Annotated in this window: 45 protein-coding genes (2 of these 45 running past the window's edge); 22 read left to right on the plus strand and 23 right to left on the minus strand. The window is 62.5% G+C overall.

Annotated features, from left to right (window positions below):
* From ACSAMP_RS03730 to rpiB, 8 genes are all read left to right on the plus strand, one after another.
* Positions 1 to 1,131, plus strand: partial view of a sensor histidine kinase gene (locus ACSAMP_RS03730; RefSeq protein ID WP_457799550.1) — the 3' portion only. It extends 309 nt beyond the left edge of the window; only the last 1,131 of its 1,440 coding nucleotides appear in the window; the start codon falls outside the window, past its left edge; it ends in the stop codon at positions 1,129 to 1,131.
* A 37-nt stretch (positions 1,132 to 1,168) separates the two neighbouring features.
* The gene (locus tag ACSAMP_RS03735) at positions 1,169 to 2,416 is read left to right on the plus strand and encodes a S1C family serine protease (protein ID WP_457799551.1); all 1,248 of its coding nucleotides are present in this window, start codon (positions 1,169 to 1,171) and stop codon (positions 2,414 to 2,416) included.
* Positions 2,417 to 2,454: 38 nt separating this feature from the next.
* Positions 2,455 to 2,943 carry an NUDIX hydrolase gene (locus ACSAMP_RS03740; RefSeq protein WP_441796955.1) on the plus strand — a complete coding sequence of 163 codons (489 nt, stop codon included), beginning with the start codon at positions 2,455 to 2,457 and terminating at the stop codon, positions 2,941 to 2,943.
* Positions 2,944 to 3,049: 106 nt separating this feature from the next.
* Entirely contained in the window at positions 3,050 to 3,718 is a 669-nt protein-coding gene (locus ACSAMP_RS03745) for a Crp/Fnr family transcriptional regulator (protein WP_457799552.1), read from the plus strand.
* A gap of 41 nt (positions 3,719 to 3,759) precedes the next feature.
* Complete coding sequence (locus tag ACSAMP_RS03750) at positions 3,760 to 4,809, plus strand: ABC transporter substrate-binding protein (protein ID WP_457799553.1); 1,050 nt, start codon at positions 3,760 to 3,762, stop codon at positions 4,807 to 4,809.
* Positions 4,796 to 5,581, plus strand: coding sequence for an ABC transporter permease (locus tag ACSAMP_RS03755; RefSeq protein WP_457799554.1), 786 nt, complete (start codon positions 4,796 to 4,798; stop codon positions 5,579 to 5,581). Before ACSAMP_RS03750 ends, ACSAMP_RS03755 begins: the two co-directional genes overlap by 14 nt.
* Positions 5,578 to 6,174: an ATP-binding cassette domain-containing protein gene (locus ACSAMP_RS03760; protein ID WP_457799555.1), complete on the plus strand. Its 597-nt coding sequence runs from the start codon at positions 5,578 to 5,580 to the stop codon at positions 6,172 to 6,174. Before ACSAMP_RS03755 ends, ACSAMP_RS03760 begins: the two co-directional genes overlap by 4 nt.
* A 178-nt stretch (positions 6,175 to 6,352) precedes the next feature.
* A complete protein-coding gene (gene rpiB / locus ACSAMP_RS03765) occupies positions 6,353 to 6,793 on the plus strand; it encodes a ribose 5-phosphate isomerase B (protein WP_441796950.1) in 441 nt (146 codons plus the stop codon).
* Positions 6,794 to 6,860: 67 nt separating this feature from the next.
* Here the strand turns inward: rpiB and ACSAMP_RS03770 are convergent, their stop codons facing one another.
* The 7 genes from ACSAMP_RS03770 to gpr all read right to left on the minus strand — a co-directional run bounded on the left by ACSAMP_RS03770 (position 6,861) and on the right by gpr (position 13,919).
* Complete coding sequence (locus ACSAMP_RS03770; RefSeq protein WP_457799556.1) at positions 6,861 to 8,204, minus strand: MATE family efflux transporter; 1,344 nt, start codon at positions 8,202 to 8,204, stop codon at positions 6,861 to 6,863.
* Entirely contained in the window at positions 8,201 to 8,647 is a 447-nt protein-coding gene (locus ACSAMP_RS03775; RefSeq protein WP_457799557.1) for a MarR family winged helix-turn-helix transcriptional regulator, read from the minus strand. Before ACSAMP_RS03775 ends, ACSAMP_RS03770 begins: the two co-directional genes overlap by 4 nt.
* Positions 8,648 to 8,770: 123 nt before the next feature.
* A complete protein-coding gene (gene rlmH, locus ACSAMP_RS03780) occupies positions 8,771 to 9,253 on the minus strand; it encodes a 23S rRNA (pseudouridine(1915)-N(3))-methyltransferase RlmH (RefSeq protein WP_457799558.1) in 483 nt (160 codons plus the stop codon).
* The gene (locus ACSAMP_RS03785) at positions 9,247 to 10,080 is read right to left on the minus strand and encodes an MBL fold metallo-hydrolase (protein ID WP_457799559.1); all 834 of its coding nucleotides are present in this window, start codon (positions 10,078 to 10,080) and stop codon (positions 9,247 to 9,249) included. The genes rlmH and ACSAMP_RS03785 overlap by 7 nt, the downstream gene beginning before the upstream one ends.
* Before the next feature lie 34 nt (positions 10,081 to 10,114).
* A complete protein-coding gene (locus ACSAMP_RS03790; protein WP_441796945.1) occupies positions 10,115 to 11,410 on the minus strand; it encodes a UDP-N-acetylglucosamine 1-carboxyvinyltransferase in 1,296 nt (431 codons plus the stop codon).
* Between the two features lie 274 nt (positions 11,411 to 11,684).
* Positions 11,685 to 12,947: a radical SAM family heme chaperone HemW gene (gene hemW / locus ACSAMP_RS03795; protein ID WP_457799560.1), complete on the minus strand. Its 1,263-nt coding sequence runs from the start codon at positions 12,945 to 12,947 to the stop codon at positions 11,685 to 11,687.
* A gap of 78 nt (positions 12,948 to 13,025) precedes the next feature.
* Positions 13,026 to 13,919 carry a GPR endopeptidase gene (gene gpr, locus ACSAMP_RS03800; protein WP_457799561.1) on the minus strand — a complete coding sequence of 298 codons (894 nt, stop codon included), beginning with the start codon at positions 13,917 to 13,919 and terminating at the stop codon, positions 13,026 to 13,028.
* Positions 13,920 to 14,116: 197 nt separating this feature from the next.
* Between gpr and rpsT the strand changes: the two genes are divergently transcribed.
* The 7 genes from rpsT to ACSAMP_RS03835 all read left to right on the plus strand — a co-directional run bounded on the left by rpsT (position 14,117) and on the right by ACSAMP_RS03835 (position 26,820).
* Positions 14,117 to 14,380, plus strand: a complete 264-nt coding sequence (rpsT, locus tag ACSAMP_RS03805; RefSeq protein WP_147563347.1) for a 30S ribosomal protein S20 — start codon at positions 14,117 to 14,119, stop codon at positions 14,378 to 14,380.
* A gap of 132 nt (positions 14,381 to 14,512) precedes the next feature.
* A complete protein-coding gene (locus ACSAMP_RS03810) occupies positions 14,513 to 15,370 on the plus strand; it encodes a YihY/virulence factor BrkB family protein (protein WP_457799562.1) in 858 nt (285 codons plus the stop codon).
* A 238-nt stretch (positions 15,371 to 15,608) separates the two neighbouring features.
* Complete coding sequence (locus ACSAMP_RS03815) at positions 15,609 to 20,396, plus strand: nicotinate-nicotinamide nucleotide adenylyltransferase (RefSeq protein WP_457799563.1); 4,788 nt, start codon at positions 15,609 to 15,611, stop codon at positions 20,394 to 20,396.
* A 222-nt stretch (positions 20,397 to 20,618) separates the two neighbouring features.
* The gene (locus ACSAMP_RS03820) at positions 20,619 to 21,857 is read left to right on the plus strand and encodes a Rossmann-fold NAD(P)-binding domain-containing protein (protein ID WP_457799564.1); all 1,239 of its coding nucleotides are present in this window, start codon (positions 20,619 to 20,621) and stop codon (positions 21,855 to 21,857) included.
* A 13-nt stretch (positions 21,858 to 21,870) separates the two neighbouring features.
* On the plus strand, positions 21,871 to 22,938 hold the full coding sequence (locus tag ACSAMP_RS03825) for a flavodoxin family protein (protein WP_457799565.1): 1,068 nt from the start codon (positions 21,871 to 21,873) through the stop codon (positions 22,936 to 22,938).
* Between the two features lie 343 nt (positions 22,939 to 23,281).
* Positions 23,282 to 24,880, plus strand: a complete 1,599-nt coding sequence (locus tag ACSAMP_RS03830; RefSeq protein WP_147563343.1) for an ABC-F family ATP-binding cassette domain-containing protein — start codon at positions 23,282 to 23,284, stop codon at positions 24,878 to 24,880.
* 245 nt (positions 24,881 to 25,125) lie between these two features.
* Entirely contained in the window at positions 25,126 to 26,820 is a 1,695-nt protein-coding gene (locus ACSAMP_RS03835) for a Na/Pi cotransporter family protein (RefSeq protein WP_457799566.1), read from the plus strand.
* Between the two features lie 64 nt (positions 26,821 to 26,884).
* Here ACSAMP_RS03835 and ACSAMP_RS03840 read toward each other — a convergent pair whose 3' ends face one another.
* From ACSAMP_RS03840 to ACSAMP_RS03870, 7 genes are all read right to left on the minus strand, one after another.
* Positions 26,885 to 28,636, minus strand: a complete 1,752-nt coding sequence (locus ACSAMP_RS03840) for a hydantoinase B/oxoprolinase family protein (protein WP_457799567.1) — start codon at positions 28,634 to 28,636, stop codon at positions 26,885 to 26,887.
* Positions 28,633 to 30,699, minus strand: a complete 2,067-nt coding sequence (locus ACSAMP_RS03845; protein WP_457799568.1) for a hydantoinase/oxoprolinase family protein — start codon at positions 30,697 to 30,699, stop codon at positions 28,633 to 28,635. The genes ACSAMP_RS03840 and ACSAMP_RS03845 overlap by 4 nt, the downstream gene beginning before the upstream one ends.
* Positions 30,700 to 30,836: 137 nt before the next feature.
* Positions 30,837 to 31,892, minus strand: coding sequence for a TRAP transporter substrate-binding protein (locus ACSAMP_RS03850; RefSeq protein WP_457799569.1), 1,056 nt, complete (start codon positions 31,890 to 31,892; stop codon positions 30,837 to 30,839).
* Positions 31,893 to 31,966: 74 nt separating this feature from the next.
* The gene (locus ACSAMP_RS03855; RefSeq protein ID WP_457799570.1) at positions 31,967 to 33,250 is read right to left on the minus strand and encodes a TRAP transporter large permease; all 1,284 of its coding nucleotides are present in this window, start codon (positions 33,248 to 33,250) and stop codon (positions 31,967 to 31,969) included.
* Positions 33,243 to 33,812: a TRAP transporter small permease gene (locus ACSAMP_RS03860; protein WP_457799571.1), complete on the minus strand. Its 570-nt coding sequence runs from the start codon at positions 33,810 to 33,812 to the stop codon at positions 33,243 to 33,245. Before ACSAMP_RS03860 ends, ACSAMP_RS03855 begins: the two co-directional genes overlap by 8 nt.
* Positions 33,813 to 33,837: 25 nt before the next feature.
* Positions 33,838 to 35,394, minus strand: a complete 1,557-nt coding sequence (locus ACSAMP_RS03865) for an FGGY-family carbohydrate kinase (RefSeq protein WP_457799572.1) — start codon at positions 35,392 to 35,394, stop codon at positions 33,838 to 33,840.
* A 17-nt stretch (positions 35,395 to 35,411) separates the two neighbouring features.
* Positions 35,412 to 36,221 (minus strand): BtpA/SgcQ family protein, encoded by an 810-nt coding sequence (locus tag ACSAMP_RS03870; protein WP_457799573.1) that lies wholly within the window; start codon positions 36,219 to 36,221, stop codon positions 35,412 to 35,414.
* A 373-nt stretch (positions 36,222 to 36,594) separates the two neighbouring features.
* On the opposite strand from ACSAMP_RS03870, the gene ACSAMP_RS03875 reads away from it, so the two are divergent.
* Positions 36,595 to 37,308, plus strand: a complete 714-nt coding sequence (locus ACSAMP_RS03875; RefSeq protein ID WP_457799574.1) for a GntR family transcriptional regulator — start codon at positions 36,595 to 36,597, stop codon at positions 37,306 to 37,308.
* Between the two features lie 491 nt (positions 37,309 to 37,799).
* Positions 37,800 to 39,881 carry a C69 family dipeptidase gene (locus tag ACSAMP_RS03880; protein WP_457799575.1) on the plus strand — a complete coding sequence of 694 codons (2,082 nt, stop codon included), beginning with the start codon at positions 37,800 to 37,802 and terminating at the stop codon, positions 39,879 to 39,881.
* Positions 39,882 to 40,060: 179 nt separating this feature from the next.
* Here ACSAMP_RS03880 and ACSAMP_RS03885 read toward each other — a convergent pair whose 3' ends face one another.
* Together ACSAMP_RS03885 and ACSAMP_RS03890 are read right to left on the minus strand one after the other, a co-directional pair.
* Entirely contained in the window at positions 40,061 to 41,278 is a 1,218-nt protein-coding gene (locus ACSAMP_RS03885; protein ID WP_457799576.1) for a homocysteine S-methyltransferase family protein, read from the minus strand.
* A gap of 389 nt (positions 41,279 to 41,667) precedes the next feature.
* A complete protein-coding gene (locus tag ACSAMP_RS03890; RefSeq protein WP_457799577.1) occupies positions 41,668 to 43,164 on the minus strand; it encodes an ASKHA domain-containing protein in 1,497 nt (498 codons plus the stop codon).
* A 92-nt stretch (positions 43,165 to 43,256) separates the two neighbouring features.
* Here ACSAMP_RS03890 and ACSAMP_RS03895 point away from each other — a divergent pair, with 92 nt between their 5' ends.
* Both ACSAMP_RS03895 and ACSAMP_RS03900 read left to right on the plus strand, forming a co-directional pair.
* Positions 43,257 to 43,796: a DUF2284 domain-containing protein gene (locus ACSAMP_RS03895; protein ID WP_457799578.1), complete on the plus strand. Its 540-nt coding sequence runs from the start codon at positions 43,257 to 43,259 to the stop codon at positions 43,794 to 43,796.
* A gap of 5 nt (positions 43,797 to 43,801) precedes the next feature.
* A complete protein-coding gene (locus tag ACSAMP_RS03900; RefSeq protein WP_457799579.1) occupies positions 43,802 to 45,532 on the plus strand; it encodes a cobalamin-dependent protein in 1,731 nt (576 codons plus the stop codon).
* Between the two features lie 133 nt (positions 45,533 to 45,665).
* Here ACSAMP_RS03900 and ACSAMP_RS03905 read toward each other — a convergent pair whose 3' ends face one another.
* The gene (locus ACSAMP_RS03905) at positions 45,666 to 46,613 is read right to left on the minus strand and encodes a D-2-hydroxyacid dehydrogenase (RefSeq protein WP_441796931.1); all 948 of its coding nucleotides are present in this window, start codon (positions 46,611 to 46,613) and stop codon (positions 45,666 to 45,668) included.
* A gap of 239 nt (positions 46,614 to 46,852) precedes the next feature.
* On the opposite strand from ACSAMP_RS03905, the gene ACSAMP_RS03910 reads away from it, so the two are divergent.
* Complete coding sequence (locus tag ACSAMP_RS03910; RefSeq protein ID WP_457799580.1) at positions 46,853 to 47,788, plus strand: LysR family transcriptional regulator; 936 nt, start codon at positions 46,853 to 46,855, stop codon at positions 47,786 to 47,788.
* A gap of 182 nt (positions 47,789 to 47,970) precedes the next feature.
* Here the strand turns inward: ACSAMP_RS03910 and ACSAMP_RS03915 are convergent, their stop codons facing one another.
* From ACSAMP_RS03915 to ACSAMP_RS03925, 3 genes are all read right to left on the minus strand, one after another.
* Positions 47,971 to 48,066 (minus strand): putative holin-like toxin, encoded by a 96-nt coding sequence (locus ACSAMP_RS03915; RefSeq protein WP_457799581.1) that lies wholly within the window; start codon positions 48,064 to 48,066, stop codon positions 47,971 to 47,973.
* Between the two features lie 190 nt (positions 48,067 to 48,256).
* Positions 48,257 to 49,915 carry a ribonuclease J gene (locus ACSAMP_RS03920; RefSeq protein WP_441796929.1) on the minus strand — a complete coding sequence of 553 codons (1,659 nt, stop codon included), beginning with the start codon at positions 49,913 to 49,915 and terminating at the stop codon, positions 48,257 to 48,259.
* Between the two features lie 558 nt (positions 49,916 to 50,473).
* On the minus strand, positions 50,474 to 51,364 hold the full coding sequence (locus tag ACSAMP_RS03925) for a hypothetical protein (RefSeq protein ID WP_457799582.1): 891 nt from the start codon (positions 51,362 to 51,364) through the stop codon (positions 50,474 to 50,476).
* Positions 51,365 to 51,476: 112 nt separating this feature from the next.
* Between ACSAMP_RS03925 and ACSAMP_RS03930 the strand changes: the two genes are divergently transcribed.
* A complete protein-coding gene (locus ACSAMP_RS03930) occupies positions 51,477 to 51,809 on the plus strand; it encodes an arsenate reductase family protein (protein WP_457799583.1) in 333 nt (110 codons plus the stop codon).
* Positions 51,810 to 51,952: 143 nt separating this feature from the next.
* Here the strand turns inward: ACSAMP_RS03930 and ACSAMP_RS03935 are convergent, their stop codons facing one another.
* Both ACSAMP_RS03935 and ACSAMP_RS03940 read right to left on the minus strand, forming a co-directional pair.
* Positions 51,953 to 53,488 carry an HAL/PAL/TAL family ammonia-lyase gene (locus ACSAMP_RS03935; RefSeq protein WP_441796926.1) on the minus strand — a complete coding sequence of 512 codons (1,536 nt, stop codon included), beginning with the start codon at positions 53,486 to 53,488 and terminating at the stop codon, positions 51,953 to 51,955.
* Between the two features lie 150 nt (positions 53,489 to 53,638).
* On the minus strand, positions 53,639 to 55,258 hold the full coding sequence (locus tag ACSAMP_RS03940; protein ID WP_457799584.1) for a BCCT family transporter: 1,620 nt from the start codon (positions 55,256 to 55,258) through the stop codon (positions 53,639 to 53,641).
* Between the two features lie 364 nt (positions 55,259 to 55,622).
* Here ACSAMP_RS03940 and ACSAMP_RS03945 point away from each other — a divergent pair, with 364 nt between their 5' ends.
* A complete protein-coding gene (locus tag ACSAMP_RS03945; RefSeq protein WP_457799585.1) occupies positions 55,623 to 57,293 on the plus strand; it encodes a sigma-54 interaction domain-containing protein in 1,671 nt (556 codons plus the stop codon).
* A gap of 218 nt (positions 57,294 to 57,511) precedes the next feature.
* On the opposite strand, the gene ACSAMP_RS03950 is transcribed toward ACSAMP_RS03945, so the two are convergent.
* Positions 57,512 to 57,671, minus strand: the final stretch of a protein-coding gene (locus ACSAMP_RS03950; protein ID WP_457799586.1) for a Na+/H+ antiporter family protein. It continues 1,148 nt past the right edge of the window; only the last 160 of its 1,308 coding nucleotides appear in the window; its start codon lies beyond the right edge, outside the window; it ends in the stop codon at positions 57,512 to 57,514.

Consider the following 57,671-nt stretch of genomic DNA (forward strand, 5'->3'; position numbering starts at 1 on the left):
GACTATGAGAACACCTGTCTGCCCAAGGCGGTGGTGGACCAGGTGCTCCACGACGGGGACTACACCGGCATGACCAATTTAGACGGGGTCTATCCCGAGCGGCGCTATGTGGCCGCCCTGCCCGTGGCCGCCATGACCCTGTCCGGGCGGACGGTGGTGGAGGGCCTGGTACTGGTGTCGGCAGACGCCTCCAGCCTGGCAGAGATGTGGTCGGCCATGGCCACCATCTTCTTCTTCTCCGCCGTGGTGGTGCTCATCATCTCTGTCATCGCCAGCACCCTCACCTCCGCCCACCAGGCCCGGCCCTTAAATGAGATGGCCGAGGCCGCCCGAAAGTTTGGCCGGGGGGAGTTCGACGTGCGGGTCACCGGCTATGAGGGCCGGTGCGACGAGATCAGCACCCTGGCCGAGTCCTTCAACACCATGGCAAACTCCCTGGCCAAGGTGGAGAGCCAGCGGTCAGAGTTCATCGCCAACGTGTCCCACGAGCTGAAGACCCCCATGACCACCATCTCCGGCTTTGCCGAGGGCATTCTGGACGGGACCATCCCCCCGGAGCGGGAGCGGGAGTCTCTCCAAATCATCGTGTCAGAGACCCGGCGGCTGTCCCGTCTGGTGCGGCGGATGCTGGACCTGTCCCGGCTGAACGCCCTGGCGGAGGACACCGTCACCGCCCAGGAACAGTTTGACCTGACCGAGGTGGTCAGCCAGGTGCTCATCAGCCTGGAGACCAAGATCACCGGGCGGAAGCTGGACGTGGACGTGCAGATGCCCGACGACAAGCTGATGGTGTGGGGCGACCCGGACTCCATCACCCAGGTCTGCTATAACCTGGTGGACAACGCCGCCAAGTTTGCCCCGGAGGGCAGCACCATCACCGTGCAGATATCCAAAAAGGACGGCAAGGCATACACCACCGTGCAGAACCTGGGGGCGACGATCCCCCCGGACGAGCTGCCATTGCTGTTTGACCGCTTCCACAAGGCGGACTACTCCCGCTCCATGGACCGGGAGGGCGTGGGCCTGGGCCTGTATATCGTCAAGACCATTCTGAATAAACTGAAGGAGAACATCACCGTCACCAGCGAGGACGGCGTGACCCGGTTCACCTTTACCCTCACCCTGGCCTGAGGGCCAGAAAACAAAAAGCCGAAAGGAGGCGCGCGCCATGGACGAGCGAGAAGAGCAAAACCGCGACCTGTGGCAGGGCGGCCCCTGGGAGCGCTCCGGCCCCCAGCCCGGTTCTCCCGGAGCCATGCCGCCCCGGTATGTCCCGCCCCGCCCGGTGCTCCGCCCCCGGCGGCGGAAGCGGCGGTTCTCTCTGCCCATCTGCATGGGCCTGGCCGCCCTGCTCATCTCTCTGGTGGCCATCAGCGCCGTGATGGAGTCCTTGTGGCCGGTGCAGCTGCTGCCCAGCGATGACGGGGACTACTCCTATCACCAGGACTATGACCAGGAGGAGCTGGACACCACGCCCCCGTCCATCCCCCGGGCCGCAACGGGCGCCGGCGTGACGGTGGAGCTGCGCCCGGACACGGGAGAGACGCTGACCTATACCCAGATCTATGACAAGAACCTGCCCTCTATGGTGTCCATCCAGGCGGAGGACGCCAAGTCCTATTCCACCGGCACCGGCGTGGTCCTCACTTCCGACGGCTATATCATCACCAACGCCCACGTGGTGGCCGGGGCGGACAAGGTCCAGGTGGTCTGCTCAGACAACCGGGTGCTGGATGCCGCCTTGGTGGGCTTCGACGCAAACGAGGACCTGGCCGTCTTAAAAGTGGAAGCCACTGACCTGACCCCGGCGGAGTTTGGGGACTCCTTCGCCCTGCGCTGCGGCGACCCCGTGGCCGCCATCGGGGACCCCCTGGGCTATCGCTCCACCATCACCGACGGAATCGTCTCCGCCCTGGACCGGGACGTGGACGTGGACGGGGTGTCTATGGTTCTCATCCAGACCAGCGCCGCCATCAACATGGGCAACTCCGGCGGGGCCCTCATCAATCAATATGGCCAGGTGGTGGGCATCACCACCGTGAAGATCGTCACCGACGACGGCTCGGCAGAGGCCCTTGGCTTTGCCATCCCCTCCCGCCGGGTGAAGTATGTGGCCGACACCCTCATCGCCGGAAAGACCGTCCGCCGGGGCATCTTCGGCTTCACCGTGCTCACCCGTCCGGCCCAGGGGGGCGGTCTGACATTGGACAGCGTGGACAAGGCCAGCGACGCCTATGCCCAGGGCCTGCGGGCCGGGGACGTGCTCATTGCCGCCAACGGCCAGAGCCTGAACGCGGTGGAGGACCTGGTGCGGTTAAAGCAATCCCTGGGCGCGGGGGACGCCGTGTCCCTCACCTATGTGCGGGACGGGCAAAGCTACACGGCATCCGTGGCCCTCATCGACCCGGATGACTGAACGATTAGAGACAGAAACATAAGAGGAGACCGAAAGCCATGGCATATGACGTAAAGTCGGTGAACACCACCCTGTGCTACCTCCGCCGGGGGGAGGACTATCTCATGCTCCACCGGGTGAAGAAGCAGAACGACGTAAACCAGGACAAGTGGATCGGCGTGGGCGGCAAGTTCGAGGCGGACGAGAGCCCGGAGGACTGCCTCCTGCGGGAGGTCCGGGAGGAGACCGGCCTGAACCTGACCCGGTATCAATACCGGGGCATCGTCACCTTTGTCTCCGAGCGTTGGGTGACGGAGTATATGCACCTGTTCACCGCCGACGGCTGGACGGGGGAGATCGGGGAGTGCAGCGAGGGCGTGCTGGAGTGGGTCCCCCGCTCCCGCCTGCTGGAGCTGCCCCACTGGGAGGGGGACGCCATCTTCCTGGACCTGCTGGCCCGGGACGTGCCCTTCTTCTCCCTGAAGCTGCGCTATGACAAGGATGACCAGCTGGTGGAGGCCGTTTTGAACGGGGAGAAAATTCGATAAAGAAAAGTAGAACGGGTCGCCGGGATGTTTTTCCCAGCGACCCGCTTTTTCGATTGACATTTCCTGTCCCGTGTGCTACCATCTGTTTTGTCTCAAATAAAACAATTTGGAGGCGATCACCCTGACGCTGGAGCAACAGGATAGGAACTATCTGGGCCGGTGCCCGCTGCTGCGGGGGGTGCCGGAGGACGGGATAGCCCGGGTGCTGGACGAGCCGGGGGCGGAGCTGGCCCGCTTCTCCGGGGGACAGGTGGTATACAGTCCCCAGCACTTCTCCCGCCGCCTGGGGGTGCTGCTGTCGGGCAGCCTTCAGGTGACCAAGGGGGAGCTGACCGTCAGCTGTCTGGAGCCGGGGGAGCTGTTCGGCGCCGCCGCCCTGTACTGCGACACCCCCCAGTATGCCACCACCATCACCGCCCGCAAGCCCAGCCGCTGTCTCATGCTGGACCAGGCCCTCATCGACCGGATGCTGGAACAACAGCCCAAGATCCGGGAAAACTATCTGCGCTATCTCACCGGACGCATCCGGTTTTTGTCCAGCCGCCTGCAATCCCTGGCCCAGGCCGGGGCGGAGGGCAAACTGGCCCGCTATCTGCTGGCCAACGGCCAGGGGGGCAGCGTCACCTGCACCGCCTCCGGGCTGGCCCAGCGGCTGGGCATCAGCCGGGCCTCCCTCTATCGGGCCTTCGAGGCGCTGGAGAAAAGCGCCCTCATCGTCCGCCGGGGCAAAACCATCCTGATCCCCGACCTGGCCGCCCTGGAGTCCGTCCTGTGAGAGAAAGCACCCATCAAGACCATCGAGAAAGGAACATGAACATGAAAAAGACTCTGTCTCTGCTGCTGGCCGCCGCCATGACCCTGTCCCTGCTGGCCGGCTGCGGCAGCAAAACCAACGACAGCTCCTCTCAGCCTGTCGACAACACCTCCGCCTCCGCCAGCCAGTCTCAGCAGCCGGTGGATAAGACCGACGTGAACTTTATGGCCCTGTCCGGCCCCACCGGGGTGGGCGCGGCCTATCTGATGAAGTATTACAGCGCCGAGACCTCCCCCGCCGACTGCCCCGTGGCCCTGAACTCCACCGTGGTGGCCGACAATAAGGAGGTCACCGACGCCCTGGTCAACGGCACCGCCGATATCGCCGCTGTGGCCACCAACGTGGCCGCCAACCTGGCCGCCAAGACGGACGGCGGCATCCAGGTGCTGGCCGTGAACACCCTGGGCGTGCTGTATATCCTGGAGAAGGGGGACTCCGTCCAGTCCATGGCCGACCTGGCGGGCAAGACGGTGTACGCCACCGGCCAGGGCGCCAACCCCGAGTATGTCCTCAACTATCTGCTGACCCAGAACGGCGTGGACCCCAGCCAGGTGGACATCCAGTGGATGACCGCCCAGGAGGTCACCGCCCAGATGGCCTCCAGCGACAGCGCCATCTGTATGCTCCCCGTCCCCGCCGCCACCGCCCTGATGATGAAGGACCAGGGTGTGCGCCAGGCCCTGTCCCTGTCCGACGAGTGGGACAAGCTGGGCCAGGGCTCCCTGGCCATGGGCTGCGTGGTGGGCCGCACCCAGTTTATTGAGGAGCACCCCGAGACGGTGGATGCCTTCCTGGACCTGTACGGCGACTCCATCACCTTTATGAGCGACGAGCATGGAGTCGCCGGTGCCGCCGCCTTGGTGGGCGAGCTGGGCATCACCGCCAACGAGCAGATCGCCCAAAAGGCCATCCCCCAGTGCAACCTGACCTTTATCACCGGGGCGGACATGAAGGCCACCCTGGAGGAGTATTACCAGGTGCTGTTCCAGGCCGACCCCGCTTCCATCGGCGGCTCCATGCCCTACGACGCCTTCTATTATGGGGCGGAGTAAATCCCTGAAAAACAAAATAGCCCTGCTGCTGCCCCCGGCCTTCTGGCTGGGGGTTTGGCAGCTTGGGGCCTTTTTGGTGGACCGCCGGGTGGGGGGCCGAGGAAACGAGCTGCTGCTGCCCTATCCCGTCACCGTGGCCCGCGCCCTCATCCGCCTGGGGCAGACGGGAGAATTCTGGCAGACGGTGCTGGTGTCCCTGGGCCGCATTCTGGCGGGCATGGGGGCGGGGACCCTGCTGGGGGCGGTTTTAGCCGCGGCGGCCTGCGCCTCCCCCTGGGCCGGGCGGCTCATCGCCCTGCCGGTGCGGGTGATCCGGGCCACGCCGGTGGCCTCCTTCATTCTGCTGATCCTGCTGTGGACAGACCGGACCTTTGTCCCCGGGGTCATCGCCGGGCTGATGGTGCTGCCCGTGGTGTGGGGCAATCTGTGCCGGGGTATCCGGGAGACCGACCCCAAGCTGCTGGAACTGGCGGCGGCCTATCGCTTTTCCCGGTGGAAGCGGGTGCGGCTTATTTATCTGCCCAGCCTGCGGCCCTATTTCCTGGCCGCCGTGACCACCGCCATGGGCCTGGCCTGGAAGTCGGGGGTGGCCGCCGAGGTACTGTGTATCCCACGCCCGGCCATCGGCACTCAGATCTATAACAGCAAGCTCTATCTGGACATCCCCGATCTCTTCGCCTGGACGGTGGCGGTGGTGGCCCTGTCCCTGCTGCTGGAGGGCCTGCTGCGGCGGCTGCTGGAGCGGGACAAGAGAAGGGGGGGCGGCGCATGATCTGCCTTGAAAACGTGACCCTGCGCTATGGCCAGCGGACGGTGCTGGACCGCTTCTCCCTGGTCCTGCCCGAAACCGGGATAACGATCCTGCGGGGACCATCCGGCTGCGGCAAGACCACGCTGCTGCGTCTGCTGGCGGGGCTGGAGCAGCCCGAAGAGGGCAGCATCTCCGGCGTCGCCCCCGGGGAGACGGCCTTTCTCTTTCAGGAGGACCGGCTGTTCCCCTGGCGCACCGCCCGGCAGCAGCTCACCGACGTGCTGCCCCGGCAGCGGCGGGGGGAGTGGCAAAAGTGGCTGTCTCTGACGGAGCTGGAGGGGGAGGGGGAGCGCTATCCCGCCCAGCTCTCCGGCGGCATGGCCCGGCGGCTGGCCCTGGCCCGGTGCCTGGCCCTGGGCGGGCGGCTCTATTTGATGGACGAGCCCTTCTCCGGCGTGGACACAGACCGGGCCCGGCGCATTTTAACGCGCATCCGGGAGCTGCACCTGCCCACCATCCTCACCTGCCACGACCAGACGCTGCTGCCCCTGGCAGATCAGGTGGTGGAGCTGGACGGGCCGCCGTTAAAGCTGATCTGTGGTGACCTGTCCTAACGGCGGTTCTCCGCCCGGGCAGCTGTCCCCTCCCCCCTGAATGATTTTAAGATTTTCCCCCAGAAATCTGTCTGGATATGCCTTGCAAATCTTGGCGAAACCAACTACAATGGGTAATAGCAAGTAAATCGCGCCCGGGTATCCGGCGCGTGACATAGACAGTAGGAGGAACATCACTATGATCGCAATCGCTTCTGATCACGGCGGGTATCCCTTGAAGGAGCACATCAAGGCCTATCTGGCCGCCAAGGGCATCACCTGTCAGGACTTCGGCACCGACAGCACCGAGAGCTGCGACTACCCCGCCTTTGGCAAGGCCGCCGCCCAGGCCGTGGCCTCCGGCCAGTGTGAGTGGGGCATCGTCATCTGCACCACCGGCATCGGCATCTCCATCGCCGCCAACAAGGTCCGGGGCATCCGCTGCGCCCTGTGCGGCGACCCCCTGTCCGCCTCCCTCACCCGGCGGCACAACAACGCCAACATGCTGGCCATGGGCGCGGGCATCGTGGGCAAGAATCTGGCCGAGAACATCGTGGACACCTTCCTGAACACCCAGTTCGAGGGCGGCCGCCACGAGCGCCGGGTCAACGCCCTAATGGCCATTGAAAACGACTGGTAATTGATCGGAACGCAAAAACAGCGGGTATTCGGTTCTGCGCCGAATACCCGCTGTTTTCTTGTCTGCCTCAGGCGAGAGACGCCCGCTCCCGACCCTTCCGGGTCCACCAGAGATAGAACCCCACGTTCAGCACGATGCCCACCGCTGTAGACGTGGGGGCGGCCAGGCCGATCATGGTCAGGCTGGCGTTGGGCTGGATGCTCATGAAATAGGCCATGGGCAGGCGGACCAGCAGGGTCTGCACCAGCCCCTGGACCATGACCCACAGGGTCTGGTCGTTGCCGTTGAAATAGCCCACCATGCTGAACAGCACGGCGGTGGCGATGGTCTCCGGAGCAAAGCCTTTCAGATACTCAAAGCCCTTTTGAATGACCTCCGGGTCGGGGGTGAAGACGCCCGCCAGGGCGTCGCCCTTCAGCAGGATCAGGGCGAACACCCCGCAGCCGAAGGCCAGGCCGACGCCGATGCCGGTGACCATGGCCCGCCGGGCCCGTTTCTGGTCCCCCGCCCCCACGTTCTGGGCCACGAAGGAGGCCATAGACTGCATCAGGGAACTGGGGATGAGCATGGCGAAGTTCACGATCTTACAGGCCACGCCATAGCCGGAGGAGGCCGCCAGCCCCAGGCGGTTCACAAAGGCGCACAGGGCCAGGAAAGACAGCTGGGTCAGAAACTCCTGGAGGGCCAGGGGCAGGCCGATGGACAGGAACTTTTTACACTGGACATTCAGGCGGAAATCCCCCCGCCGGATGGAAAAGGGCAGCTTCTTTTTCACCAGCATCCCCACCGCCAGCGCCACGCTGACAGCCTGGGCCAACACCGTGGCCATGGCCGCCCCGGCGGCGTCCAGCCCCAGCCCAGCCACCAGGGCCAGGTCCCCCACGATGTTGACCACGCAGGCCACCAGCACGAAGATCAGGGGGGAGCGGCTGTCCCCCAGCCCCCGGAAGATGGCCGACAGCAGGTTATAGCACACGATGAAGAAGATGCCGCAGCCGCAGATGCGCACATAGCTGGTGGTGAGCCCGACAGCCGCCTCCGGGGCCTGCATCAGGACGGAGATGGGCCGGGCAAAGCCCGCCAGCAGCACGAATATCAAAAAGGACAAAATGGTGAACACCACCGCCGCCCCGCCGATGACCGCGCCGATCTGCTCATGCCGCTTCTCCCCCAGATACCGGGCGATGAGCACCGTCACGCCCATGGCCAGCTGGGTCACCACGAACGTCACCAGATTCAATACCTGGCTGCCCGTGGACACGGCGGACAGTCCCGCGGTGGAGCCGAACTGCCCCACCACCAACAGGTCCACCGCGCCATAGGCCGCCTGCAAAACTAACGCCCCCAGCACGGGGAGCATGAACAGGGACAGCTTTTTCAGGATGCTGCCCTGGGTAAAATCAGCGTTCATAAAGAGATCCTCCTCTCGGCCATGACTCTGTACAGCTTTTCGATGGTGCGGATGGTGCAGGCCGCGTCCTCCTCGGAGATGTCATCCAGCTGGGGGGCCAGCTGGGCGAAGAACCGGGCGTTATAGGTCTGGGACAGGGCTCTCCCCGCTTCGGTGATGGAGAGATAGGTGATGCGGCCGTCCCGGTCGGAGGCGGTCTTTTTCAGATAGCCCCCGTCCTCCATCTCCTTCACCGTCCGGGTCACTCCGGGGCGGGGCAGGTCCAGGGCGTCACTGATATCAGAAATTTTCACCCGGACGCCCTTGCTCTCCAGGCCCTCGATCACGTCCAGATACTGAATGAAGGAGGGGGAGACCCCGTTGGGCAGGGCCGGCAGCAGCTCCCGCACCCGCTTGGCCTGATAGCAGGCGTCCAGCAGGGCCTTGATCGTTTTGATCGTCATGTTCGTATCCTCCCTTTAATAATTACTCAAGATAATTAACATGGGTAATTATAAGAAGATACGCGGGAAATGTCAAGAGCCGGACATACAAAAAGAGCGCGACCTCGGTCGCGCTCTTTTGGGTTACTTGTGATAACTGGAGCCCTCGTTGATCTTAAAGGCCCGATAGATCTGCTCCAGCACCATGACCCGGGCCAGGTGGTGGGGAAAGGTCATGGGGGACATGGACAGGCGCACCTTGGCCTCCTTTTTCAGGCTCTCCGCCAGACCGAAGGAGCCGCCGATGACAAAGACCAGGTGCCGGGCGGCGCTGTCCTGCCAGCTGCGCACCAGCCGGGCCAGCTCCTCGCTGGAGTGGGGCTTGCCCTCCACGCACAGGGCCACCAGGCAGGAGTTCGGGGGGATCTTCCCCCGGATGGCCGCCGCCTCCCGCTCCAGGGCGGCGTCGATCTGGGCCCGGGAGGGGTTCTGGGGCAGGCGCTCCTCAGATAGCTCCGTCAGCTCTAATTTGCAATAGGCCCCCAGGCGCTTTTGATATTCGGCACAGGCGGCCAGATAGAACTTCTCCTTCAGCTTGCCCACACAGATGAGATGTACGCTCAGCACAGGCCGCCCTCCTTCTCTCCCGCCGCGGCCAGCCGCCGCTCCAGGCGATAGGTGGGGCCTACCTCTTTACGGGGGGCCACGGCCAGGGTGATGTCCTCCTCCGGGTCACAGCCCATGGCCCGCAGGCGGCGGCTCACCGTCTCCAGCGCCCGGGCGGGGGTGTTGTTCTCCGCCGACAGATGGGCCAAGATCACGATGCTGGCCCCGGACTGCACACTCATAGCGGCCAGCTCCGCCCCGTCCTGGTTGGACAGGTGGCCGTGGTCGCCCATGATGCGCTGCTTCAGGACATAGGGATAGGGCCCGGTGCGCATCCAGTCCGGGTCATAGTTGGTCTCGCACACCAGCAAGTCGCACCCGGCCACCGCCTGGCGCACCTGGTCGGTGACGTGGCCCAGGTCGGTACAAAGGGCCATGGTCCGCCCGCCGCCGGACAGGACATAGCCCACGCTGCCCGCCGCGTCGTGGGGGGTGGCGAAGGGCTCGATCCACAGCTCGCCCACAGCAAAGCCAGCCCCCGGCAGTCGGCTTTGCAGCAGCTCCGCCCCGTGGGGGAGCTGATCTGCCAGCTGGCCGCAGGTGGCTGGGGTGGCATAGATGGGGGGCCTTATTTTCTTGGTGAGCACCGCCAGACCGCTGACGTGGTCCTGGTGCTCGTGGGTGATCAGAATGGCCGACAGGTCCGCCGGGTCCACCCCCAGGCTCTTCAGCCCGGTGGTGATGCGTCTGGCGGATATCCCGGCGTCCAGCAGCACGTGGGTGTCTCCACAGGAGACCAGCGCCGCGTTTCCGCTGGAGCCGCTGGCCAGGGTGGTAAAGGTCAGCAAGGGTCTCTATCTCCTCTTACAAGCCTCAGGCGGGTCAGCCCACCTGGGCGGGGGCCTCCTCGTCGGGGACCACAATGGTGCGGATGTCCGCGCCCACGGCGGACAGCTTCTCCACCAGGGTCTCATAGCCCCGCTCGATGTGATAGATGCCGTCCACCTCGGTCACACCCTTGGCAGACAGCCCGGCGATGACCATGGCCGCGCCGGCCCGCAGGTCGCAGGCGTGGACCGGCGCCCCGGTAAGCTGCTCCACGCCCTCGATGACGGCCACCTTGCCGTCCACCTGGATGTGGGCCCCCATGCGGCGGAACTCGTCCACATAGCGATAGCGGTTCTCCCAAACGCCCTCGGTGAGCACGCTGGTCCCCTGGGCCAGGCAGAGCACCGCGGCGATCTGGGGCTGCATGTCGGTGGGGAAGCCGGGATAGGGCATAGTCTTCACGTTCACCCGGCTGATGGGGCCGTCCCGGCGGACCAGCACGGCGTCGTCCTGCTCCTCCACATCCACGCCCATCTCCACCAGCTTGGCGGTGATGCAGTCCAGGTGCTTGGGGATGACGTTTTTGATGAGCACCTCGCCCCCGGCGGCGGCCACGGCGGCCATATAGGTGCCCGCCTCGATCTGGTCGGGGATGATGGAATAGGTCCCGCCGCTCAGCCGCTCCACGCCGCGGATCTTAATGACGTCGGTGCCCGCGCCCATGATGTCCGCGCCCATAGAGTTCAGGAAGTTGGCCAGGTCCACGATGTGGGGCTCCTTGGCCGCGTTCTCGATGACGGTCATGCCGTTGGCCAGGGTGGCGGCCAGCATAATGTTCATGGTGGCACCCACAGAGACCATGTCCAGATACACCTGGCCGCCAGCCAGCCGTCCGCCGCCGGGGACCTGGGCGCAGATCAGGCCGTTGCGCACGTCCACGTCGGCCCCCATGGCCACAAAGCCCTTGATGTGCTGGTCGATGGGCCGTCCGCCCAGGTCGCAGCCCCCGGGCAGGGGGACCTCCGCCCAGCCGAAGCGGCCCAGCAGGGCCCCCACCAGGTAATAGCTGGCGCGGATCTTCCGGGCCAGCTCATAGGGCACCTGGCGGTTGCGGATGTGGGAGCAGTCCACGTCCACCGTGTTCTTGTTCACCGTCTTCACGTCGGCGCCCAGCTCACGCAAAATCTGTAAGATCAGCGTCACGTCGCTGATCTGGGGAATATTTTCAATGCGGCACACCCCGTCCACCATCAAAGCGGCGGGGATAATGGCCACAGCGGCATTCTTCGCGCCGCTGATCTCAATGGTCCCGTGGAGGGGGCGACCCCCATGGATTTGATACTTCGTCAAATCTTGCACCTTCCTCACGCCATAAAAGGCAGTCATATCAAAAAACATGGCAGAGCCATATGTAAATATCCAAATTTCAGGCGATCCTCCGCCCCGTCCAAACCCCTGGGCATAACAGGGCAGAATAAATCTTATACATTATAGCATCTTCTGATTCCGGTGGCAATAAATTTTGTCCGGGCAAATGCAAATCGTCAATTTGAATGGCGGGCCTTTCATTTTCCAGGCTTTACAGAAAGTCCCCCTGTCAAAATGACGGTTTTATGTCGCCCTGTCAGCCCTCCTCCGGTCCCCGTGCGGCATAGTGTTCCCGCACCCGCACCAGCACGTCAGACAGCTGGGCCTGCTCCTGCCGGTCCAGCAGGTCGCCGATGAGCTGGTTAGACACCAAAAAGCCCTTGGGGGTAAAGCGCCAGCGGCCCTCCGCCGTCTTCTCCGCCCAGCCCTGGGCCTGAAACTCCTCCAGCCGCCGCTCCAGGGGGGCAAAGTCCATGAAATAGTTCCGGCGATACTCCCACTCCTCGATGCCCAGGGCGGTGCGCAGGCGGAGCATGAGATACTCCCCGCACCGCTCCTGCCGGGGGATCAGCTCCTCGCTGTCCAGAATGTTGCCCCCCTCCAGCACGCCCTTGATATAGGCGTCCAGGTCCCGGACGAAGGAATACCGCCGCCCGCCAAAGTCAGAGTGGGCCCCGGGGCCAAAGCCGATATAGGGCCGGGTGAGCCAATAGCGCAGGTTGTGCCTGGACTCGTGCCCCGGCTTTGCGAAGTTGGAGATCTCATACTGGGCAAAGCCCGCCCGCGCCAAGCGGCCCACCGTCCACAGATAGCGGTCCGCCTGGGCGTCGTCGTCGGGGAGCACCTCCCCCTCCTCCACCCGCTGGGCCAGAGGGGTGCCCTCCTCCACCTTCAGGCCATAGCAGGACAGGTGCTGGGGGATCAGGGACAGAGCGTGCTCCACGGTGGCGCGCCAGCTCTCCTCCGTCTGGCCGGGCAGGCCGTAGATCAGGTCCAGGGACAGGTTTTTAAAGCCCGCCTTCTTCGCCATGGTCACGGCCTGGTCCGTCTGCTGCACGGTGTGGGGGCGGTGGACGGCCTCCAGCTCTGCCGGGTCAGCCGACTGCATCCCCAGGGAGATGCGGTTAAAGCCCGCCCGCCGCAGCCGCCGCAGAGAGCGCAGGTCCACGCTGTCGGGGTTGGCCTCCAGGGTGATCTCCGCGTCCTTGTCCACGGGCAGCTGCTTTTTCAGGGCGGTCAAAATTTCCTTCAGCCGCTTCTCCCCATACAGGCTGGGGGTGCCGCCGCCGAAATAGATGGTGTCCACCGGCACCTGGGCCATGGGGGCCGTCTCCGCGATGTGGGAGAGCAGCGCCTTCTGATACCGGTCCATCTGGTCCTCCCGCCCGGCCAGGGAGTAGAAGTCGCAGTAGTCGCACTTGCTCTTGCAGAAGGGGATGTGAATATAAACGCCCAGCTTATCCCCGCCGGGGGCGGCGAGAGGGCGGTCAGTCTTTTTTTCTTTCTTGTGTCCGAACATGGGGCCGTTCCTCCTTGTTTTCACCTCCGATTATATCGAAAAATTCAGGCGCTGCATAGGGGGCGGGAGGAAATATTGTCAACTCAATAACAGCTCCAGCTCCTCCAGCCCCAATCCGGGCTGGAGGGCCATGCTGATGGCATAGCCCAATATTTTGGACAGGTCGGCCACCTGGCGGTCAATGTCCCTTGGGGTGACCAGAATGTCCCGGCCCGGGGCGGACTGGGGCAGGCGGTCACATCCCAGCAGGTCGGCGGCCAGGGTGGCCCCCTCCACCACCGTGGGCACGCCGATGGCCAGCACGGGCACCCCCAGGCTCTCTTCATCCAGGGCCGCCCGGTGATTGCCCACGCCGGAGCCGGGGGAGATGCCCGTGTCCGCCAGCTGCACCGTGCGGCACAGCCGGTCTAAGCTGCGGGAGGCCAGGGCGTCCACCGCGATGACGCAGCAGGGCCGGATGCTTTGGCAGACAGAGGCCACCAGTTCCTGACTCTCCAGCCCCGTGCTGCCCATCACCTCCGCCGACACCGACGCCACCGGGCGCAGGTGGCCGAACTGCTCCGGCATCCGCCCCACCAGATGGCGGGTGACCAGGGTGCAGTCGTGGACCCGGGGGCCGACGGCGTCGGGGGTGATGGCCCGGTTGCCCAGACCGGCCACCAGCACCGGGCCCTTTTTCAGGTCGATCTGCTCCAGCAGTTCCCCCAGCTCGGCGGCCACCGCCTCCACCGCCCGGGGAAAGGCCCCGTCCGCACGGGTCTCCACCCCCTCCAGGGTCAGGGTGACATAGGTCCCCCGGGGCTTGCCCAGGGCCTGCTCCCCCCGCTCATCCAGCACCTGCACCACCGTGACGGGCATACCCGCCCGCTTTCGCTCCTCTGCCCGCACCCCGGGCAATTGGGCGGTCTGTCCCGCCCGCTCCTGCCACAGCTCCCGGGCCTCCATGGCCAGGTCGGTCCGTCTCAGGTCCAAAGTGTCCCGCTCCCTTCCTGTTTTTCGTGTTTTTTGCCGGATTTTCCCCAGGAATCCGTGTCTAATTTCAGTCTATCCAAAATTCTAAAAAAAATTGAAAAAAACAGTTGCAATTTCTAGGGACGGGTGTTAAAATACATATCTGCACAGGCATATTGTGTCTAATTTAACGATGAAAATCGGAGGAGGTGTTTGGTTTGCCGAATATCAAGTCTGCCAAGAAGCGCGTCCTGGTATCCCAGACCAAGGCTGCCCAGAACAAGGCTGCTAAGTCCGCGCTGAAGACCGAGCTGAAGAAGTTTGACACCGCTGTGGCGGAAGGCAACCGCAGCGAGGCCGATGTCGCTTACAAGGTGGCCGTCAAGGCCGTGGATCAGGCCGCTGCCAAGGGGCTGCTGCACAAGAAGAACGCTGCCAACAAGAAGAGCAGCATGACCATCAAGCTGAACAAGCTGGCCTGAGGTCTGCAACGTCGAAAGCCGTCTGTTTTACAGGCGGCTTTTTTCGTACCTAATTCAGATGTGGAATCCCTCAGTCATCGCGAGGAGCGAAGCGACGTGGCGATCCGTATTCTGTAGAAAGGAGTCCCCGCCATGCTGGAACGCCTGATCTCCCTGCCCCCGGTCTCCTTCTGTCTGGAGGTGTGGGACACCTATGCCCGGGCGGGGATATCCCGCTCCGCCGCCGCCCTGGCCTATTACCTGGTGCTGACCCTGTTCCCCCTGGTCATGTGCGTGAACTATTTCATCGGCCTGTTCCACTTTGATTTAGAGCAGGTCCTCCGGGCCGCCGACGCCCTCCTCCCCGCCGGGGTAACGGGGGTGCTGGGGGACTATCTGACCTATGTGGCCGGGGTCCGCTCCCCGGCCCTGCTGTGGGCCAGCGTGTTCACCATTCTGGTCTCCGCCTCCGCCGGGCTGCGCACCTTATTTCTGGCCCTGGACGAGCTGTATGAGGTCCGGCGGCCCATGGGCGTGAAGACCACCCTGCTCAGCGTGGCCCTGTCCGCCCTGTTTCTGGTCACCATCTATTTTTCCGTGGTGGTCATCTTCACCGGGGACTGGTTCTTCCGTCTGCTGGAGCGATATCTGCCCCGGCCCTTAAAGCAGCTGCTCTCCCTGGCCCGGGTGTCCGGCCTGTGGGGCTGGCTGCGGTATCTGGTGCTGTTCTGCGCGGTGCTGCTGCTGGTGTTGGCCCTCTATCGGGCGGGCACGCCGCCCCGGGCCATGCCCCGGCGCACCCTGCGCTTTGCGGCCTTGCTCACCGCTCTGGCCATGGCGGTGTGCTCCGGGGTGTTCTCCTGGTTCATCGGCATGTCCTCCCGCTATGCCCTGGTCTACGGCTCCTTGGCCTCCCTCATCATCCTGCTGGTGTGGCTGTATCTGTGCGGCAACATCCTCCTGCTGGGTGCCGCCGTCAGCCGCACCTGGGTGATACGGCGGACGAGGTGAAAACCGGATCGCCGCATCGGGCTGTGCCCTTTTCGCAATGACAGGCTTTTTTGACCGTCTGTGTGAGCCGTCTGTTGTGGCAGACGGCTCACTTCTTTCTATCATGCTTATCGCACAAATACAGCACGAGGGACGCGACGCTCCACTTTTCTTCCCCCTGTATTTGTGATAAAATTTCCCTGACGTTTCATCTGTCATTTTCTATCTTCAACCCCCTCCCCAAGAAAGGTGGTCCCCTATGCACGAAAAGATGATCCGACAGTTCAACAGCGACGTGGCCGAGGCCCTCTCCGCCCGGCGGGCGGCGGGGCTTACCAGCCGAAAGGCCGCCCTTGCCCTGCTGAAGGCCCCGGGCTGGACCGAGACCCTGGAGGGGCTGCTGCCCATCCGCCAGCGGCTCACCTGCGCCCAGGCCCTGGAGCTGTGCCGCCAGCTGCCCGATCTGTTCTCCCCCGCCCCGGAGCAGGGCTGGCTGGCCTTCTGCTATGACTATATCCGCACCCGTATGTTCCCGGACGGGCATTTCGTGCCCAGCCCCTCCCCATTCGATGCCGGAGCGGAGACCTATCTCACCGTGCTTCAGGTCCTGCTGGACCACGAGCGGGCGGCCCTGCCCTTTGACCCGCTCATCGACTTTCAGTTTTTGTCCCAGGAGGAGTATGCCCTGTGCGACGCCGGGCGGGAGTATGGCCGCTTTCTGGCCGCCTGGCGGCAGGAGTTCGTCTATGAGCTGCTGCGCCTGGGGGACGAGGTGACTCTCTTCCGCACCCTGGGCCACATTGCCGGGGTCCACTACATCGCCATGACCGCCGCCCAGGGACTGGCCGGGGCGGGGGTGGAGGTGGACCTGGCCCTCATCTCCGCCGCGGCTGCCGCCCACGACGTGGGCAAGTTCGGCTGCCGGGCCGGGGAGCGGGTGCCCTATCTCCACTACTACTACACCGACCAGTGGCTCACCGCCCGGAAGCTGGAGGGCGTCAGCCACATCGCCGCCAACCACTCCGTGTGGGACCTGGAACTGGAGTCGTTGTCGGTGGAATCCCTGCTGCTCATCTATGCCGACTTCCGCTCCAAACAGGACCGGGATGACCAGGGCCGGGAGATCACCGTGCTCTATCCCCTGGACCAGTCCTTCCAGGTCATCCTGTCCAAGCTGGACGGGGTGGACTCCACCAAGCGCCGCCGGTATCAGCTGGTGTATGGTCGCCTCCACGACTTTGAGGACTATATGCGCCGCCTGGGGGTGGACGTGGCCCTGTCCGGCCACCCCCAGCCCCCCGTCCCCCACAAGGACGCCGCTCTCATGGGCCCGGAGGAGACCCTGGACAACTTAATTGGCCTGTCGGTGGACCACAACCTGCGGCTGATGCACATGCTGTCTAACGAGCAGAAGTTCGGCAACATCATCGAGTCCGCCCGCTCCACCAAGAGCTGGCAGCAGCTGCGGGCCTATCTGAACATCTTTGAGGAGTATTTCACCTATCTGTCCGTGCGGCAGAAGACCCAGGCCCTGTCCTTCCTGTACGAGCTGCTGGTCCACCGCGAGGGCGACATCCGCCGCCAGGCGGGCAGCCTGATCGGTCAGATCATCGCCCGGTTCCACCTGGTCTATCAGAAGGAGGTCCCCGCCCACGCCGCCCACGACCCGGCGGAGGAGGTCCCCTTCCAGCTGTGGGCGCAGTATTTAAAGCTCATCATCTACCCCGACCACAAGACCACCCCCCAGCAGCGCTCCCACATCGGCTATACCCTGAAGCTGGTGGTGGGCTCTATGCTCCAGCACGCCCGGCCCCAGGACATCCCCCGCTTTCTGGGCGCCCTGCTGGACTACTATAAAGACCCCGCCGCCCTGTCGGCGGACACCGCCTTCACCCTGCTGGACGCCATCCGCTATCTGCCCCAGCAGTATTACGGGGAGAAGACCCGGGGGGCGCTCATCGAATTCGCCGCCTATTTTGTCGCCCAGGGGGAGCTTCGCCTGACCATCGCCGCGCTGGAGTTCCTGCGGGAGGCCCAGCGCTCCCTGCCCAAGGGGCACCCCCAGATGGGCCGCATCGTGGCCATCGTCCGCTCTATGCAGCCCGAGGCCCTGACGGCCATCTTCCTGAAATATAAGATCCTCAGCCGGGCCGGGGTGAAGGACCCCGCTTTAGAGCAGACCCTCTATCACATGGACATCACCAGCGAGGTGTTCCTGGACAACCTGAAGACGGCCACCCCCTGGATCGTCAAGGTGGCCGGGGTGGAGCTGCTGCGGGACCAGGTGGAGCACGGGCTGGACGCCCACATCCTGCACATCGCCGCCCACTTCTCCAACCTGGTCAAGGTGTCGGAGCGGGTGGTGGTGCGGCACACCGCAGGCGACGCTCTGGTGCGCACCCTGTCCCTGCTGCGCCGGGACCAGCGCAACGAGGTGGTGGTGGAGCTGGGCAAGGGCCTGGAGATGGGCCAGTACGAGATCTCCAAGTATATCCCCCAGTATCTGGGCCAGGCCGCCCTGTATCTCCACCCCAGCGAGCTGGACGAGCAGGTGCTGTGGCTGCGGGGGCTGCTGGCCTCCCCCAGCGACTCCGCCGTGTCCGGGGCGCTGAACACCATCGGCGTGCTGCTGGAGAACTACCCCGCCTATTTAGAGCGCTTCCCCCAGCCCTACTCCGCCTTTGAGCACCGGCGGCAGGAGCTGCTGGGGCTGCTCCTCCAGGGCCTTGCCCACTACCGGGAAGCCGTGCGGCAGGAGGCCCTGCTGGTCATCGGCAAGCTGCTGTTCGAGTCTCGGGAGCTGTCCCTGGGGGAGAAGAGCCGCCTGTTTGCCCTGTGCTATCGCAAGCTGCTGTTCCTCATTCTGGAGTCGGCGGACCAGAGCCGCCTGACCTTTTTCTATCGGGCCGCCGCCTTGGCCCACATCAACCGGTTCATCGCCCTGCATCGGCTGGACCACGGCCCCTTCTCCTTCCCGCCCCCCCGGAAGATCGCCTTCTTCCCCGGCACCTTCGACCCCTTCACCCTGTCCCACAAGGGCATCGTCCAGGCCATCCGGGACCTGGGGTTCGAGGTCTATCTGGCGGTGGACGAGTTCTCCTGGTCCAAAAAGGCCCAGCCCCATCTGATCCGGCGGCAGATCGTCAACCTGTCCGTGGCGGGGGACTTCCACGTCCACCTGTTCCCCGATGACATCCCGGTGAACATCGCCAACCCCGACGACCTGCACCGGCTGAGCCAGCTGTTCCCCGATCAGGAGCTGTATATCGTGGCGGGCAGCGACGTGGTGGCCAACGCCTCCTGCTATAAGGCGCCCCCCCGGCCCTGGTCCATCCACGGGATGAACCACGTGATCTTCCGCCGGGCGGGGGAGAAGCCCCTGCCCAAAAAGCTGCCCATCACCGGCCAGGTGCTCCATCTTCAGCTGCCCCCCCACCTGGAGGACATCAGCTCCACCCGCATCCGGGAGAACGTGGACCTGAACCGGGACATCTCCACTTTGGTGGCCCCGGTGATCCAGGACTTTATCTATCAAAACGGCCTGTACCTCCGGGACACCCCGGACAAGCCCCTGCTGTACGCCGGGGATTTGGAGTTCCAGTGGGAGGAATCTCCCACCCAGGAACAGGTGGCAGAGCTCACCGCCGGGCTTCCCGGGGGCGAGGCCCTGGGCCAGGCCATCCTCCGCTGCCATGACCGGGTGCTGCTGCTGCGCCGCACGGGGGCGGACCGGTCCCTGGGCTTTGTGAGCTATCGCCTGCTGCCCACCTCCCAGCTGTTCGACGCCCTGGGGGACAGCGACCTGGCCAACCGGGTGCGCCTGCGGGCGGCGGGCAACGTCCTCTTCCTCACCGCCCTGGCGGCGGATACCGCCCACAAGCACAAGGACTATGCCCAGCTGCTGCTCAGCGAACTGCTGGCCCGGGCCCTGGAGAAGGAATATGTCTACGCCGTCTTCGCCCCTCACGACGGGCTGCTGCCCCCCGCTCTGGAGGACACCCTGGCCCGCTCCGGCTTTGTCCCCCGGGAGGGGGAGGCCCCCATCCGGGAGGTGGACATGCGGGCCCCCACGGTGCTCCTCCAGAACCTGGAGACCACCATTCAAGAGCCTCTGTGCCGCAACAGCCGGGTGCTCACCGCCATCCGCCGCAGCCACGAGCGGCTGCAGCGCTCCATCGCCGCCTTGTACCCCGGCTCTCTGGTGCTGACCCTGTCGGCGGACATCATCCACCACCGGCTGCTGGAGAAGATCACTGCCTGGAACAACGTGCCCTCCACCCCCACCAACCCCAGAGTGCTGGGGGAGAACATGTGCGTCCCCTTCGGCAAGCTCCTCCGGGGCAAGATCGTCCCCAACACCGTCACCAAGACGGTCCACACTGATAAAGTTTACTCCCCCGATCTGCAGGAGAGCAGCATCGAGGCCTTCCCCTACTACAGCTCCATCCCCAACCAGATCCGCACCATCAAGTCCTTTGGCCGCCCGGTGATCTTAGTGGACGACCTGATGCACCCCGGCTTCCGCCTCCACGCCCTGGACCCCATCCTGCGGCAGGAGGACGTGCCCATCCGCATGGTGCTGGTGGGCATCCTGTCCGGCTATGGCCGGGACCTGATGCGCTCCTGGGACCGGCCTGTGGACGGGGTCTACTTCCTGCCCCAGCTGCGGCAATGGTTTATCGAGGCCACCCTGTACCCCTTCATCGGCGGCAACACCGTCCGCCGACCCAAGTCCCCGGTGCCCGGTCTGCTGCCCGGAGTGAACCACATCCTGCCCTACGCCGCCCCACCTTGTCAGACCGAGTGTGGGCGGGAAGCCGCCCTCCAGCTCTCCCGCACCTGTCTGGAGTGCGCCCGGGACGTGCTGTCCACCCTGGAGCAGGAGTATCTGGCCCTGTATGGCCGCAACCTGACCCTGTCCCGTCTGCCCGAGGCGGTCATCCTCCCCCTGTGCCCCGACAAGGGCACCTGCCTGGGCTACGACCCCAACCTGTCCGCGTCGGTCTATCTGGAAAATGATTTAGAGCAGCTGCTGCGGCAGATGTGAAAAAAGAGACGGATCGCCACGTCGTTTTGCTCCTCGCAATGACAGTGAATGGAGGCCAGCACGCTTTATTTGACGATCGTTCTAAATTTGGTCGTCATTGCGAGGAGGGGCGCAGGCTCCTTACCAACTCCTAACTCCTAACTCCTAACTCCTAACTCCTAACTCCTAACTCCTAACTCCTAACTCCTAACTCCTAACTTTAACAAAAAGGTGATGGTTTCCATGTATTATTACAACCACAACGGTCACGCCCTGGTCTCCCTCTCCCCCCTGTCGGGCTTCGGCCCGGCGGTGCCCCCGGTGACGGAGGGCCGTCTGTTCGCCCCGGTGGCGGGGGACCCGGTGCTGGGCCGTGGGTCTTTTAAGGTAAACTGCCCCGGCCAGCTCTCCGCCCCCCACGGTCTGGAGGTGCTGGACGCCTCCCGCCTGCCCCAGGTGGAGGTGGACGGGGCCTGCTCTGCCGCCATTCAGGAGGGCCGTCTCACCGCCGTGAATATGTCCCGCCCCGGGTGGGAGAGCCTGCTGGACACCCAGCCCTCCCCCAAGAAGAAGCGGGTGAACGTGCTGGCCATCGGGGACGTGGGCTCCACCCTGCTCATGGGGCTGAAGCTGCTGGGGGGCGACGTGATCGACTCCATCGGCATCTGCGACCTGTCCGACCAGATCACCGCCCGGTGGGAGTTTGAGCTGGGCCAGATCGCCCTGCCCTGGAACTACGACGCCATGCCCGAGGTGGAGGTCATCCCCCCGGAAAAGCTGTTCGACGGGGACCTGTTCGTCTTTGTGGCCTCCAAGGGCATCCCCCCGGTTGGCTCCCAGGTGCAGGACGTGCGCATGGCCCAGTTCCAGGCCAACGCCGGCATCGTCAAGCACTATGCCCGCATGGCCAGGGAAGCCCACTATCAGGGCCTGTGGTGCGCCGTGTCCGACCCGGTGGACCCCCTGGCCAAGACCGCCTATCTGGAGAGCAACAAGGACGAGAACGGCGTGTGGGACGGCAAGGGCCTGCGGCCTGAGCAGGTCCAGGGCTTCGGCCTGGGGGTGATGAACGCCCGGGCGGCCTATTACGCCAAGCGGGACGAGAAATTCGCCAGCTTTCTCACCGAGGGCCGCGCCTTCGGCCCCCACGGCACCGGACTGACCATCGCCAACTCCATCGACCACTATGACGACGCCCTGTCCCAGGAGCTGACTCAGCTCACCGTGACGGCCAACCTGAAGATGCGGGCGCTGGGCTTCAAGCCCTATGTGGCCCCCGCCATGTCCTCCGGGGCGCTGTCCCTGCTGCTCACCCTGCGGGGGGAGTGGCACTGCGGCTCCGTCTTTTTAGACGGCGTCTACATGGGCGTGAAGAACCGGTTCACCCCCGCCGGGGTGGAGACCGAGCTGCTGCCCCACATCCCGGACCCCCTGTTCGCCCACATCCGGGCGGCGGCGGACCACCTGAAGACCATTCTGTAAAGAGGGTGACGGTATGTCCCTGGTTCTCATCCATCCCGCCCCGGACGAGGGGTGGGCGGACATGCGCCTGGACGGGGTGCTGTCCCACGCTCTGGCCGGGCGGCAGGTGCGGGTCATCCGCCGGGCGGAGGAGCTGAAAGATTTAACCGGGCAGCGGCTGCTCTTCGCCGCCGCCCTTGGGGAATACGGCGTGAATCTGGAGCTGACCCGGATACTCTCCGCCCTCCGCCGCACGCCCAATTTGCTGGATGGCGCTACGGCGGGTATTATCATCGATGGGCTGTCCCCTCTGTATACCAAATCTGCCGCTGCGGAGCTGGCCCTGGCGGCCAATTTAGCCGGGTGCGCCTTTGTGGGCCGCCCATTGGTAGAGGGGGCCGGGCAGCTGCACAACTTCCGCATCCAGGCCAAAAACGCCGGGACCGACCTGATGGGGGCCTATCGCGCCGCCGCCGCCGACCTGGCCCGGCGGGTAGAGACCGAGGGCTTTCCCGCCCGGGAGAAGCCCGAGCTGCTGGTGCTCCACGCCTCCAGCCACCACACCTCCAACACCATGGCCCTGTGGGAGCAGACCAAGTCCCGCCTGGGGGAGGACATCGTCTGCACCGAGATCGGCCTGCGCAACGGCACCCTGTCCGACTGCTCCGGCTGCCCCTATACCATGTGCCTGCACTTTGGGGAGCGAGGGGGCTGCTTCTATGGCGGCGTGATGCAGGAGGAGGTCTATCCCGCCATGCGCCGGTGCGCCGGGGTGATGATGCTCTGCCCCAACTATAACGACGCCCTGTCCGCCAACCTCACCGCCTGCGTCAACCGTCTCACCGCCCTGTTCCGCCAGCAGCGGTTTTATGACAACGCCCTGTTCGCCATCGTGGTCTCCGGCTACTCCGGCGGGGACATCGTGGCCCGGCAGCTCATCGACGGGCTGAACATGAACAAGTCCTTCTATCTCCCCGCCCGCTTCGCCATGATCGAAACGGCCAACGACCCCGGCGAGGCCCTGTCCCTCCCCGGCGTACAGGAAAGAGTGGACGATTTTGCCGCCCGGGTGAAGAAGACTCTGCTGAGCGGGGCGGAATAAAGCCGTTTTCTGTGAAAAAGTACAACTATCTTTTTTGGTGCGGCTATGATAAGATGTTAGGCAAGCTGTTTTATAAAGAAATGCCAAAAGCCTTCCCCTCGGGGGAAGGTGGACCCGAAGGGGACGGATGAGGGTGGGTCTCGTGGGTGCGCCGGTCATCGAACGGGCGGACACGGAGGTCCGCCCCTACGGCAGGTCACGATGGCTCTTGTAGGGGCGGACCTCTGTGTCCGCCCACGACGGCGTATGCACCTCCGCAAGTCCCCCTCAGCCTTCCCCCCTGCGTGGGGAAGGCTTTATATCGAATACAAAACGAATAAAATAAGGAGCGAATTACACCGATATGATCACTGTCACCGACCTGAGCCTCAGCTACAGCGGCACTCCCCTGTTCTCCCATGTGGACCTGCAATTTCTGCGGGGCAACTGCTATGGCATCATCGGCGCCAACGGCGCCGGCAAGTCCACCTTTCTGAAGATCCTGTCCGGCGACCTGGACTCCACCAGCGGCGAGGTGTCTATTCTGCCCAACACCCGCATGTCCGTGCTGAAGCAGGACCAGAACGCCTACGACGCCTATAACGTCATGGACACGGTCATCATGGGCAACCAGCGCCTCTATGACATCGGCAAGCAGAAGGAGGCCCTGTATGCCAAGGAGGAGATGACCGACGAGGACGGCATGCTGGCCTGCCAGCTGGAGGAGGAGTATGCCGAGCTGGGGGGCTGGGAGGCCGAGAGCGACGCCAGCCGCATCCTCCAGGGCCTTGGCATCGGCACGGAGCTGCACTATAACGACATGGCCACCCTGGACGCCCGCCTGAAGGTGAAGGTGCTGCTGGCCCAGGCCCTGTTCGGCAACCCCGACCTGCTGATGATGGACGAGCCCACCAACAACCTGGACATCGACGCGGTGAACTGGCTGGAGGATTTCCTGCTGGACTTTGAGGGCACCGTCATCGTGGTCAGCCACGACCGCCACTTCCTGAACACCGTGTGTACCCACATCGTGGACATCGACTATGGCAAGATCAAGATGTACGTGGGCAACTATGACTTCTGGTACGAGTCCAGCCAGCTGGTGCAGCAGCTGATCAAGAACCAGAACAAGCGCAACGAGGAGAAGATCAAGGAGCTGCAGGACTTTATCTCCCGCTTCTCCGCCAACAAGTCCAAGAGCAAGCAGGCCACCGCCCGGCGCAAGCTGCTGGACAAGCTGACCGTGGAGGAGATGCCCGCCTCCTCCCGCCGCTATCCCTTTGTGGGCTTTACCCCTGACCGCGAGGTGGGCAAGGACATCCTGTTCGTCACCGACGTGTCCAAGACCATCGACGGGGTGAAGGTCCTGGACAAGGTCTCCTTCATCGTGGGCCACGGGGACAAGATCGCCTTTGTGGGCGACAACGAGAACGCCCACACCGCCCTGTTCAAGATCCTGGCCGGGGAGATGGAGCCCGACGAGGGCACCGTGAAGTGGGGCCAGACGGCCACCTTCTCCTATTTCCCCAAGGACAACACCCCCTATTTCCTGGACAACGAGGACAACCTGGTCCAGTGGCTGCGCCAGTTCTCCCCCGACCCCCAGGAGCAGTACCTCCGTGGATTTTTAGGCCGGATGCTCTTCTCCGGGGACGAGGTCTATAAGCCCGTCAAGGTCCTCTCCGGCGGCGAGAAGGTCCGGTGTATGCTGTCCCGGATGATGCTGTCCGGGGCCAACGTGCTCATGCTGGACCAGCCCACCAACCACCTGGACCTGGAGTCCATCGCCGCCCTGAACAAGGGGCTGGAGGCCGTGAAGTGCAACGTGCTGGTGGCCTCCCACGACCATCAGCTGATCCAGACCGTGTGTAACCGCGTCTTCGACTTCTCCACCGACGGCAAGCTGACTGACCGCCGCATGACCTATGACGAGTATCTGGAGAAGCAGAAAGAGGCCGAGTAAGTCTCCCTCTCTCCCGCTCCAAAGCACAAAGCGCCGCCCTGGCCGGGCGGCGCTTTTTTCAGCCCCGGGGCCGGTTTTCCGTGTTTTGAAAAGAATATGTTAAACCTGCGTAAAATCTGTTGACGGCAGGAAAGTCCGCCGCATATAATGGATGCTGGAATCGTTTCGAGCATCTATGGAAGAAGGCGGCGCGTCCCGTTTTTTTACAGGGGACCTTGCAGGGCCGCCAAGGAAGGAAAGAGAATATGGGCATCACAGATATTCTGTCCCTGCTGGGCGGTCTGGCGCTGTTCCTCTATGGTATGCAGATGACCAGCTCCGGCCTGGAGGCGGCGGCGGGCGCCAAGATGAAAATTCTTCTGGAGCGCCTGACGGCCAACCGATTCATGGGCGTTCTGGTGGGCGCGGCCATCACGGCGGCCATCCAGTCCTCCTCCGCCACCACCGTCATGGTGGTGGGCTTTGTCAACGCCGGCATGATGACGCTGAACCAGGCCGTTTGGATCATCATGGGCGCCAACATCGGCACCACCATCACCGGCATGCTCATCGCCCTGGACGTGGGAGCCCTGGCCCCCCTGTTCGCCTTTGTGGGCGTGGTGCTCATGGTCTTTGTCAAGGACACGAAAATGCAGCACATCGGCCAGATCCTGGCCGGTCTGGGCGTGCTGTTCATCGGCATGGGCATGATGAGCACCGCCATGTCCCCCCTGCGGGACTCCCCGGAGTTTGTGGAGCTGGTCTCCACCTTCTCTAACCCCCTGGTGGGCATCCTGGTGGGCGCGGGCTTCACCGCCATCATCCAGTCCTCCGCCGCCGCGGTAGGCATCGTCCAGACCCTGGCCAACGCGGGCATCATCCCCCTGGCCAGCGGGGCCTTTGTCCTGTTCGGCACCAACATCGGCACCTGCATCACCGCCGTGCTGGCCTCCATCGGCACCAGCCGCAACGCCAAGCGGGCCACCATCATCCACCTGCTGTTCAACATCATCGGCACGGTGATCTTCACCCTGCTGTTTTTGATCTTCCCCATCGCCCACATCATCGACGGGACCCTGGTCCTGCCCGGCGGGCTGGGGACCTCCCTGGCCGCGGTGCTGCCCAAAACGGCGGCCGGCCGGGTGGCTTTGATCCACACCTGCTTCAACATCGGCACCACCCTCATCCTGCTGCCCCTGGGCACCTATCTGGCCCGGCTGGCGGTGCGCATCCTGCCCGAGCTGCCCGTCTCTGACACAGACACCGGCGAGGGCATGCGCCTGAACTACCTCAAGCCCATCACCGCCAATGGCAAGGAGGGCGGCCTGGGCGTGTCCGCCATCGTCATCGACCAGCTGCGGCACGAGCTGCACCGGATGCTGTCCATGGCCCGGGACAACGTGGCCAAGAGTTTCCGGTCCGTTCTGGACCGGGACCCCGCCAGCCTGGAGGACATCGAGCAGCGGGAGGAGTATATCGACTTTTTGAACCGGGAGATCTCCCGCTACGTCTCTAAGCTCATCTCCATCGAGACCAACGAGCAGGGCTCCGCCGTGGTCAGCAGCTTCTTCGCCATCTCGGGCAACATCGAGCGCATCGGCGACCACGCCGACAACCTGGCGGGCTATACCCGGCTGCTGGTGAATAAAGACATCCGCTTCTCCCCGGCGGCCCTCAGCGCCGTGGGCGACATGCGGGACGTGGCCCTGGAGGCCATCTCCTCCCTGCTCCACCACGAGGCGGGGGACCCGGTGTGGCTGGCCGACGTGGCCCAGATGGAGCAGCGCATCGACGACATGACCGACCAGTTCCGCCGGGACCAGCTGGATCGGATGCGCAGCGGCGTGTGCAACGAGGAGGCCTGCATCATCTACTCCGAGCTGCTCACCGACTTTGAGCGTATCGGCGACCACGTCCTGAACATCGCCCAGGAACTCACCAAGGCCCAGACGGGGCTGTGAGACCTCAGCTTCAACCGCAAAAGCGCGCCACCCAAGGTTCCTTTGGGTGGCGCGCTTCTTCATTTTATTTCTGCGCTCGCAACTGCTCTGTACGCTGGACATCCACTTCCCACTTACCGGGGGCACCGGACAGGGCCACACCATAGTCCTGCTCTGCCGACTGGGGGGATACATCCCCCTCCATCACATCTCGGAGCACCTTCTCCGGGTTACGGAGCCTGGCATCGCCCCAGCCGCCTGCGCCGGGAGTCAGCACTTGGACCACGTCGCCCTTCTGCAGCACTAGGCCGGTGCACTTCGAGGTCAGCCGCTCCTGCTGGTTGCTCCCCGCCCGGGTGAGGAAATAGCGCCCTCCGGCCCCGTTCTGGCCGCCGCACAATCCCCAGGGTTCAAACCGCTGGCGATCACCCAGACCAGTATAGATCACGTCGTCTTCCACGGCCTCATACACCCGCTCAATGCCCAGACCGCCCCGGAACTCGCCCGGGCCGCCGCTGTCCGGCCGCAGGCCGTATTTTTGCACCAGGATCAGAGGAAACTCCATCTCCAGCGCCTCCACCGGCAGGTTGGAGGTGTTGGTCATGTGGATCTGAACGCCGCTCTGGCCGTCCATATCCCGGTGGGCCCCCGCACCTCCGGCGATGGTCTCCATATACACATGGTACCGTTCCGGGTCTTTGGGGTCATAACCGCTGAACAGGGCGGTAGTGCAGCTGCCGTTGCTGCCCGCCATCGACCGCTCTCCGGCTGCCGGAGCCAGGGCTCCAAACACCACGTCGGCGATGCGCATGGCTGTGTCGATCCGCTCACCCACGGCGGCAGGATTTTTGGCGTTTAAGATCATGCCCGGCTCGGCCTCTACAGAGAAAGCCCGGTAGATGCCCGCATTGGAGGGAGAGCCCGGATCGATAAGGGCCTTCAGCGAATAGAACACCGCCGCCAGCATTCCGTTCCAGGTGATATTGATGGGACCGGCCACCTGGCCCTGAGTGCCGGCAAAGTCCACATGCAGGTCGTCCCCCTTGATGGTGATCTTTACGCTGATTTTCACCGGGTCAGGGGAGGCCACGCCAGCGTCATCCATATAGTCCACAAAGGAGTATTCTCCATCGGGCAGCTTCTGGATACCCGCCCGCAGACGGCGCTCAGCATAGCGCTGCAATTCGTGCATACAGTCCACCAGCAAATCGCCATACCGGGCATAGGCATCCAACAGCCGCCGGGCACCCACCCGGTTCGCAGCGATCTGAGCCTGCAGATCGCCGTACCGCTCCCCGGGGATGCGGGAATTCGCCAGTACAAAGTCCAGAATGTCCGCCAGAGGCTCCCCATTGCTGCACACCCGCACCAAGGGGATCTTCAGTCCCTCCTGGAAAATGTTGATGGCATCACCACAGGTGGAACCAGGCTCCTTGCCTCCGATGTCGCTGTGGTGGGCCAGGTTAGCCGCCCAGCCGATGAGCTTGCCGTTGGGGGCAAAAATAGGAGCGGCGATGGTGATGTCGTTTAAGTGGGTGCCGCCGCCGTTATAGGGGTCGTTGCCGATGAACATATCCCCGGGGCGAATGTCCTCCTTGGAAAACTTTTTATACACCTCGCCGATGATGCCCAGCAAAGAGCCCAGGTGCATGGGCACATGCTCTGCCTGGGCCACCATGTTGCCCTCCGGGTCGAACATAGCAGTGGAGATATCCCGGCGCTCCTTGATGTTGTTGGAATAGGCGCTTTTGATGATGGCCACTCCCATCTCCTCTGCAATGGACAACAGCAGGTTGCCCACGATCTCCAGCATGACGGCATCGGTCTGTCCGCTCATTTCTCTTCCCCTCCCTTATACAAAGCGATAATGTTGTAATAGGCATCGGTATAGGCACTCCACTGGGGCGGGATGACGCAGGTGGAGTCCATCTGCTCCAGAATGGCCGGTCCCTCCAGCGTGGTCCCGGGCTTGAGCTGGGTGCGATGGTATACCTTTGTATCCACGAACTCGCTCTCCCGGTCAAACAGAACCTGCCGCACCTCCATGGGCTGGGGCAGGGCCGCCTGGGGCTCCAAAGCCGCAGCGGACAAGTCCGGCTTTTCCATCACGCCGATGGCGCTGAGACGGAAGTTCACCATCTGCACCGGCATCTCCCGGCTGCAATAGCCATAGGCCCGCTCGTGCTCCTGGTGAAAACGCTCGATCATGTCCTCCAGCGCCGCCTGGTCAAAGGGAGCAGCGACCTGAATGGCAATCTCGTAGTTCTGGCGCATGTAGCGGCAGTCCACAGTGTAGGTATACTCCCGCTTATCCCGCTCCACATGCTCCTTGTCCAGCAACGCATCACCATCGGCCAACAGGCCACGGAAAATATCCTGCGCCTTGTCCAGATAGGCAGGCTCGGCGGGGGTCAGGTTGGAACAGCTCAGGTCAAACTTGGTGTCAGCCATCAGCAGTCCCAAGGAGCACAGGGTGCCGGGGGACGGGGGAATGAGCACCTGGCGGATGCCCATGTCCTGGGCCACCTCGCAGGCGTGGAGGGGACCCGCTCCGCCAAAGGCCATCAGGGTGAACTCCCGGGGATCATAACCCCGCTCCACGCTGACCACCCGGATGGCCCGCACCATATTGGAGTTGACCACCGACACGATTCCGGCGGCCGCCCGCTCCAAGGTCAGACCGGCCTTGTCACAGATGTGGGTGCGGATGGCCTGCTCGGCCAGACTCCGGTCCACATCCATCTTGCCGCCCAGAATCTTCGTCGCATTCAGCTTGCCCAGCACGATGTTGGCATCAGTGACACAGGGCAGCTGACCGCCTCGCATATAGCAGGCCGGGCCCGGGGTGGCTCCGGCACTGCGGGGGCCCACTTTCAATGCGCCACCCTCGTCGATGTGGGCAATGGAACCGCCGCCGGCGCCCACGGTGACGATGTCGATCATGGGGATGCGGGCGGGATAGCCCTCCACCGTGCGGTCGTTGGACAGCTGAGCCTTGCCGTCTTCGATCAGGCTCACATCGATACTGGTGCCGCCCATGTCAAAGGTGATGATCTTGTCCAGTCCCACCTGCTGGCCGATGTAAATGGCACCGATCACACCGGCAGACGGACCGGACACCGCCGTCTTAATGGGACAGTCTACCGTCTCTGCAATGGAGATGATCGAGCCGTTGGACTGGGTGACATAGGGAGCCACCCGAATGCCCGTCTCCTGGACGGAACGCTCGAAGTTGTGGACGTACTTCTTCATCACCGGCCCCAGATAGGCATTGAGCATGGTGGTACTCATGCGGGAGTACTCCCGGAACTCGGCTACCAGATCGTGAGAGGCGGAGACGTATACGCCGGGATACTCCTCCTGAATGATCTCCTTGATCCGGTCTTCATGAGCGGGATTGATGAAGGAGAACAAGGTACACACTGCAATGGTCTCTGCACCCATGGCCTTCAGGCAGCGCACCGCATTTCTCACGCTGTCCTCATCTAAGGGGGTGCGCACACTGCCGTCGTGGAGGATGCGCTCCTGCACCTCCTGCCGCATTCCAGCGGGGATCAGGCTCTCCGGCTTGGGCTTGCGCAGGTCATATAGAGATGGGCGGCGCTGCCAGCCGATCTCCATCAGGTCTTTAAAGCCCTGAGTGGTGATCAGGCCCATGCGGGCCCCCTTCTTTTCGATCAAAGCGTTGGTGGCCACCGTGGTCCCGTGGGCCAGATAGCTCACATCCATGGGGTCAATGTGCTGCTCGGCCAGGATCTCCTGGATGCCCCCCATAATGGCCTTAGAGGGGTCCTCCGGCGTGGAGCTGCGCTTATAGTGGCTCAGCTGGCCGCTCTGCGTATCAAACAGGGAGAAGTCGGTAAAGGTTCCTCCCACGTCTACACCGATCATATAACTCATAATATTTCTCCTCGATCCAGTTTCTCGTATAAAGTGCGGCAGGAGAAAGGGGCTGCGGCCCGCTCCTCCTGCCGCCGGATACATTCAGGGTGAGAACGCTCTGTCAAACGGAACGATACTTGAACGATACTTTTTGTTTAGTGGGGAAGGGCCTGGACGGAGTCATACAGGCCGGGGGTGGCCCAATAACCTTCGCTCTCCAGCTGGGCGGCCAGGGGAGCCATGGCATCGATAAAGGACTGCTTATCAAAGTCCACAAAGGTGCCGCCGCCGTCAATAATGGTCTGCTTGTCCTCTTCCCAGTCTTTTTTCACCTCTTCAGTAAACCACTGGGCCACCTCGTCGGCGCAGTCCTCGATGACCTGCTTTTCCTCGTCGGTCAGCTTGTTCCAAGTGGCGGTATTGATGGCGATGCTCTCCAGGGGGAAGGCATAGTCCACCAGGGAGATGTAGGGGGCATACTTGTACAGGTCCAGGGCCACGATGGACTCATAGGAGCACTCGCCCGCATCCACAACACCCTGCATCATGGCCATGGTGTAGTCGGCCCAGGACACAATGGTGGGCACCGCACCCATGGTGCTGAAGTTCTTCTGGAAGATGTCGATATTGGGTACGCGGAACTTCACGCCCTGCAGGTCGGATACGTTGGCCAGGGGCTTCTTGCCGAAGATGGCCCGGGGGTTCTTCTGCATCTTATAGGAGACGATGTGGATGCCGGAATCCTCCAGAGTCTGGAAGGCGTTGTCCGCCAGATCAGACTCCAGGAAGGCGTATACATGCTCGATGCTGTCAAAGGCGAAGGCCATGGACATGATATTCAGGTCTTTGGCAATGCTGGTATAGTTGTCGAAGGAGAACATCACGCCCTGCTGCAGGTCCACCTGCATGTTCTCCACTTCCTCCATGGCGGGGCCCAGCTGCTCGCCGGGATAGAACTCCACCTTCACTTTACCGGCCAGCTTCTCGTTCACCAGGTCGGCAAACTTCTGTCCGGCAATGCCGGTGGGCTCGGTCTGGGAGGAGGACGCACCCAGCTTGATCAGAATCTCGCCATGGGCGGGAGCAGAGGTGTCGGAGCCGGCTTCGGAACCGGCCGATCCGGCGGAGGAGGCGGGCTTAGAGCCGCACCCGGCGCACACGGACAGCAGCAGGACCAAAGCAAGAGACAATGCGGTCAATTTCTTCATCATGTTGTTTTCCTCCATATCATTTTTATTGTTCTGTTTGACGCTGGAATTTTATCTCATCCCCAAACGGAATGTGCTCACATCAGGCCTGGCAGAAGCAGGGTGACCGCCGGGATAAAGGTCACCATCAGCAGGGCCGCCACCAGGGGCACGATCATGGGCAGGGTGTGCTTCAGCGCCTGCTCGAAGGGGACGTTGGCCGTCTTGGCCGCCACAAACAGGGCGGGGGCCATAGGCGGGGTGATCAGGCCGATGGTCAGATTCAGCACCGCCATCACGCCCATCGTCACATAGCTCATGGAGAAGGCATCCGCAATATTCAGCAGCACCGGGGCCATCATGATCAGAACGGGCAGCGAGCCCATAAAACAGCCCATAAACAGCAGCATCAGGTTCAGCAGGAGCAGCACCGCTACTTTGCTGGGGATATCCAGCAGCAGACTGGACAGGCGGGCGGTAAGGCCGCTGTTGATGATCATCCAGTTGAACACCGAGCCGGTGGCACACAGCCACATGGTCATGGCCGTGGTAGACATGGTGTTTTTCAAAATGGTCAGCATGGTCTTGCCGGACAGGCGGCGGTAGCACAGGCCCAGCAGAATGATATAGGCACAGGCCACAGAGCCGGTCTCTGTAGAGGTGAATACACCGGAGCTCACGCCGCCCAGCAGGATGATGGGCGCGCCCAGGGCGGGCAGCCCCCGCCAAAGGGCACGGAGGAACTCCCGGAAAGTAGCTCTGGGGGTGGTGGGTGCCTGCACATGGAACCGGGTCACAGCGATGTAAATGTAGAGCATCAGGCAAAGGCCCATCAATACACCGGGGACAATTCCCGCCATGAAGAGTTCAATGGTGGAGGCTCCGGCCAAAAATCCCCATACCACCAGGTTGATGCTGGGCGGGATGATGGGACCGATGCCAGAGGAGGCGGCGGTGATGGCCACCGAGAACCCCCGGTCATATCCCGCATCGTCCATGGCCTTGATCTCAATCGCACCCAAACCGCCGGCATCGGCCATGGCCGAGCCGGACATCCCGGCAAAGATCATACTGGCCAGCACATTGGCGTGGCCCAGGCCGCCGGGGATATGGCCCACTGCCTTCTCTGCCACACCGAATATTCGGTCACTGAATCCGATCTCGTTCATTGCACATCCCACAAACACAAAGGCCGGGACCGCAAGCAGGGAATAACTGGCAAAAGAGGCGGCCGTTTTCTGTGCGAACATCACAAAGCTCTGGCCATTCTGTACAATGTACAGCAGACTGGACAGCACCATGGCCGAACCGATGGGTACCTCCAGCAGGATCATCACGATAAACAGAGCGAAATAGATCCAGACAAAAATCTCCTCACTCAATGATCATCCCTCCTTCGTCCTGCAGTTTCTGGAAGCGGTCCAGAAATACATGCTTAGGGGTAACAATGTACTCCACCACCCGGTAGATAGCGCACAGGGTAAGCATCACGCCCATAACCATCATGGGCAGGGCATAGTAATAGGCCCGGGAGAAGGGCAGTCCTCCCTGGGGCAGCTGGTTCAGCTGCAGAGCAAACAGCAGTTTGCCGCCGATGATAAATGCCACCGATGTCACCGCCACGATGACGTGGGGGGCAAACATCAGAAAGATTTTTCCTGCCCTGGGGAAAAACTTTACAAAAAAGTTGATCACCGCATGCTCATTGGTCCAATAGCACACCACCGTACCCAAAGCGGAATACCATACCAGCAGGGCAATGATCATCTCGTCAAACCAAAAAATCGGGTTACTAAAGACATATCGCATGATCACGTTGATAAACATTGCCCCCAGGAACACGGCAGACATGATCGCCCCCGCCAGGGTGATCATGCTGATCACGCCCTGATAGATCCGCCAGACCTTGCCCAGCGCTCCCGGCGGAATATAAGTGCCTTCCATTTTCAAAACCTCCTTTTCTCGTCGTTCACTCTATGCAGTCGAGTTGGTGCATCAGCTCCTTTGTCTGGCGGTAAAGCTGTCCGTACATTTGAAAATAGGGTTCATATTTCTGATGCTGTTCCATATCCGGCTGATAAGTCCGCTCTGTGGCGATATACTTCGACAACTGGGAAAAATCCTGAAACCGGCCTGCACCCAGGGCGGCCATCAGTGCATCGCCATAGGCTGCACCTACAGAGACCGCCGCCACTTGGATGGGCTCTCCGGTGATGTCGGCCACCAACTGCATCCATGTCCCGTTCTGGGCCCCGCCGCCCACCGCCATGATCTTCTTCAGCGGCAGCCGATGATCCCGGATCACGTCCAGATGCTGGCGCACGGAGTAGCCCACCGCCTCCAGAGCAGAGCGATACAGGTGCCGCCGGGTGTGGGTCAGCTTCAGACCAAACACCACGCCCTTGGCCGCCGGGTCGTTGATGGGAGTGCGCTCCCCGGCAAAGTACGGCAGGGTGATAAGTCCGCCGCTGCCCGGGGGGATCTTCTCCAGCCCCTCCGGCATTCTGGAAAAGGCGTTGGGGCCGCCCGCCTCCTGCTCCCGCAGCAAGTCCGGGAAGAGCACATCCCGATACCATTTGGTCAGGGTCCCGCAGGTGTTGGTGCCCCCGGCCAGACTATACGTCCCGGGGATGAGGAAGTTGTTCCCCCGCACCCGGTCATCCAGTACCGGCCGGTCTGCACAGTAATAAAGAAACAGGGTAGAGCCAAACTGCAGCATCATATCCCCGGGTTCCAGCACACCTGTGCTGATGGCCTCCGCCGACGAGTCCCCTGTGCCCACGATCACCGGGGTGCCGGGCTCCAGCCCCGTCTCCCGAGCCGCCGCCTGGGTCACTGTCCCGGCGATGCCGTGAACCGGACGGGCCTGGGCCAACTGATCCGGCCTGCAGTACAGGCCGCACTCCTGCTGATTCACCGTGCCGTCCGTCCGGTACAGGGGCCGGAAAGAGGCCTGCCCCAAAAATTGGTCCACTACATAGTTCCCTGTCAGCTTGGCCGTTACATAGGACGAGCCCGTCAGGAATTTATAGGTCCTGTGATAGACCTCCGGCTCGTGGTGCTTCAGCCACAGGATCTTCGGCGCTACGTCGCCGGAGCAGATGGGACGGCCAAACAGGGTATGTACTTTCTCCGGGCCGTAGTGTTCCGTCAGCCAGGCTATCTCCTCTCCGGCCCGGGCATCAATGCCGTACAGGATGGCCCGGCGCAGAGGACGGCACTGTTCGTCCACCGGGAGGCAGTCAGAGCCCAATGTACTGGTTCCAACGGCTGCGATCTGTCCGGCGGGAATCCCGGAACTGCGAAGCAGCTCCCGGCTCACCTGGCACACATCGTGCCACCAGACACCTTCCGCATCATGTTCATACCAGCCGGGCCTGGGATTTTCCATCCCGTGTTCCGTGCTGCACTGGGCCACCACACGGCACTGCCCGTCTATGATCACGCCCTTAGTGGCCGCTGTCCCCACGTCAATACCCATGAAATAGGCCCGCTCCCAGTCCAATCTGTCCGTCTCCCTTCCCATTTTTCTCTCCCGCACCGTTACAGCGCAGCCCGTACTTCCTTTACCCGCTGCATAAATTGGACTACCCGTTCCGGGTCCACCTGGTTCTGGAACTTTCCGTCCACTTTAAAGGCAGTGCCAACGCACACACCGTCTGCTGTCTCCATCTTCTGGGCCACGTTTTGGGCTGTGCAGCCGGTGTTGCAGAATACGGGGACCTGTCCGGCAACCGCCTTTACCTGCTGCATCAGGCCGTCGTCCGTCTCGTTTCCGGCGCTTCCTCCTGAAACACACAGTCCATCAGGGAAACAGTGGAATATGACCGACTTCGTGATTTTCTGAATATCCCGGGGGGCCAGATATACGTCTGACTCCGGGTTGACCTTATACAGCATTTTAATATTGGGGCTGTCCAGCTGTATTCTCCGGCGCACCGTCTGGGCCACGTCGGTAGTCGTCACGCCTGCTTCCCCCAGATAGGCCCCGGTAAAGGCCGCCCGGACAAAGTTGGCATCTGTGGCCACCGCCAGCTCCAACGCCGCCAGAGGATTCGCTGCGATGTTCACCCCATAGGGCACCCGCAGTTCCCCGCGCAGCTCTCCGATGATGCGGGCCATGGCAGCCACCGTAACATAGTCCGCCCGGGGCTGATAAGGCAGACTGAATTCGTTGGCAAATAGGATGCCGTCCACCCCGCCGTCCTGCAGAGCGTGCAGCTCCCGCCGTGCAATGTCCACCACCTGTTTCAGCCCGCCCTCCCGGTCATACAGGGGGTCGCCAGGCAGGGCACGCAGATGCAACAGGGCGATCACTGGTTTTTTCACTTGGAACAGTTCTTCTGTCCACATTCCTCTTCCCACCTTTTCGGTTTAGCTTACAGAACTATTTGTATTGTGTTGTATTGCTTTATGTGGCTGATTATATAGCCTTAATAGTACAATGTCAATACGTTTCCCTTTTCTTTTTCTCCCATTTTCAAAAGATTGTTTATTTTATAGAAATCCCCGCTCTCATTTTGGCAGACCGTCACAGTATTTCTTCATTTTATATAGTATTTTCTTCCGAAATATCTGTTTTGTGCGAGTTTTGTGTTTTTATGATTCATGTTTAATTTGTACTATATGGTATCTTTTTTCTTTTCTTTTTGTCCCAGATCGCGTATACTTATGTTATACTCTTTTACCACACCAAAAAACAACATTTTAAAAGGAGGGCGTGTACATGCTGACAAGCGGCACGGGCGAGCCCCTTTACCTTCAACTGAAAAACCAATTACTGGACGACATCAGCGCAGGAGTATACACCAAGGGGCAGCGGATCCCCACCGAAAACGAGCTGGCCCAGACCTTTTCCGTCAGCCGCATCACCGTGCGCAAGGCGCTGAAGGAGCTGGAGCAAGAGGGCCTGTTGGTCCGCCGCCAGGGAAAGGGAACTTTTGTGGCCGATCACTCCCTGCGGCGGGACATTCTCCATAACTCCACCTTTACCGAGATCTGCCGCTCTGCCGGACTGACTCCCGGGGCCCGGACCATCAAATCTGTCATTGAGGATGCCACCTCTTCCGATGTGGCTGAGTTAGGCATTGCCCCCGACTCGAAGGTCATCGCCCTGGAGCGCATCCGGTATGCCGACGGCATCCCCGTGGCCATCGAATTTTCCCGCCTTCCCGAACGCTTCTCATTTCTTATTGAGGAGGACCTGAACGATGCCTCTCTCATCCAGGTGCTGGCGGACAAATACAACATCCGCTTCACCAGCACCGGCCCCAAGACGCTGAAGCTGGTCTACGCCACCTATGAGCAGGCCAAGTATCTGTCTCTCAGCAAGGGCTACCCCCTCATCTCCATCGCCTGCGTCTCCTTCGACGCCGCCGGTACCCCCTGCCACCGCTCCCTCCAGCTGATCGTGGGGGACAAATTCGAGCTGTACGTCTGACTTCTTTTGTCCGTTTTGGAGAGACAGCCAACCAAGCGCTGACCACCCCGCCCCGTCCTGCAGACCGAAAAAATTTTGTCTGCGAGGCGGGGCGTTGTATTTTCTGCACAAATTCTCTCCGATTCTTGCAGGATTCTTCCGGTCGGGGCGTGCGGTTTGGCGGGGAGGGACTTGCTTGTCACTGCCTTTGCTAAAAAAACAGGTTGACAAGTCGTGGTTCTGCGGATTAAAATAGCGGCATGTTATTTGCAAACTAGCGCTTTAGTTTGTGAAATTTCCTCTTGATTTTAACGAAATCTAAGCTTGCGCATTCATTTGATTTGGCAAAGCGCTGTGATATTATGTTGAATTATATGCAGCCTACACAAAACACAGGTTGACTATCTCCGCCTTTTTATATATACTGTACGTAATCTGGATGTCCCTGCCGGACGTTCAGCTGCAGCTCCCTATCCCCGCATCAAATCAAAATTGAATGGAGGACCAGAACTGTGAAAAAATTTTCCCTGAAGAAATTAGTGACTGCTGTGGCAGTCACTACCTCACTGGTGGCAGCAGCGACCATCAGCGCCTCGGCCTGCACCACTATCTATGTGGGTGCGGAAAAGACCGTGGAAAAGACCCCCTTTGTGGCCCGTACCGAGGACTATGGCTGGAACTATAACAAGCAGTGGTTCGTGATGCCCGAGGGCAAGTGGGCCAAGGGTGACACCTTCCTGGGCTGCCCCGGCTACGGCGAGTTTGAGTGGAAGTTCACCCACGACAGCTACCGCTTCACCTATTTCACCAACGACCAGTATCAGGGCACCTGCCCTGAGTGCGGCCAGGAGAACGCCACCCACCCCTCTTACACCGAGTTCGGCACTAACGAGAAGGGCGTGTCCGTCTCCGCCACTGAGACCATTTACGGCAACGATGCCATTGGCGGCAACACCAAGCAGAACATCACCGGCGTGGACCCCTTCGTGAAAGTGAAGGTGGACGGCAAGGTGGGCATTGAGGAGACCGACATCCCCACCATCATCCTGTCCGAGGCCGACTCCGCCAAGGCCGGCGTGGACCTGCTGCTGAACATCTATAAGGACTACGGCGCTTATTTCGCCTCCGGCGTGTTCATCTGCGACCAGAATGAGACCTGGTACATTGAGAACTGCTCCGGCACCCAGTATGTGGCCATCAAGGTGCCCGACGACATGATCTTCCTGGAGCCCAACATGGCGGTCATCGGCCGTGTGGACCTGGACGACAAGAACATCATCGCCTCCGACAAGCTGATCGAGATGGCCCAGAAGGGCGGAACCTTTGTGGGCGATGCCGACAAGAACATCATTGACTTCCGCGCCTCCTACGCCGGCCGCCTGGACCGGGTGGATCAGCGCATGGTGGACGGTCTGAACTACCTGAACAAGAACTATAACTATACCGCCGAGCAGCTGCTGGCCGACAACACCCGCTTCACCATCTCCAACGTGAACGACAAGGACGAGCAGGTGGGCCTGTACACCAACATCAAGGCCGACCGCACCCTGGACAAGAACGACGTGTTCGGTTACTACAAGCTCAGCTCCATCGGCAAGCCCAGCAACCAGGACATCGAGATCTTCCAGCTGTTCAAGGACAAGGACATCACCACCGGCACCGTGGGCTGGGTGGGCGTTGGCAACATGTCCAACAACGTCTTCGTCCCCTACTACCCCATGCTGCTGACTGACAGCAAGGATATGTACGAGGGTTATCAGGCAACTCTGCCCGCCGTGCAGAAGGTCGCCGAGCGTCCCGCTGATGCCAGCGCCTTCTTTGTCAACGACAAGAAGGGCGGCTTCGCCGTGTACCCCGAGGGCTGGCGCAACTCCTACTACTTCAGCTTTGAGGGCCTGGGCGGCTACATTGCCGACGCTGAGGCCATCACCGGCACCGCCGTTTCCGCTGCGGACAAGCAGTATGTGCAGGACAAGATGACTGCCCTGCAGAACGAGTTCAACGAGACCTTCGCCAAGGTGGAGCTGAAGAACGCCACCGAGACCAGCCGCCAGATGGCCGCCAAGGCTCACGCCACTGCACTGGCCATGATCGACTATCTCACCGAGGGTTCCTTCAACGACGTGGCCGCCGGCAGCTGGTATGCCGATGCGGTGAAGAACGTGGTGAACAAGGGCCTGATGGCCGGCACCGACAAGGACACCTTCGCCCCCGATAACCAGGTGACCCGTGCCATGATGTGGACCGTGCTGGCCCGCCTAGATGGCAAGGACGTGTCCGGTGCCTCCACCTGGTACGCCAAGGCCATGACCTGGGCCATCGAGAAGGGCGTGTCCGACGGCACCTTCCCCGCCAACTCCATCACCCGTGAGCAGCTGGCCACCATGCTGTGGCGTGCCGCCGGCAGCCCCGAGGCCAAGGGCGCGCTGACCAACTTTAACGATGCCGCCTCCGTCAGCTCCTGGGCCACTCAGGCCATGACCTGGGCCGTGGAGCAGGGCCTGATCTCCGGCATGGGCGACGGCGCTCTGAATCCCCAGGGCAACGCCACCCGTGCTCAGCTGGCCGTCATCCTGACCGCCTACGCGAAGTAAGTTTTTCCCCATTACGCACAACAGCCGGACCGCTTTCGCGGTCCGGCTGGTTTTTATTTCGACGAGAGAACAGATCGCCGCGTCGGCCCTTCTGGCCTCTTCGCAATGACGATAAATCGGCTTTTGATGTCTGTCATTGCGAGGAGCGAAGCGACGCGGCAATCCGTTCTTTGCCGCGCTTAACCGATCACCCCATACTTCTCCGCCAGGGGCTTCAGCTCCTCTTCGCTCAGCCCGCCCTCGTACAGGGCGCGGCCCTGGTAGATCCGCAGGGCGGCCTCCAGCAGGTCGGCCTGGTCGCACACCAGGCACAGGGGCTTGGAGATCATATACTGGCAGTCGGCCAGGGCGTCCACGTCCTCCCAGCTGTTGATAGCCACCGCCGCCATGGGGAAGCCGTCCTCCAGGGCGTCGGTGAGACCGTCCTCCATGTGCTCCGCCCCGGAGACCACCGGGCCGTGGCCCGCGTCCACAGGGAGATAGCGCACGTCCTTCTCGGTGGCAGCGGGGAGCAGGTCGGGATACTTGGGGGCGGGGCGGACGAACTCCGCGCCCTTCAGGGCTTTTGCCAGGGCGGCGATATAGTCCTCGTCCGTGCCGCAGCAGCCGCCGAAGATGGCCGTGCCCGCCTGGAGCATATCGGGCACCCAGCGGACAAACTCCTCCGGGGTGCAGTCATAGGTGGTCTTGCCGTCTACGGTGACGGGCATTCCGGCGTTGGGCTTGGCGATGAGGGGCACCCGGGCATAGTCCCGCAGGCGGCGCAGCTGCACCAGCATCTGCTCCGGGCCGGTGGAGCAGTTCAGGCCGAAGGCGCTGACCCCCATGCCCTGGAGCACCACCAGCGCGGCGGCCACGTCGGTGCCCGACAGGCAGCGCCCGCTCTCGTCGCAGGTGAAGGTGACGAAGATGGGCCTGTCGCTGACGCTGCGGATGGCCAGCACGGCGGCCCGGGCGTCGGCCAGGGTCATCATGGTCTCCACCACGAACAGGTCCACCCCCGCCTGCTCCAGCCCGGCGGCCTGCTCGGCATAGATGTCCACCAGCTCCTCGAAGGAGGCCTCCCCCAGGGGGGACAGGAACAGGCCCGTGGGGGAGATGTCCCCGGCCACCCAGGCCCGCGTGTCCACCGCCTGCCGGGACAGGGCCACCAGGCGGTGGTTATACTCCGCCGTCTGGTTGAAAATGCCCCGCTCCTCCAGCTTCTGCCGGTTGGCCCCAAAGGTGGGGGCATAGACCACCCGGCTGCCCGCCTGGACATAGCGGCGCTGGATATCCTGGATGCTGTCCGGGTGGTCCAGCACCCACTGCTCGGCGCTCACGTCGCCTTGATAGCCCCGCTTCTGCAGCTGGGTCCCGGTGGCTCCGTCTAAGATCAGGGGAAAGCGCATCTCCATATTGTCGTCCTCCATTTGTATATTGGTGTGTTAGTTAAAAAGCCTTCTCCTGGGAGAAGGTGCCCCAGCGGGCACACTGGGGCGGATGAGGGGAACGCCGCCGATGTTTGAGCGTTCCCGTCAAAACGGCATAGCCTTCGCCCCGCAGGGGGGAAGGCTATAGGACGAGGGAACGGAATCCTTCCGTCACGGCTTCGCCGTGCCACCTCCCTTTAACAAGGGAGGCTGATGTCCTGCACCAATAGGCCCCCTTGTGAAAGGGGGCTGGCATCGCCGCTAGGCGATGACTGGAGGATTCCCACGCAACAGCCCCCAACCCTTGGGCGTTCCCCTCATCCGGCCCTGCGGACCACCTTCCCCCAGGGGAAGGCTATAAATCGGAGGGGTTCTCAAAACCCCATATTCCCCGTAAACGCCTGGGTGAAATCCGGCTGGCCGGACAGCTCGATGTAGGCGCAAGAGCGGGCGGTATCCTCAACTTTGGGCCACAGGCGGCTGTCCAGGGCCAGGGCGGCGGCTCCGGCCAGGGCGGTGTTGCCCAGGGGGCGGACCTTCCCCGCCAGCACCGGCGGCAGCATTCCGATGGCCATGGCGCTGCCCGGGTCGATATAGGTCCCAAAGCCCCCGGCCAGGTACAGGCCGTCCACCTGCTCCAGCAGCACCCCCCGGCGCTGGGACAGGACTTCTATCCCCGCCGCCACGGCGGCCTTGGCCAGCTGGAGATTCCGCACGTCCCCGGCGGTGAGATATACCTGGGGGGTGAGATGGAACAGGCCGTTGCCGTCCCCGTCCCGCTCCACATAGCGCCGCAGCTCCGGGGCGACCTCCTCCGGGGGCAGCAGCCGCCCGCCGGGGGCGATGATCCCCAGCTTCAGCAGCACCGCCGCCAGGTCCACCAGGCCGGAGCCGCACAGGCCCCGGGCGGGGCCGTCCCCGATGACGTCATAGAGAAAGCCCCGGTCATAGCGCACGTGGCTCACCGCCCCGGCCACGCCGGGCATACCGCACTGGATGCCAGCCCCCTCAAAGGCGGGACCGGAGGCCACGGCGCAGCAGGAGAAGCCGTTTTGGCCCCCCATGGCCATCTCGCCGTTGGTGCCTACGTCTAAAAAGAGGTGCTCCCCGGGCTGCTCCCCCAGGCCGGAGGCCATCAGTCCGGCGGTGATGTCGCCCCCCACATAGCCCGCCACGCAGGGGAGGAGCCGGACGGGCACACCGTTTAGCTCGCCCATTCCCTCCGGGCCGAAAAACAGACTGTCCGGATGAAATGGTGCGGCGGCCATTCCGGCCACGGACCGGCCCGCGAACAGGCTCTCCATCACCGTGTTTCCCGCCACGACGATCTCGTTCAGCGCTTCCGGCGGACGGTTCGCGGCGGACAGGGCGGCCTCCAGCAGCGTCCAGATCTGCTCCCGGATGCGCCCGGACAGCTCCTTCAGCCCTTCGGGCGTATCCATCGTGTGCTGGATGCGGCTGATCACGTCCGCCCCATAGGGGGCCTGGGCGTTCCAGGCCCGCTGGGCGGCCAGCTCTTTCCCGTCGGCGCAGTCATACAGCTTGACCACCACCGTGGTGGTGCCCAGGTCCACCGCCGCGGACAGGCCCGTCCGCCCCGGCTGACAGGGGGGCGGAGGGAGGGTGTCCCCTAAGATCACCCCGGAGACCGTCTCGGGCAGGGCTACCTGCTCCCCGCCCCGGGGAAATACTTTGCAGGCCAGCCTGGGCGCGCCGTTTACCTGGACCCGGCACTTGCCGCACCGGCCCCGGCCCCCGCAGGCCGCCGGGAGGGAGAAACCCGCCCGCCGCAGGGCGGACAGCAGACTCTCCCCGGGCTGGACGGCGATCTCATAGATTTTTTCTCCCTGCCGGACCCGGACCCTTGACACAGGCGCCGCCTCCCCAATATAATAAATATAATATATTAAATATATTTTATTTTAGGCAACATAGGTTTGCTTTGTCAAGGGGCTTTGCAGCAATGACCGATCTTATTTCCCTGGCCCGACAAAATGGGTTTACTCATGTGGCTCCGGTGAATTTGTCCGCCGCCGTCCCCCTGGATGAGGTGCGGGATATGTGCCGTGCGGACCGGTGCGGCTGCTTCGGCAAGAACTGGGCCTGTCCCCCCCACTGCGGCACGGTGGAGCAGGCCGCACGGCGGCTGGCTCAGTATCATGCCGGGCTGCTGGTCCAGACCACCGGGGAACTGGCCGACCAGTTTGACTATGACGGCATGACCGTCCTGTCCCGCCTCCACCGCAAGCGCTTTCTCAACTTCGCCCGCCAGGCCCGGTTAGTTTCCCCCGGCTGTCTGCCCCTCAGCGCCGGGCCATGCACCCTGTGCGCCCGGTGTACCTGCCCGGACAAGCCCTGCCGCCACCCCAAGCAGCGCCTGTCCTCGATGGAGGCCTATGGCCTGTTCGTCAGCGACGTGTGCGTCCGCTCGGGGCTGGCCTATAACTACGGCCCCAATACCCTGACCTATACCGCCTGTGTGTTTTATGATTCCGAGGAGTGATTGTCATGTCTACGCCCAAAGAGATATTCCTGGAGCTGCTCCGTCCCGACGGACAGCCGGAGCGCCAGCTGCGCCAGTATGAGGCCCTGGCCATGTATCTGGCTGACCCCATCAACGTCTTCCTCCGGGGCAACCGGAAGCGGGGCACCACCTCGGTGGACCGGTGGGGCGTGACCATCGATTTCCCAGAGGACGCCCCCGGCCCCATCCCCGTCCACACCGGCGGGCTCACCGTCTGCCCCGACGTGACGCGTTGGCGGGAGGTGGTCCACGCCCCCGATCTTCAGGCCAACTGCGCCCAGGGGTGGGAGGAGGCCCGGGCCGCCGCCCGGGAGGCCGCCGGGAACGACCGCCTGGTCACCGGCTTTATGGGCACCGGCATCTTCGAGCAGTGCCACTTCCTCATGGATTTTGAAAACACCCTCACCTCTCTCTATGAGCACCCGGACGAGATGCACGAGCTGATCGAGTACATCACCCAGTTCCGGCTGACCTATGCCAAAATGCTCATCGACGGCCTTCAGCCCGACGTGCTGTTCACCCACGACGACTGGGGCACCAAAAACGCCCTATTCATGAAGCCGGAGATGTGGCGGGACTTCTTCAAGGAGCCCTATCGCCGCTTCTATGGCTATATCCGCTCCCGGGGCATCATCGCCATCCACCACGCCGACTCCTATCTGGTGCCCATTGTGGACGACATGGCGGAGATCGGCATTCAAGTGTGGCAGGGCACCCTGCCGGAGAACGACATCCCCGCCCTTCAGAAGCACCTCCACGGCAAGCTGGTGCTCATGGGCGGCCTGGGGGCCGCCATTGACCGCTCGGACGCCCAGCCGGAGGAGATCCTGGACTATACCCGCAAGGCTCTGAAGGCCTATTGCCCCGGCGGGCACTATATCCCCTCCATCACCTATGGTCTGGCGGGCACCGTCTTCCCCCACGTGGACCAGTATCTGGACCAGGCCATTGACGAATATAACGCCCAGCTCCACGTGCCCGACATGGACCTGCCCGCCGAGCCCCGCCGGAAGCTGGACGGGGCGGGACAGGCCGCCCCCGTGGAGCAGGCCGCCCAGGAGGAGGCCCCCACCGATCTGCTCTCCGCCATCGCCTCCGCCCTGGAGCACGGCCAGCAGAAAAAGCTGCTCTCCCTGTGCCAGCAGGCCCTGGACCAGGGCTATTCCCCCGACGACATCCTGTCAAAGGGCATGGTGAAAGGCATGAGCGACCTGGGCGACGCCTTCTCCGCCAACCGGGCCTTTGTGCCCGAGATGCTCATCGCCGCCCGGTGCATGACGGCGGCCATGGATCTGCTCAAGCCCTATATGGCCGCCAGCGGCCACGAGCCGGTGGGCAGCGCCTGCCTTGGCACCGTCCAGGGGGACATGCACGACATCGGCAAGAACCTGGTGAAGATCATGATGGAGGGCAGCGGCATCCAGGTCATTGACCTGGGGGTGGACGTGTCCCCCCAGCAGTTCATCGACGCCGCCCAGCAGCACCACTGCGGCATCATCGCCTGCTCCTCCCTGCTCACCACCACCATGCAGGGGATGCGCCAGGTGGTGGAGTTGGCCCAGGCCCGGGGCATCCGAGACCAGGTGAAGATCATGGTGGGGGGTGCCCCCATCAGCCAAGAGTTCTGCGACGAGATCGGCGCCGATGCCTATACCCCCGACGCAGGCTCCGCCGCCCGCACCGCCGTGGCCCTGCTCCAGGCCCTGAAGCACTAAAATAGCACTAAAATTTCAGCCCGCCCCCTTTTCTCAAGGGGGCGGGCGTTTTCACAGACAAAAAGCGCCCCCGCCTGACAGGTTTTCAGCTGTCGGGCGGGGGCGCGGTGTTTCGCTTTTCAGCGGCTCAGGCTCAGCCCAGGTTCAGGGCTTCCTTCACCTTGGCGATGATGTGCTGGCCGATGTCGCGGGAGGCGTCCACGGTCTGAGCGCCGATGTGGGGGGAGACCACAAAGTTGTCCAGGTCGAACAGGGGGGAGTAGAACCGGGAGTCCTCGGTCAGGCCGTCGCCGGCGACCTCGTTCTCCAGCACGTCGGTGGCATAGCCGCCGATCTTGCCGGCCTTCAGAGCCTCGTACATGTCCTTCTCGTTGACGATGCCGCCGCGGGCCATGTTCAGCACAACGGCGTCGCTCTTCATCTCGGCGATGGAGGTGGCGTTGAACAGGTTGCGGGTCTCGTCGTTCAGGGGCATGTGGATGGTGACGAAGTCGGCGACCTCGCACACCTCGGCAATGCTCATAGAGGTGGCCTCGTTCTTGGTGAAGATCTCAGCGGGCAGATAGGGGTCATAGGCCACGACCTTCATGCCGAACACACGGGCGATCTCGCCCACGCGCTGGCCGATGCGGCCAAAGCCCAGCACGCCCAGGGTCTTGCCCCGCAGCTCGCGGCCCACGAAAGCGTACTTGTCCCACTTCTGGTTCACGGTCACGTCCCGGTGAGCGGGGATGGTGTGGCGGGACAGCTCCAGCATCTTGCAGATGGTCAGCTCGGCCACGGCGTTGCCGTTCAGGCCGGGGGCGTTGAAGACCTTGATGCCCTTCTCCTCGGCATACTTGGTGTCGATGTGGTTCAGACCCACGGAGCACACGCCGATGACCTTCAGGTTCTTGGCGGCGTCCAGGACCTCCTTGTCGATCATGGGATCGACGCGCATGATCAGCACGTCCACGTCCCCGATCATAGCCTTCAGCTCGTCCTTAGCGGGGGGCAGCTTCTCGCTGACCTTGACCTCCATGTACTTGCCCAGCTCCTGGGCAATGGCCTCGTGGACGACGTCGATGATAAGGCACTTCATAGTGAAAACATCCTTCCTTATTAAAATATGATCCAGCTATGTTTTGTGCATACAAGCGCCGGTTTCGGCGCAATGATCCATGGTCTTATTATGCCACGGATATTCTTTTGGGAACACCAGCTTTTTACCGTGGGTTGCCACAGGCTTTTGATTGTGGTACAATGCCAGTAACAGCCCCTCCGGGCCCGCTCATGCCGGAGGGGAGCCGGTCCACCCTTTGCTGCAACAAGGAGGCATCCGTGAACTTTTTACATCTGAAATACTTCCTCATGGTGGCCGAGGAGCTGAACATCACCCGGGCCGCCGAGCGGCTTTACATCTCTCAGCAGTCCCTGTCCAGCCACATCAGCAACATGGAACGGGAGCTGAACGTGAAGCTGTTCACCCGCTCCCCCAAGCTGGCCCTCACCTATGCCGGGGACCAGCTGGTGCAGACGGCCACCCAGATCATCGACCTGTACAGCCAGTATCTCAGCAAGGTGGGGGACATCAACCGCCACTATCTGGGCGTGCTGCGGGTGGGCATCTCCCACACCTGCGGCCTGGCCCTGCTGCCCGACATCCTGCCCCGCTTCCGGGAGGAGTTCCCCATGGTGGACTTCTCCCTGTACGAGGGCAACTCCAACCAACTGGAGGACGAGCTGTCCCACGGCAGGGTGGACCTGGTGATCTGCTTTCAGCCCATCATGCTGGACGGGGTGGAGACCGTCCACCTCACCCAGCAGCGGCTGGTGATGGTGGTGCCCCGCTCCTTCACCGACCAGCTCTTCGGGGACCAGGCGGAAGTGATCCGGGAGCAGTTTTCCAACGGGGCGGACATCGGGGCCTTTCAGTCCATGCCCTTTGTGCTCATCAAACGGGGCAACCGCACCCGCAGCATTGTGGACCAATATTTCAGCCGGTATTACTTCAAGCCCAAGCTGATCTTAGAGACGGAGAACACCGTCACCACCCTGGCCATGGCCCAGGCGGGGGTGGGCATCACCATCTGCCCGGAGCTGTTCCTGCGGGCCATCCCCGCCGCCTCCGCCTCCTCCGCCGGGGTGGACTTCTTCCCCCTCACCGACCCGTCCACCTTCAGCCGCCTCATCGCGGGCTATCGCCTGGACCGCCCCCTGTCCCACTTCGGCGAACGCTTCATCGCCATCGCCCAACAGGCCACGGCGGATGATTAAAAAATAATATATCTTTCACGCTTTTTGAAAATAATGCGTGTCGTTTTCATGATGGCCAACGCCGGGGGATTGACAAATCCTCTTTCTGACAGTAGAATAAAGACAAGAGGAAGGCGCTGCCGGTAGACGGGCCCCTTCTCAGTTACAGACGAGGTAACCGGACAGTTGGGGAACTAGGGCGGTTACTTCGTTTTTTTGTTTACCTGGATGACCAGGGTAATGATGTTTACGATCAGGATCCCAAGCTGAAACAGATCAGAATAAGTGACCATTTCCATCACCCCCTCCCATGTAGTGGAGGAGGAAACAACATATGAAGTTCGGCCTCCTCCCTAATGAAGGGGCCCCCGCCTACCGCTACTGGCAGCGCCAGCGCATTTCCATGCGCCACGGTCAGTATACCACATTATCCAAAATATAGCAAGAAAAACCGTGACTCTCCTTTTTTCGGGAGAGCCACGGTTTTTATCACACCTCCATGATAACAGGCAGGATCATGGGGGAGCGCTTGGTCTTCTTGTACAGGTAGTTGGACAGGTCGCCCTTGATGGCGCTCTTGATGGCGGACCAGTCGGTGGCGTAGCGGGTGTCCACGCCCTGGATGGCCTCCATGGCCACCTGGCGCAGCTCCTCCATCAGGCCCTCCGACTCCTTCACATACACAAAGCCCCGGGTGATGATGTCCGGGCCGGAGACCAGGGCGCCGTCCTCCCCGGACATGGACAGCACCACCACGATCATGCCGTCCTGGGCCAGGTGGCGGCGGTCCCGCAGGACCACGCTGCCCACGTCGCCCACGCCGTAGCCGTCCACAAAGACCTGCCCGGCGGTGACGGTGCCCGCCAGACGGGCGGAGTTGGGGGTGAGCTCCATCACCCGGCCAATGTCGCTGACCAGCACGTGGCTGGGGTCCATGCCCATGCCCTGGGCCAGGCGGGCGTGGATCTGAAGCATCCGCTGCTCGCCGTGGACGGGGATGAAGAACTTGGGCTTGACCAGGGCGTGGACGATCTTCAGCTCCTCCTGGCAGGCGTGGCCGGAGACGTGGAGGGCCAGCTCCCGCTCGTTCATCACCTCGGCCCCCTTGCGATAGAGCTCGTTGACCACGTTGCCGATGGCGTTCTCGTTGCCGGGGATGGCGGAGGCGGAGATGATCACCCGGTCCCCGGGCATCAGGTCCACCTGGCGGTGGGTGTTAAAGGCCATGCGGGTCAGGGCGGACATGGTCTCGCCCTGGCTGCCGGTGGTGATGATGCACACCTTGTTCTTGGGCAGGGACTTGATGTGATTCAAATCCATCAGCACCCCGTCGGGCACGTTCATATAGCCCAGCTCGGTGGACACCTTCATGATGTTCTCCATGGAGCGGCCGGTGACGGCGACTTTCCGGCCATAGCGGGCGGCCACGTCGATGATCTGCTGGATGCGGTCCACGTTAGAGGCGAAGGTGGTGACGATGATGCGCTCCTCGCAGCCCCGGAACAGGGCGTCGAAGGAGGCCCCAACGCTGCGCTCGCTGCGGGTGAAGCCGGGACGCTCCACGTTGGTGGAGTCGGCCAGCAGGGCCAGCACCCCCTCCTTGCCCAGCTCGCCCAGGCGGGCCAGGTCCATCATGCCCCCCTGGATGGGGGTGGAGTCGATCTTAAAGTCGCCGGTGTGGACGCAGGTGCCCACGGGGCACTTGATGGCAAAGGCCACCGCGTCGGCGATGGAGTGGTTCACGTGGATGAACTCCACGCTGAACTTGCCCGCCTTCACCACGTCCCCGGCCTCGCAGGTGATGAGCTTGGTCTTGGACAGCAGGCGGTGCTCCTCCAGCTTCAGGCGGATCAGGCCCATGCTCATGCGGGTGGCATAGATGGGGGCGTTGATGGACCGCAGCACATAGGGCAGGGCCCCGATGTGGTCCTCGTGTCCGTGGGTGATGAAGATGCCCCGGATCTTGCTCTGGTTCTTGATGAGATAGCTCACGTCGGGGATGACCACGTCGATACCGTACATATCGTCATCCGGGAAGCCCATGCCGCAGTCCACCACGATGATGTCGCCGCCGTACTCATAGACCGTCAGGTTCTTCCCGATCTCATTCAGTCCGCCCAGGGAAATAATTTTCAGTTTTTCTGCCATAATAGCTCCTTTTCTATCAAAATTATTATAAAACGTCGTGATACTTCAGACCTGGTGTTTCCCGCCCCCTGCGGGGGCGGGAAACACATGATATTAAAATGGTCCGCAGTCTGCGCAGAAAAGCCCATGCCAAAACAGCCGTGCTCCTGGCACGGCTTTCAGACCCTGGTCAGACGTCTCACCGGCCCTGCCTCGCCGGGGAGAGGGTCCGTCCTGGGTCCTCTTGGTCTGGTCTTTTCCGCTGTGCTCCGTCCGCCGTCCCCGCCTGTGATCGCGGCTTTGGCAAACGGAATATTTAAACGCCGGAGGGGCAAAAGGTCGCGTCAGCCACCCCCGTGCGCATAAATCCTGATGAATCGATATGGACAGTATAACACACTCACAGATAAAAGTATACCACCAGTTTCAGAAAAGAACGTCGTTTCGTGGGGGAGGCAAGGCGGATTGCCGCGTCGCTTCGCTCCTCGCAATGACAGACAGGACGATCTTGGCTCTCCCTGTGGGAGAGCTGGCACGGCGTTAGCCGTGCCTGAGAGGGTGGGCGGACACAAATCCCCCTCATCCGCCCGAACCCTCCCCCACCAGCCCCGCCAGCGTGCTCAACCTCTCCCCCGAGGCGGCCATTCTGGCGCAGATGCGGCCTGCGGCGGCGGGGGCGGACCACAGCCAGGGGCGGGCGGCGTACAGTCTGCGGGCCCGCTCCCCGTCCCGCTCCAGGGTGAGCACCTGACCCCCACAGCCCGCCGCCGCCAGGGCGGCCCCGGCGGCGCGGCAGGCGGGCAGAGCGATCACTCCCCCGCCGTTTTCCATCTCGATCAGGGCCACCAGAGCCAGCAGGCGCTCCGGGGGGATGGGCGCTCCCGTCTCGTCCTGGGCCAGCAGGCAAAAGCCGCCCCGGGCGGTGAAAAAAGCGGGAATGCCGGGCCGCCACCGCGCCTCCACCTGCCAGCCCAGGGCGGAGAGCACCCGGCCCAAGTCCCGGTCCGCCCCCCGGTCTCCGGGCACCGCCGCCTGCCGATGCCGCCAGGGAGGGCCGCTCCGCCCCAGGGCCAGCTGCCGGGCGGTCTCCCCCGCCCACAGGCCCGGCGGAACACAGCGGACGGTCCACGCTCCCCCCTCCGCCCCGCCTGTCGCTGGCTGGGAGAGGGCCTCCTTCAGCCGGCTCAAAGCGTCCGGGGCGAAGGGCAGCCCCAGCCGGTCAAACAGGTGGAGCCGGGGCGGGCCCTCCGTGTCAAAAAACAAAAAAGCGGGCAGGCCCCACCGCCGGGCCGCCCAGCTCCCCTCCACCGGGCTGTTCAAATTGGGGAAAAGCTCCGCCCGGCCCCCCGCCGCCGTCACGCCCCCGGCGCAGACTCTCACCAGTTCCTCCCCCGCCCCGTCCGGCGTCCAGGCCAGGCCCACTCTCCCCCGGCGGGCCAAGATAAACCCCAGCTGCGCCAATTTTTCCACAATTTCGCCCCCTCTTGTGGATAACCTGAACTTAGTATGGCTGAAAACAGCCTTGTCCCTGGGAGAAAAACCTGGTATCATAGGGGAAAACAGACGGTGCGGGAGGACGGATATGAACATTCAGATCTTTGGTGTGAAAAAGTGCTTTGATACGAAAAAAGCCCAGCGCTATTTCAAAGAGCGCCGGGTGAAATTTCAGGATATCGACTTGAAGAAGATCGGCATCAGCCGGGGGGAGCTGACCAGCGTCATCTCCGCCGTGGGTCTGGACAACTTGGTGGACCCAGATCACCCGGACGCCGCTCTGCTGGGCTATCTGGCCGACAACCAGGCAAAGATCGAGCACATTCTGGAGGACCCCACCCTTCTGCGCACCCCCATCGTCCGCAACGGGCGGCAGGCAACGGTTGGGTATTGCCCGGATGTGTGGGAGAGTTGGACATAAAAGATACGGATTGCCACGTCGCTTCGCTCCTCGCAATGACAAGTTCCTGTTCCCTGTCATTGCGAGGAACCCCGAAGGGGTGACGTGGCAATCCGTTCTTTCTGTACGAAAACCCCCGCCGGGTGTCCGGCGGGGGTTTTCGCTTACTTCAGGGGCCCGGTGACGGACTCGGCGGCGCGGATCAGGGCGCCGGAGTGGATAAAGTCCTTCAGATACTGGATATAGGGGAACAAAAAGTCGTCCTGCTTCAGCACGGGCACGTGCTTGGCGATCTCGTCCAGCACCGCCTGGGTGGCGGGGCTGCGCTTCACGTCCGGGTCCACGAACTGCTGCACCTGATAGGCGGACAGCAGCTCGATGGCCAGCACCGACTCCAGCTTCTCCGCCATGGGGCCGGACTTTTTGCAGGCGGGATAGCCCATGGCCACATAGTCCTCCTGGTTGCCGCAGGTGGGGGTGTTGTCGATGGTGGAGGGGGTGGCCAGGCCGCGCATCTCGTTGATCAGGCCCGCCTGGGTGTACTGGGGGATCATCAGGCCGGAGTTCAGGCCGGGGTTGGCGATGCAGAAGCTGGGATAGCCGGACAGGGACTCGTCGATCATCCGGTTGTTCCGCCGCTCCGACATCTTGGCCAGGGAGACGGCGGCGATGCAGGCGGAGTCCATCTCCATGCCCACATAGGCCGAGTCGGGGTTGCAGGCGGAGATCACGTCCTGGTTGCCCTCCTCGGGCCACAGGATGGGGTTGTCACAGCAGGAGTTCATCTCGATCTCGATGGTCTTCTCGGCGTCCCGGAAGGTCTTTTTGGCCGCGCCGTGGAGCTGGGGGATGCACCGCAGGGACAGGGCGTCCTGCACCCGGTGGCCCCGATACTTCTCGATGATGCCGGACCCGGCCAGGATGCGGCGGACGTTCTCGGCGGTGTCCCCCTGGTCAGTGTGGGGGCGCACCTGCATGACCCGCGCATCAAAGGCGTTCATCACGCCCTTCAGGGCCTCCAGAGACATGGCCCCGATGATGTCGGCGGACTTGGCGGCCTTCTGGAAGTCATAGAGCCCCAGGGCGGCCATGGCGGTGGCGGAGGTGGTGCCGGACACCAGGGCCAGGCCCTCTTTAGAGCTGAGGGTGATGGGCTCCAGCCCGGCCTTCTTCAGGGCCTGGTCGCCGGGCAGCAGCTCCCCCTGGTAATAGGCCTTGCCCCGGCCAATGAGCACCAGGGCCATGTGGGCCTCGGGGGAGAGATAGCCCACGCTGCCGTCCCCGGGGGCCCAGGGGGTCACGCCCCGGTTCAGGAACTGGCGATACTGCTCCAGCAGCTCCAGCCGCACGCCGCTATAGCCCTGGCCCAGGTTCTGCAGGATCATCAGCATCACGCCCCGCACCCGCTCGATGCTCAGCGGCTCGCCCAGGGAGACGGAGTGGGACAGGATGATGTTCTCCTGGAGCTTGGCCGTCTCCTCCTTGCTGATGGCCTTGGTACACAGCGAGCCGAAGCCGGTGGTGACGCCGTACATCACTTTTCCCTCGTCCACCCAGCGCTCCACCAGCTGGCGGGACTTGCGCACCCGCTGGCAATAGTCGTCGGAGAACTCCACCTGTGCGCCAAAGCGGCACACGGCGATAAACTGCTCCATGGTGATGGGCTGACCCAGCACCACAGTCTGTTGTTCCTTTTTCATGGTCAATACCTGCCTTGCACTCCGGTGAGATCCCCAGGCGATAGCTGGAGGATTCTTCCTAATTTTTTCATGAAAATGCCGGTCCCGGAACGAGGGGTCTGCTCCAGGACCGGCGCTTAGAAGGGGATATACTATGAACTTTGATCGATCTTACATGATCGCGTCTTCGTCGAAGTCGCAGATCAGGTCCTTGTCCACCACGGAATTCTCGGGGTGGTCCACGGTGTCATACTTGTGATAGTTCTTCAGCATCAGCACGCCGCTGATCAGGATGAGGATCATCACGAACATCAGGGGGAAGGCGGTGGAGATGGCCAGCTGCTTGGTGGCGTCGATGCCGCTGACATTGCCCACGGTGCTGGCGGTGGCCAGGTTCACGAAGCAGACCAGAGACACGGTGATGCCCCAGAAGATCTTGATCTTGGCGGGGGGCTCGGCCACGGCGGCGTTCTTGGCGTTGATGGACAGGGAGGAAATGGTGGTGGTCATGGAGTCGCACAGGGTGACGATGGACAGGAATGCCGTGAACAGGAACACCACGTCAAGGACGGCGGAAATGGGCATGTTCTTGAAGAAGGCGAACACGGCGGACTCGGTGCCCAGCTCCTGCATGCTCTGATAGATGCCGCCGCCATTGGTCTCATAGAAGATGGCGGAGGAACCAAAGATGCCGAACCACACAATGCCGAACAGGCCGGGCAGCAGGAAGTTATAGATGGTGAACTCACGCAGGGTGCGGCCACGGGCGATCTTGGCCAGGAAGATGCCCATCAGGGGGGCATAGGCGATCATCCAGCTCCAGTAGTTGATGGTCCACCAGGTGGGCCACATCTCGCCGTCAAAGCCGGACAGATAGGTGGACTGGGTGAAGAAGTGCTCAATGTGGAAGCCAAAGGCCTGGGTAGCGTTGTTCAGGATGTAGGAGGTAGGCCCAAACAGGATGACGAACAGCATCAGACCCATATACAGCTTGGCGTTCTTATCGGACAGGAAGCGCACGCCCTTGCCGATGCCGGTGTAGCTGGAGATCAGGAAGGTGATGACCACGGCCACCAGCAGGATGATCCACATCATGCGGCCGGGGGTCATGCCAGTCAGGATGCCGATGCCGGCGCCCAGCTGAAGGGCGCCCTCGCACAGGGAGGCGGACACGCCGCCGGCCAGGCCGAACACGCACAGGATGTCGATGATGGTACCGATGACGCCCATGGCCTTCTTGCCCAGGATGGGATACAGGCAGGCGCTGACGCGGTAGGGGAGCTTCATGTTATACACGGCCACGCCGATGGCGATGCCGGCCACGCAGTAATAAGCATACTCAGAAATGCCCCAGTGCAGGTAGGTGGTAGCCAGGGCCAGGGTGGCACCCAGCTCGCTCTCGGGGGGATACAGGCTGGCGAAACCGGGGATGCCCTCGATGAAGTGGGTGATGGGCTCGGCAATGCTCCAGAACACGATGCCGGTGGCGATGCCGCCGCACAGGGAGATGACGAACCAGCTCCACTTGCTCATAATGGGCTTGGCGTCCTTGCCGCCGATCTTAATGCTGCCAACTTTGTTGGAGAACATGACCCACACACAGAAGGCCACCAGACCCAGCGTCAGCAGATCATACAGGGCGCCGAACTTTCGGCAGGTGAATTCCACGATAGCGGCCTCACCGGCGGAGAACCACTCCGGGGCAGCCAGGCCGAGGACGATGATCGCGATGTACAAAACAGCCATCGTAATGAAGACTGGTTTGCGAATCGTAATTTTTTCGCTCTTCATAATTTGCATCTCCTATTTTTCAATTTGCGTTCACACAGGCACCTACCTTGCCTTACGCTTTAATTATAAAGCAAGGGCCGTGCCAAACTTTATAATTCGCGTGTATTTTCTTTTCTTTATTTATTTTGTATAGGTTTCATGGGCTTCACTCGTGCAAAGTGCCGGTTTTTGCCTGGATGGTCGCCCTCTCACTCCCTGTTTTTCCCATCTGTCCGGCAGCTCCGTTTCTCCAAATGGCCGCATCTGTGCAATTTATTTTTGCATATAGCAAAATATCATTGCGTTTTTTCTTGACAGCCCAGTGGGGACATGGGTATAATCATGCTGTATCCATCTCTTTGAAGCGAAAAAAGGAGGCCCCGCCGTGTCTTTGTTCGACGTTTTATTCACCATCGGTCCCCGGCAGGAGTTTTTGGCCCTCACCTGGGGCGGGAACGATGCCGCCCTGCCCTATCGCCCCATGTGCGAGCACTGGGTGGAGCACGGCCACACCATCCCCGAGGTGCTTCCCCTGCCCGACCAGCGCCCGGGGGGCAGCTTTGTGTGGGACGGGGAGCAGCTGAGCTATCTGGTGCTGCCCGCCCCGGAGGAGGGGCGGCAATATCTGCTGCTGTCCTGGGGACCCAACCGGGAATACTTATATACCCGCTCGTTGGACCAGATCCCCTTCGGCGTACAGGTCTATGACAAAAACGCCCACGTGGTCTATTTCAACAAGGCCAGCCGCCAGATCGCCAACATCCCCAGCGGCGTGCGGGTGAAGGGCCGCCACCTGCTGGACCTATATGACCTGGACGAGAACATCAGCACCACCATGACCGCCCTGCGCACCCAGTCCCCTGTCATTGACCGGGTGGACAAGTTCTCTGTGGAAAACGGCACCACCATCGCCAGCTCCAACACCTCCTATCCCATCTTTCAGGGGGGGCAGTTGGCAGGAGCCGTGTCCTTTGAGCACACGGAGGTGACCATCCCCAAATATCTCAAGAGCATTCAGGACACCCAAAACGCCCTAAAGCGCTATGCTTACGACACCACCACCGTCCGCTTCTCCGGCTATACCTTTGAAAACGTCGTCGGCGGCAGTCCAAAGCTCCGCTCCGCCGCAGAGCTGGCCCAGCGGGTGGCCCCCCAGAACAGCCCCGTCATGCTGGTGGGAGAGACGGGCACGGGGAAAGAGATCTTTGCCCAGAGCATCCACCGCTCCAGCCCCCGGGCGGGGAAAAAATTCGTGGCCATCAACTGCGCCGCCATCCCGGAGACGCTGATCGAAAGTCTGCTCTTCGGCACGGCCAAGGGCAGCTTTACCGGCAGCGAGGACAAGGCCGGTTACTTTGAGGAGGCCAACGGGGGCACCCTGTTCCTGGACGAGCTGAACTCCATGAGCCTGACCATGCAGTCCAAGCTGCTGCGGGTGCTGCAAGAGCGCACCTTCCGCCGGGTGGGCGGCAAGAAAGATCTGGAGCTGGACGTGCGCATCATCTCCTCCTGCAACGAGGACCCCTTCCAGACGGTGGAGGAAAACAAGTTCCGCCGGGACCTGTTCTATCGCCTGTCCTCCGTCATCATCGAGCTGCCCCCCCTGCGGGAGCATCTGGAGGATCTGGAGCAGCTGACCCAGTATCACCTGGAGCAGACCGCCTTTCAATATGTCCACCGCATCACCGACATCCAGCCTCAGGTCTATCAGCTCCTGCGGGCCTATCGCTGGCCGGGCAACGTGCGGGAGCTGTTCCATGTGCTGGACTACGCCCAGAACGTGGCCGACAGCAACGTGATGACGGTGGAGCATCTGCCCGCCTATCTCCGCAAGAACCAGGCCCCCGCCCCCCGGCAGAGCGCCGCTCCGGCCCTCTCCGCCGGCATCGACTTCTCCCACACCTCCCTCCAGGCCCTGATGGACGACTATGAAAAGCAGATCATCACCCAGGCCCTGGACCGCTGCGGCTATAACATCTCCCAGACCGCCCAGGCCCTGGGCATCCTGCGCCAAAGCCTGCAATACCGCATCCGAAAATATGGGATCATCTTCTGATGTACCTTATAATAAAAGAATAAAACAGACAAAAACGCCCCGGCTGTGCAAGCCCACACAGCCGGGACGCGCCCACAGAACATAAGGAAGGCCGCCTGGGGCGTTTGGCTCCAGGCGGCCTTTGGGGACTTGGGATCATCCGGGGTCCCACAGTTTACTTAAATTCGCGCCGCAGTTGTCATCCTCGCAGGAAAGTCGCGGTTTGATCTGCAATCAGATCACAGGATCATGCAGCCGACAAAGCCGGCGACGACCAGAGGGATGTTGTAGAACAGGAAGGTAGGTACGCAGGTGTCCCAGATGTGATCGTGCTGTCCGTCGGCGTTCAGACCTGCGGTGGGACCCAGGGTGGAGTCGGAAGCGGGAGAACCGGCGTCG

It is taken from the genome of Flintibacter sp. SJQ-8 (genome assembly GCF_054108085.1).

Excerpts from the sequence above, each read along its gene's own strand:
- ACSAMP_RS03815 (WP_457799563.1), top strand. The coding sequence starts at position 15,609 with ATGCACGAAAAGATGATCCGACAGTTCAACAGCGACGTGGCCGAGGCC.
- ACSAMP_RS03735 (WP_457799551.1), top strand. The coding sequence starts at position 1,169 with ATGGACGAGCGAGAAGAGCAAAACCGCGACCTGTGGCAGGGCGGCCCC.
- ACSAMP_RS03760 (WP_457799555.1), top strand. The coding sequence starts at position 5,578 with ATGATCTGCCTTGAAAACGTGACCCTGCGCTATGGCCAGCGGACGGTG.
- ACSAMP_RS03850 (WP_457799569.1), bottom strand. The coding sequence starts at position 31,892 with ATGATGAAGAAATTGACCGCATTGTCTCTTGCTTTGGTCCTGCTGCTG.
- hemW (WP_457799560.1), bottom strand. The coding sequence starts at position 12,947 with ATGTTCGGACACAAGAAAGAAAAAAAGACTGACCGCCCTCTCGCCGCC.
- ACSAMP_RS03885 (WP_457799576.1), bottom strand. The coding sequence starts at position 41,278 with ATGGAGATGCGCTTTCCCCTGATCTTAGACGGAGCCACCGGGACCCAG.
- ACSAMP_RS03840 (WP_457799567.1), bottom strand. The coding sequence starts at position 28,636 with ATGAGCGGACAGACCGATGCCGTCATGCTGGAGATCGTGGGCAACCTG.
- ACSAMP_RS03930 (WP_457799583.1), top strand. The coding sequence starts at position 51,477 with ATGAACATTCAGATCTTTGGTGTGAAAAAGTGCTTTGATACGAAAAAA.
- ACSAMP_RS03875 (WP_457799574.1), top strand. The coding sequence starts at position 36,595 with ATGCTGACAAGCGGCACGGGCGAGCCCCTTTACCTTCAACTGAAAAAC.
- ACSAMP_RS03915 (WP_457799581.1), bottom strand. The coding sequence starts at position 48,066 with ATGGAAATGGTCACTTATTCTGATCTGTTTCAGCTTGGGATCCTGATC.
- ACSAMP_RS03770 (WP_457799556.1), bottom strand. The coding sequence starts at position 8,204 with ATGAACGCTGATTTTACCCAGGGCAGCATCCTGAAAAAGCTGTCCCTG.
- ACSAMP_RS03905 (WP_441796931.1), bottom strand. The coding sequence starts at position 46,613 with ATGAAGTGCCTTATCATCGACGTCGTCCACGAGGCCATTGCCCAGGAG.
- ACSAMP_RS03820 (WP_457799564.1), top strand. The coding sequence starts at position 20,619 with ATGTATTATTACAACCACAACGGTCACGCCCTGGTCTCCCTCTCCCCC.
- ACSAMP_RS03900 (WP_457799579.1), top strand. The coding sequence starts at position 43,802 with ATGTCTACGCCCAAAGAGATATTCCTGGAGCTGCTCCGTCCCGACGGA.
- ACSAMP_RS03825 (WP_457799565.1), top strand. The coding sequence starts at position 21,871 with ATGTCCCTGGTTCTCATCCATCCCGCCCCGGACGAGGGGTGGGCGGAC.
- ACSAMP_RS03940 (WP_457799584.1), bottom strand. The coding sequence starts at position 55,258 with ATGAAGAGCGAAAAAATTACGATTCGCAAACCAGTCTTCATTACGATG.
- ACSAMP_RS03860 (WP_457799571.1), bottom strand. The coding sequence starts at position 33,812 with ATGGAAGGCACTTATATTCCGCCGGGAGCGCTGGGCAAGGTCTGGCGG.
- ACSAMP_RS03870 (WP_457799573.1), bottom strand. The coding sequence starts at position 36,221 with ATGTGGACAGAAGAACTGTTCCAAGTGAAAAAACCAGTGATCGCCCTG.
- ACSAMP_RS03920 (WP_441796929.1), bottom strand. The coding sequence starts at position 49,915 with ATGGCAGAAAAACTGAAAATTATTTCCCTGGGCGGACTGAATGAGATC.
- ACSAMP_RS03750 (WP_457799553.1), top strand. The coding sequence starts at position 3,760 with ATGAAAAAGACTCTGTCTCTGCTGCTGGCCGCCGCCATGACCCTGTCC.
- ACSAMP_RS03835 (WP_457799566.1), top strand. The coding sequence starts at position 25,126 with ATGGGCATCACAGATATTCTGTCCCTGCTGGGCGGTCTGGCGCTGTTC.
- ACSAMP_RS03740 (WP_441796955.1), top strand. The coding sequence starts at position 2,455 with ATGGCATATGACGTAAAGTCGGTGAACACCACCCTGTGCTACCTCCGC.
- ACSAMP_RS03810 (WP_457799562.1), top strand. The coding sequence starts at position 14,513 with ATGCTGGAACGCCTGATCTCCCTGCCCCCGGTCTCCTTCTGTCTGGAG.
- ACSAMP_RS03935 (WP_441796926.1), bottom strand. The coding sequence starts at position 53,488 with ATGAAAAAGGAACAACAGACTGTGGTGCTGGGTCAGCCCATCACCATG.
- ACSAMP_RS03865 (WP_457799572.1), bottom strand. The coding sequence starts at position 35,394 with ATGGGAAGGGAGACGGACAGATTGGACTGGGAGCGGGCCTATTTCATG.
- ACSAMP_RS03895 (WP_457799578.1), top strand. The coding sequence starts at position 43,257 with ATGACCGATCTTATTTCCCTGGCCCGACAAAATGGGTTTACTCATGTG.
- ACSAMP_RS03755 (WP_457799554.1), top strand. The coding sequence starts at position 4,796 with ATGGGGCGGAGTAAATCCCTGAAAAACAAAATAGCCCTGCTGCTGCCC.
- ACSAMP_RS03775 (WP_457799557.1), bottom strand. The coding sequence starts at position 8,647 with ATGACGATCAAAACGATCAAGGCCCTGCTGGACGCCTGCTATCAGGCC.
- ACSAMP_RS03845 (WP_457799568.1), bottom strand. The coding sequence starts at position 30,699 with ATGAGTTATATGATCGGTGTAGACGTGGGAGGAACCTTTACCGACTTC.
- rpiB (WP_441796950.1), top strand. The coding sequence starts at position 6,353 with ATGATCGCAATCGCTTCTGATCACGGCGGGTATCCCTTGAAGGAGCAC.
- ACSAMP_RS03830 (WP_147563343.1), top strand. The coding sequence starts at position 23,282 with ATGATCACTGTCACCGACCTGAGCCTCAGCTACAGCGGCACTCCCCTG.